Source organism: Roseateles sp. P5_E1 (assembly GCF_054049335.1).
The window spans coordinates 1-56,256 of the sequence record NZ_JBFUMN010000031.1 but is presented as its reverse complement, the minus strand read 5'-3'; the positions used below and the strand labels follow the sequence as shown (position 1 = coordinate 56,256).

Sequence of the window (56,256 nt, the reverse complement as noted above, 5' to 3'; positions counted from 1 at the left end):
TGTGGCCGCAGCTGCAAGTGCTGGCCGAGGCAGAGGACGGCGAACGCGGCCTGGCCCTGGTGCTGGAACTGCGGCCCGACATCGTCTTCGTCGACATCCGCCTGCCCGGGCTGGACGGCCTGCAGCTGGCGCGGCGCATCAAGGGCCTGTGCCACATCGTCTTCGTCACCGCCTACGACGCGCACGCGGTGACCGCCTTCGACCAGGGCGCGGTGGACTACCTGCTCAAGCCGCTGGCCACCGAGCGCCTGCGCGAGACGGTGCAGCGCCTGCAGCAGCGTCTGCAGTTGCCTCCGGCCGAACTCGCGCGCTGGTTGCAGCAGTGGGCGCCACCCTCCTTGCCATCCAGCGCCCCTCCCGCGCCCAGCGCACCGCTGCGCTGGCTGCAGGCTTCACAGGGCGAACGCTTGCACCTTGTGATGGTGGCGGATGTGAGCCATTTCCGCAGCGACAACAAGTACACCTGCGCCTTCACCGCGGAAGGCGAATACCTGCTGCGCCTGTCCTTGCGCGAACTGCTGCAGCAACTCGACCCGGAGCAGTTCTGGCAGATTCACCGCGCCGTCGTCATCAACGTGGCCCACGTCGCTCGCGTGGATCGCAGCCTGGGCAGCATGGAAGTGCTGCTCAAGGACGGCAAGACAAGGTTGCCGGTGAGCCAAAGCTTCCAACCCCGGTTCAAGCCGATGTAGCGCGCAGTGTCGGCACACGCCGGCGGCCTCATTTGCTGGACGGAAACGCAAACGCCGCGTTTTCGCGCACGCCCGACGACGGCCAGCGCTGCGTGATCTGCTTGCGGCGCGTGTAAAAGCGCACCGCGTCCGGGCCGTAAGCGTTCAGGTCGCCAAAGAGCGAGCGCTTCCAGCCGCCGAACGAGTGGTAAGCCACCGGCACCGGGAGCGGCACGTTCACACCCACCATGCCGACCTGGATGTGGTCAGTGAAGTGCCGCGCCGTCTCGCCGTCGCGCGTGAAGATGCAGGTGCCGTTGCCGTACTCGTGCGCGTCGATCATCGCCATCGCCGCCTGCAGGCTGTCGACGCGGACGATGCCGAGCACGGGGCCGAAGATCTCTTCCTCGTAGATGCGCATGCCGGGCGTGACGCGGTCGAACAGGCAGGGGCCGAGGAAGTAGCCGGCCTCGTGCCCGGCCACCGTCAGGCCGCGGCCGTCGACGACCAGCTCGGCGCCCTCTTGCACGCCCTGGTCCACATAGCCGCGCACCTTCTCCAGGTGCGCCTTCGTGACCAGCGGCCCCATGTCGCAGCCGGCCTCGCGGCCCGAGCCGATCTTCATGCGGGCCATCTCGGCGATAAGCTTCTCGCGCACGGCGTCGGCCGTCGCATCGCCGACCGCCACGACCAGCGGGATGGCCATGCAGCGCTCGCCGCAGGAGCCGAAAGCCGCGCCCATCAGCGCCGTCACGGCGTTGTCGATGTCGGCGTCGGGCATGACGACGGCGTGGTTCTTCGCGCCGCCCAGGGCCTGCACTCGCTTGCCGTGTTTGGTGCCGGTCGAGTAGATGTACTCGGCAATCGGCGTCGAGCCGACAAAGCTGATGGCCTGCACGCGTGGGTCGGTCAGCAGCGTGTCCACGGCCTCCTTGTCGCCGTTGACGACGTTCAGCACGCCCGGCGGCAGGCCGGCGTCCTGGGCCAGCTGGGCGATGAACAGCGTGCTGCTCGGGTCGCGCTCGGACGGCTTCAGGATGAAGGTGTTGCCGCAGGCCACGGCCATGGGCCACATCCACAGCGGCACCATGGCCGGGAAGTTGAACGGCGTGATGCCGGCGCACACACCCAGCGACTGGAACTCCGACCAGGCGTCGATGCCCGGGCCAACGTTGCGACTGTGCTCGCCCTTCAGTAGCTCGGGCGCATAGGTCGCGTACTCGACGTTCTCGATGCCGCGCTGCAGCTCGCCCAGGCTGTCGGCCAGCACCTTGCCGTGCTCGTCGGTGATGAGGCGGCAGATGGTGTCGGCATGCGCTTCGAGCAGTTCCTTGAAGCGGGTCAGCACGCGGGCGCGCTTGAGCGGCGGCGTGTTGCGCCAGGCGGGGAAGGCGGCTTGCGCGGCGGCAATTGCGGACTCGACGGTGGCGCGGTCGGCCAGGCGGACCCGCCCGCCGACCTTGCCGGTGGCTGGGTTGAAGACGTCGGCCGAGCGGCTGCCGCCGTCGACCTGCTGGCCGTTGATGAGATGGGTGATCACGGGATGCTTGGAAGTGAAAGTTCAGGGAGTCGCGTCGAAGCAGTCGCCTAAAGCGGAGACCAGCGAGTCGATCTCCGCGGGCGTGCTGATGAAGGGCGGCGCCATCTGGATGGTGTCGCCGCCGTAGCGCACGTAGAAGCCCTTGGCGTACATGGCCATCGCGATGTCGAAGGGGCGCTTGGCGGGCTCGCCGGGCAGCGGCGTGACGGTGATGCCGGCGGCCAGACCGAAGTTGCGGATGTCGGCCACATGCTTGGTGCCCTTCAGGCCGTGCACGGCCGTCTCGAACATCGGCGCCAGCTCCTTCACGCGCTGCAGCGCATGCTCGCGCTCCAGCAGGTCCAGCGAGGCGAGGCCGGCCGCGCAGGCGACCGGGTGGGCCGAGTAGGTGTAGCCGTGCGGGAACTCCAGCATGTAGTCGGGCCCGCCCTGGGCCATGAAGGTGTCGTGGATCTCCTGCTTGGCGACGACGACGCCCAGCGGCTGCACGCCGTTGGTGATCTGCTTGGCGGCGGTCAGGATGTCGGGCGTCACGCCGAAGGCCTCGGCGCCCGTCCACGCGCCGGCGCGGCCGAAGCCGGTGATGACCTCGTCGAAGATCAGCAGGATGTTGTGCGCCGTGCAGATCTCGCGCAGCCGCTGCAAGTAGCCGACCGGCGGGATGACGACGCCGGCCGAACCCGAGAACGGCTCGACGATGACGGCGGCGATGTTGCTCGCGTCATGCAGCGCGATCAGTTGCAGCAGGTCGTCGGCCAGCGCCGCGCCCATCGCACCGTCCTGCGGCGGCATGCCCTTGAAGAAGCTGCCGTTGGCCGGCTGCGTGTGCGGCAGGTGGTCGGCCTCGATGCCTTGGCCGAAGGTCTTGCGGTTGCCCACCATGCCGCCGACCGAGATGCCGCCGAAGTTGACGCCGTGGTAGCCCTTGGCGCGGCCGATCAGCCGCGTCTTGCCGGCCTGGCCCTTGGCGCGCCAGTAGGCCCGCGCCATCTTCAGCGCCGTGTCGGCCGACTCCGAACCCGAGCCGGTGAAGAACACGCGGTTCAGCCCCGCAGGCATCTTCTCGACGATCTTGTTGGCCAGCTCGAAGGACAGCGGGTGGCCGAACTGGAAAGCGGGCGAATAGTCCAGCTCGCGCGCTTGGCGGCTGACGGCGTCGACGATCTCCGTTCGCCCGTGGCCCAGGCCTGTGCACCACAGGCCCGACAGGCCGTCGAAGATCTGCCGCCCGTCGTCGGTGCGGTAGTAAGCGCCGGCGGCGCCGGTCAGCAGGCGGGGGTTGGCCTTGAACTGCCGGTTGCCGGTGAAGGGCATCCAGTGGGCGTCCATCCAGTTGGCAGGTCGGTCGGCGGTCTGAGTCATGGCATCTCGTGCAAGTGGTTTGCGCCGCATCGTGCCCGGGCCAATGCTTGTAGACAATGACAACATCGCCATGTCTACTTGCCGCCAGATGAAACCAAACGACGCACGTCTTCCCGGCCAGATTGCAGACGTCGACCTGCGCCTGCTGCGCGTCTTCAAGGCCGTCGTCGAATGCGGCGGCATGGCGGCGGCGGAGCTGGAGCTCAACGTCGGCATGCCGACCATCAGCCGGCAGATCAAGGACCTGGAGGAGCGCCTCGGCCTGGTGCTGTGCCGCCGCGGCCGCGCCGGGTTTGCGCTGACGGCCGAGGGCGCCGAGCTCTACGCGGCGGCGCTGCAACTGCTGTCCGCCACCACCGACTTCCGCGCCCGATTGGAAGAGATCCACCACCAGATCGGCGGCGAGCTGCACCTGGCGCTGTTCGAGAAGACCGTCAGCAACCCCGCCTGCCACATCGACCGCGCGCTGGCGCAGTTCAACGAGACGGCGCCGGGCGTGAAGCTGCACATCCATGTCGGCACCATCACGGACATCGAGCAGGGCGTACTGTCGGGTCAGTTCCAGGTCGGCGTCATCCCGGAGCATCGAAGGTCGGAGAGCCTGGCCTACCGGCCGCTGTTCGGCGAGCAGATGCACCTCTACGCCGGCAGCAGCCACCCCTGGTTCAAGGCCGACCACCGCTGGAGCTGGGCGGACCTGAGAGGCCAGCAACTGGCGGGCCTGGGCTACCACTCGCCCAACCTGGTGCTGACGCACCGACAAAAGCTGGAGCGTGCGGCCACGGCGTCCGACCAGGAAGGCGTCGCCACGTTGATCCTGACCGGCTGCTTTGTTGGCTTCCTGCCCGACCATTACGCCCAGCCCTTTGTCGACGCCGGCCGCCTGCGCGCCGTGTCCGTCGATGAGCTGAGTTATGACTGCAGCTTCGCCTGCATCTACCGCCACGACCCCGCACCCACCCGGGCTGCGGCAACCCTCGTGCAGGCGCTCGAAGCGGCTCACGCCTGAGGAAGCGGCGACTACCATCCCGCTCCTGCCTTCACCGCCATCTTCAGCGGCCTCGCGCCCTCCATCTCGCATGAGCCACACGCCCGATTCCTCGCGATACGACCGCCAACCCTATCGCCGCAGCGGGCGCAGCGGTTTGCTGCTGCCGACCTTGTCGCTCGGCCTGTGGCACAACTTCGGCGACGTCGACCGTTACGACAACGCCCGCACGATGCTGCTGGGCGCCTTCGACCGCGGCATCACCCACTTCGACCTCGCCAACAACTACGGCCCGCCGCCGGGCTCGGCCGAGCTGACCATGGGCCGCGTGCTGCGCGAGGACCTGCAGGCCCACCGGGACGAGCTGATCATCTCGACCAAGGCCGGCTATCGCATGAACCCGGGCCCCTACGGTGAATGGGGCTCGCGCAAGTACATGCTCGCCAGCCTGGATGCGAGCCTGAAGCGGCTCGGCCTGCCCTATGTCGACATCTTCTATTCGCACCGCCCCGATCCCGACACCCCGCTGGAAGAAACGATGGGCGCGCTGGACCAGGCCGTGCGCAGCGGCCGGGCGCTGTACGTTGGCCTGTCCAACTACTCGGCCGCGCAGACCCGCGAAGCCAGCGCCATCCTGCGGCGGCTGGGCACGCCCTGCGTCATCCACCAGCCGCGCTACAGCATGCTGGACCGCCACGTCGAGGGTGGCCTGCTGGAGGTGCTGGCCGAAGAAGGCATCGGCTGCATCGCCTTCTCGCCACTGGCCCAGGGCCTGCTGACGGAGAAATACCTCTCGTCCATCCCTGCCGACTCACGCGCCGCGCTGGGCGGCTTCCTGAAGCCCACCGACATCACGCCGGGACGGCTGGCGGCGTTGCGCGCGCTCAAGGCACTGGCGGATGCGCGTGGGCAGACGCTGGCGCAATTGGCCCTGACCTGGGTGCTGAGGCAGCCCGGCATGACGTCCATCCTGGTTGGCGCCAGCCGGCTGGGCCAGATCGATGACGCTCTGGGCATCGTCTCGGCAGCGCCACTGACCGATGCGGAGCTGGCGGCGGTCGACTCCGCGCTGGCGCTCGAGAAGGCCGCCGGCTGAGGCCGCTCAGCCGCCGGGGGCCGCCAGGTTCTCGCGCAGCTTGGCCAGCAGCGCCAGCAAATGCCGGCACTCCGCCTCGTCCAGCCCGCTGACGGCCTGCGCTGACACGCGCTGAGCCTGCTTGCGCACCTGCTGCTGCAAGGCCTTGCCCGCCGCACTGACCTGCAGGTGCACGCTGCGCCTGTCGGCCGCATCGGCGCTGGCTTCCAGCAGGCCACGCTCGCGCAAGCCCGCAATCAACCGCGCTACCTGGCCCTTGTCGCGCCCGGAGTGCTGCACCAGCTCGCTCTGCGTCGCGCCGGGGCGCGAGGCGAAGAAGCCCAGCGTCTTTGCTTCCATGTGGCTCAGGTCATGCGCGGCTTCTTTCAGTGCCTGGAACTGCAGCGAGCGGAACCGGTGCATGACCGAGTGAACGCTCTCCACGACCTCTTCGGCGAGGTTGCCCTTATTGTTGACAATATCAACTTGTTTACGCATGATGGATGACATTATCAACCAATGTTCCAGCCCACCATGTCCGACCCCACCACGGCGCCCGTGCGCCGCATCCAACGCGTCCGCCATGAACTGCTGATGCGCGACCTCGAAGTCACCCGCGTCGAGCGGCTCAGCCCGCATTTCGTCTCGGTGACCCTGCATGGCGAGTCGCTGGCGAGCTTCCGGTCCGACTCCTTTGACGACCACGTGAAGCTCTTCTTCGGTGAAACGGATCGCCGCGACTACACGCCGCGATCGTTCGACCGCGAGCGCCGCGAGCTGACGATCGAGTTCGCGCTGCACGGCGCCGGCGCCGCCTCGGACTGGGCCGGCCAGGCCGCGGTTGGCCAACACCTCAGGGTCGGCGGCCCCCGAGGCTCGATGGTCATCCCGACCGACTACGACTGGCACCTGCTGATCGGTGACGACTCCGCCCTGCCAGCGGTGCATCGCCGCCTGGAAGAACTGCCGCCCGAGGCGCGCGTCATCACGGTGTTGCAGGTCGGCGACGCCGCGGACCGCCGGCTGTTTACCGGCCGTGCGCAGACGGAAGTGAACTGGGTCGAAACGCCCGAAGCGCTGCAATCCGCCGTCGCCGCACTGAAGCTTCCCGATGGCGAAGGCTTCGCCTGGGCCGCGGGTGAAGCGTCCGCGATGGCCTCGGTGCGGGCCCTGCTCGTGGCCAAGGGCTTGCCCAAGGAAGCGCTGAAGGTGGCGGCCTACTGGAAGGCCGGCGCCGCAGCCTTTCACGAGACGCTGGAGGCCTGAGCCGAGTTCAGGCCTTGTGGCCGCGCGGCGAATCAGCCAGCGGTAGCCGCACCCGGGCGTCCAGGCCCGACACGCGCGCAGCTTCCATCCGATTGACCAGTTCGATCTGGCCGCCCAGGGAATGAACCAGGGCCAGGCAGATCGCCAGCCCCAGGCCTGATCCCTTGCCGGCATCGCCGACGGCAAAGGGCAGGAAGAGCCGCTCCTGTTGCTGCTGCGTCAGCCCCGGCCCGCCATCGGCAATCAACAGCTGCGCCATGCCCATGTCGAGCGACAGCGCGATGGCCAGCCGCCCGCCCACCGGCGTGTGCTGGATGGCGTTGTGCAGCAGGTTGCGCGTCAGCTCGCGCAGCGCCCACTCGTGGCTCTCGACGGCCGCGGGCTCGGTGTGGATGTCGAAGTCCAGGCCCTGCTTGGCGATCAGCGGTGCCAGGTCCAGGGCCACAGCGCGCGTGATCTCCGCCCAGTCCTGCGTCGGCATGGCCTCGCCCGGCTGGCGCATCTGTTCGGCGCGCGCCAGGGCCAGCATCTGGTTGGCGAGCTGGGTGGCGCGGTTCACCGTGGTGTCGATTTCGGCGAGGGCCTGCAACGGCTCCACATCACCCTGGCGGGCGGACTGCACCTGCACCTTCAGCACGGCCAGCGGCGTGCGCAGCTGGTGTGAGGCGTCGCGCACAAAGCGCTTCTGGTGCTCCAGCAACCGCGCCTGGCGGGCCAGCGCCTCGTTGGTGGCGACGATCAGCGGTGCCAGCTCAACGGGCAGGCCAGGCGCCTGCAGCGGGCTGAGGTCGTCGGCGTCACGCGTACGCAGCGCGGCGCTGAGCTCGCGCACCGGCCGGGTGGCGCGCTGCACCACGGTCCAGACGACGATGGCGATGACGGCCAGCAGCGCCGCCTGGCGCCACAGCGTGTGCAGCAAGACCTGGCGCGCGAGGCCCCGGCGCAGGTGCAGCGTCTCGGCAACCTGGATGGTCGCCAGGCCCATGCCGGTCTGGCCAGACACCGGCTGCAGTAGCACGGCCATGCGTACCGGCTCGCCACGGAAGCGCGCGCCGTAGAAGTCCACCAGCGCCTGGTAGGCGCCCTGGTCGGGCAGCTTGCCCGTCCAGTCGGGCAGGTCCTCGTCGCCCGAGACCAGCTCGCCTTTGAAGCCTCGCACCTTGAAGTAGAGCCGGCTGCGGCCATCGGTCTCGAAGGCTTCCAGTGCCGAATACGGCACGGGCGCCAGCAGCCGCGCCTGCTCGCCGCTGCCCGCCACGCCGAGCAGTTCGCCGATGGCCTTGGCCGACGCCAGCAGCGTGCGGTCGTAGGCGGTGTCGACGGCGCGCAGCGTTTCGCGGTAAAGACTGAACGTGTTGATGGCCACCAGCAGGCCGACGGGCAGCAGGATGCCCCACAGCAGGCGGGCGCGCATGGACAGGGCGGCGAGGCGCTTCATCGGACGCGGCTCAGTCGTCCGACTGCAGCAGGTAGCCCAGGCCGCGCAACGTCACGAGCCTGGCGCTTCCTGGTGGCAGTCGCTTGCGCAGCCGGTAGGCCACGACCTCGATCGCATCGGGCAGCGCATCCGCCGCGTCCGCAAACACCAGTTCGAAGAGCTTGTCCTTGGCCACCGCCTGGCCCGGTCCCACGAGCAGCGCGCGCAGCAGCGCGGCCTCGCGCGGCGCCAGGTCCAGCGGCTGGCCCTGGTGATAGACGGCGCCACTCTGGGCATCGGCGCGCAGGCCGCAGAAGCTCGGTGCGTCGGCGGGCCGGGCCTCGCTGGCCTGGCCCTGGCGGCGCACCAGCGCGCGGATGCGGGCCTCCAGCTCGTCGAGGTCGAAGGGCTTGGGCAGGTAGTCGTCGGCGCCAGTGTTGAGGCCGAGGATCTTGTCGCCCAGCGTGCCGCGGGCCGTGATGATGATGACCGGCGTCGTCAGCCCCTCGGCGCGCGCCTGGGACAGCACGTCCAGCCCGTCCTGGCCCGGCAGGGACAGGTCGAGCAGCACGACGTCCGGCACGCTGGCGCGCCAGCGGCTCAACGCCCGCGCGCCGTCGTCGCAGATGACGACCTTGAAGCCGCGCCGCTCGAAAGAGCGCTGCAGCGTCGTCTGCATCGCGGCGTTGTCCTCGATCACCAGCAGCTTCATGGGCCGGCAGGCTAGCACCGCGGCGCTGTGAAACAGGGGCTGAGGTTTACCCCGAGGCCATGGACAGCGGATTGACAGCCTCGTCGTCAACCATGCGGGCTGTAAAAGAAAACCGGCCGCTTCCTCATCCGCAGGGGCTCGGCCATCATGCCGGGGCGGAATACGCCCCGAGACGACAAGGAGACAAGCAATGCGTCGCGATACCTTCCTGAAGTCCCTGGCGGCCCTGGCCGCAGCCGGCGCCTGGCCATTGCAGGCCAACGCCGCCGGCGTGCCCATGAAGCTCATGATCCCCGCCAACCCCGGCGGCGGCTGGGACACCACCGGCCGGGCACTGGGCAAGGCACTGCAGGACGCGGGCCTCGCGTCCTCCGTGCAGTTCGAGAACAAGGGCGGCGCCGCCGGCGCCCTGGGCCTGGCCCAGTTCGTCAACGCCAGCAAGGGCGACCCGCATGCCCTCATCGTCATGGGCGCCGTCATGCTGGGCGGCATCATCACCGGCAAGCCGCCGGTGACGCTGGCCCAGGCCACGCCGATTGCGCGGCTGCTCAGCGAATACAACGTCTACGTCGTCCATGCCGCATCGCCGCTGAAGACGATGAAGGATGTCGTCGAGCAGCTCAAGAAGGACGCCGGCAGCGTCAAGTGGGGCGGCGGCTCGCGCGGCTCGACCGAGCATGTCGCCGCGGCCATGATCGCGCGCGACGTCGGCGTGGACGCGGCCAAGATCAACTACGTGCCCTTCCGCGGCGGCGGCGAGGCGGTGGCGGCCATCCTGGGCGGCAACGTCACGGTGGGCGGCAGCGGCTTCAGCGAATTCCAGCCCTATCTCGAGAGCGGCAAGATGCGCGCGCTGGCCGTCACGGCGCCGACCCGCATCAAGGGCCTGAATGCCCCGACGCTCAAGGAGCTGGGCATCGACGTCGAGATCGGCAACTGGCGCGGCGTCTACGCGCCGCCCGGCATCACGCCCGAGCAGCGCAAGGCGCTGACGGACATGGTCGTCGCGGCCACCAAGAGCAAGAGCTGGGCGGAATCCATCGACAAGAACGGCTGGACGCCGGCACTGCTGTCCGGCCCCGAGTTTGAGGCTTTCGTCGACCGCGAGTTCGCGACGTTGCGGGCGATCATGGTCAAGTCGGGGATGATTTAGCCCCTCGCCCAGTCTTGCGCCGGCTGAACGCCGGCAAGCCTGGTCGGTCTTGCAGACCGCGCTGCGGCAATGCCGCAGCTCTTCGGCAGGCACGACAAGCCCACAGGGCTTATCGTGTCCGGCCTCAGCCCCCGAGGGGACGGCGATGCTTGCGGCATCGAGCCGCAAGCACATCGCCATCGCGGGCCGGCTTGGGAGCGGCCCGGCGCTCGGCCCGAAATTCACGCGGCGCTGCCGCGAATTCACAAGGATCGCTGATGAGCAGCAATTCCTCTTCCAACGGCCAGACATTCGTCGGCGTCGGCACCCTGCTGATCGGCGCGGTGATGGCCTACGGCGCGACCTTCATCTCGTCGGAGGCCGGTTATGCCGGTGTCGGGCCGAACGCCCTGCCCTGGCTGGTGTCGGTGGTGCTGATGATCTGCGGCGCCTGGCTTGTCTGGGAGGCGCGCACAGGGGGCTACCGCGAGATGGAGGCGCCGTCGGGTGCCGAGCGTGGCGATTGGAAGGCCGTCGCCTGGGTCATCGCTGGCGTCATCCTCAACGCGAGCCTCATCACGACGCTGGGCTTCATCCTGTCCTGCGCGCTGTGCTTTGCATTCGCCGTGCGCGGCCTGCGAATTTCGGAGGGCAAGACGGGCGGCGCAATCAAGCGTGGCCTGCTGGACCTTGCGACCGGCATCTGCATCGCGGCGCCGGTGTTCTGGCTCTTCACCAAGCTGCTGGCGATCAACCTGCCCGGCCTGACGGCCAGCGGCTGGCTGTGAGGAAAACACCATGATGGATCTCTGGAACCAACTGCTCGGCGGCTTCGCCACCGCCGGCACGCCCATCAACCTGATGTGGGCCTTCCTCGGCTGCGTCATCGGCACGGCCATCGGCGTGCTGCCGGGCCTGGGCCCCGCGGTGACGGTGGCCATGCTGCTGCCCATCACTACCCAGGTGGAACCGACGGCGTCGCTGATCTTCTTCGCCGGCATCTACTACGGCGCGATGTACGGCGGCTCGACGACCTCCATCCTGCTCAACACCCCCGGCGAGACCGGCACCATGGTGACGGCGCTGGAAGGCTTCAAGATGGCCAAGAGCGGCCGCGCCGGCGCCGCCCTGGCCACCGCGGCCATCGGCTCCTTCGTAGCCGGCACCATCGCCACCGTGCTGGTCACGCTGTTCGCGCCCCTCGTCGCAGACTTCGCCGTCACCCTCGGCCCGCCGGAATACTTCCTGCTGATGCTGCTCGCCTTCACGACGGTCAGCGCGGTGCTGGGCAAGAGCACGCTGCGCGGCATGACATCGCTCTTCATCGGTCTTGCCCTGGGCCTGATCGGCCTGGACCAGATCACTGGCCAGGTGCGCTACACCGGCGGCGTGCCGGAGTTCATGGACGGTATCGAAACCGTGCTCGTCGCGGTCGGCCTGTTCGCGGTGGGCGAGACGCTGTACCTGGCCCTCTACGAAGGCCGCAGCACTACCGATCTCAACAAGATGGGCAGCGTGCACATGACGCGCCAGGAATGGCGGCGCTCCTGGCCGGCCTGGCTGCGCGGCACCCTCATCGGCTTCCCGTTTGGCACCATCCCCGCAGGCGGCTCAGAGATCCCGACCTTCCTGAGCTATGCCACCGAGCGCAAGCTCAGCAAGCACAAGGAAGAGTTCGGCACCACCGGCGCCATCGAGGGCGTGGCGGGCCCCGAGGCCGCCAACAACGCCGCCGTCACCGCGACCCTGGTGCCGCTGCTCACACTGGGCATCCCGACCTCGGTCACTGCGGCCATCCTGCTGAGCGCGTTGCAGAACTACGGCATCCAGGCCGGCCCGCAACTGTTCACCACGTCCTCGGCCCTGGTGTGGGCGCTGATCGCGTCGCTCTACATCGGCAACGTGATGCTGCTGGTGCTGAACCTGCCGCTCGTGGGCCTGTGGGTGAAGCTGCTGAAGATCCCGCGGCCGCAGCTGTATGCGGGCATCCTGATCTTTGCCACCGTCGGCGTCTACGGCATGCGCCAGAGCGCCTTCGATCTCTTCCTGATGCTGGGCCTGGGGCTGATGGGCGTCGTCATGCGGCGCTTCGATTTCCCGACCGCGCCAATCGTCGTCGGCATGATCCTCGGCCCCCTGGCCGAGGCCCAGGGGCGCAATGCACTGTCCATCGGCAGCGGGAACTGGAGCGTCTTCATCGAGCGGCCGCTGTCCGTGGGCCTGCTGGTGGTGCTGGCCGCCGTGCTGCTGCTGCCGCGTGCATGGCGCTGGGTGGCCGCGCGGCGCTGACGCCGGCGCGATTGGCGGGCCCGTCCCGTGCTGCGAGGACCCGGATCAGAACGGGTCTTTGAACTGCATCGTCACGAAGAACGCGCCCCGCGCCTCGCCGGCCTGGCGGCGCAGGTTGGCCATGTAGCCCAGGCTGAAATCCACGCTGTCCACCAGCGTCACGCGCAGGCCCGTGCCCATGGCAAGGCGGGTACGCGGGCCGCTCAGGCGCGGGCCGAGATTCACCGCATCCAGCATCAGCAGCGGGCTGATAGCGATGGCATTGATCTCGTCCATCAGCGTGTCGACGATATGGCGCACCGGCTCGATCTCGCGGCGCGCGTCCCGCTCGGCCACTTTGGGGTCGGCCGCCGCGAACCACCGCGCCAGCTGCTCGACGTCGGCGCGCAGCGCGGCGCCTTGCTGCGTGACGCGCGGGTCGCGCGGGCCGGCGTTGAAGCCCTCCACGCAAAGCGCCACCACCTGCCCCAGGGTGTTGGCGGTGTCTTCACCGGGCAGCAGTTCGGTGAACAGGCCAAGCTGCGTCAGGCTGGACTCCTGCAACACCTGGGTGATCTCGTCCTGGGCTTGAGCGAGCTGCCCCTTGCAGGCGGCGAACGCATCGCTGTCGGCGCTGCCCGCAGGGGGCTGCACGGCGGCCACGGCGCCATCCAGCGCGGCCAGGGTCTGCTGCACCTTGGGCAGTTGCGCAATGGCCTGCAGATAGGTCGGCATGGTGGTGCGGTTGTCCGCCGCGAGGCCGCCGACGGCGGAGTCCAGCTGGCCGTTCAGCGCGGCGCGGACCTGGGCGTCGCGGTAAGCCTCGGCCGGTACCAGGGGCTGGTTGAACACCGGCAGCGCCGCCGTCAGGCTTAAGCCCGAGAAGCGCCGATAGCCCGGGCTGGCGGCGCTGCCGGCCAGTGCATTGGTGCCCAGGCTGCGCAGCAGCGGCGCCGCGCGGATCTGCCATTCCTCGCCGCCGATGAAGGGCTGCTCGCGCCCGCCGGCGAAGAAGCGCGCGCCGTGGGGCACCAGGCCTGCCTCGCGCAGATGGCCCAGCGTCAGACGCGTCTCCAGCGACAGGCTGCGATGGTCGGCCACCAGCCAGCGGCCCTCATGGGCGATGTCGACGATCTGCTTGACCCAGTCCAAGCCCGCGCCGCCGCTGCCGGCGCCGAACTCGACCGCATAGCTCGCGGCCAGGCTCTGCCGCGCCAGCCGTGCCGTGGTGCCCGCCATCAGCTTGAGCGACTGGTAGCGCTGGTCCGCCACCAGGCCTGCGGCGGGGTCGTCCTGGCCGCGGCTGCGATGCTGGCCGGCGTCCAGCGCCGCTCCCAGGCGCATCGCCAGCGCCCAGCTGCCCAGCGGATGCGTCTGAGCGAAGGCCTGGGCCTCGAGGTTGTTCTGCCCCAGCCGCGACACGGACTTGGCGGGCACCGACTGGTCGGCATAGCCCAGCCGCCAGGCCGTGTGGGCCCAGATGCCGTCGCTGTGCTCCCGGCCTCCCTCCAGCGCGAGCGCCACGTCGCGCAGCCGATCGCTGGCATACGCATCGAGGGCGAGCGAGCGCCAGTAGGCGTCGGCACCCGCACCACTGCGGTTGTACAAGGCCGCCACCCCGGCGCCAGCGCCCTCGCCGGCCCGATACCCCAGGCGGGGCTGCAGGCGCATGCCTGGCCGCAAGGCCTCCTGCCCGGACTGGCGCTCCGGCGCTGCCGTCTCGCGCTGGCGCGACTCCCAGGTGAGCCCCACCGACAGGGAGGCCTTGATGGCGTAGACGAAGAACACCAGGTCCAGGCCCTGCGGCGTGCAGCTGACCATCACCGGCAGCACGCGGCCGCCGACACGGGCCTCGACATCCAGGTTGGCGAAGGGCAGCGCCGCGATCTGGTTCCACACGGTCGTGACCTGGCTGGCGCTGTAGGGCGTGCCGCGCAGCGGCTCGGCCAGGGCCTTCGCCTGGTTCAGGTCCGCGCGGATCCAGGGCAGGAAGGCCAGCGGCGTCTGCACGTCCACGGCATGGATGGGCATGCCGCCAAAGGCGCCGTTGGCCGGACAGGCATTGCCGACGACGACCGCAGCCTGCCCGGCTTGCGGGCCGGCGCTGGCGACGGCGGGCGCCAGCAGGGCGGGCAGGGACAGCGCCCAGCACGCGCCCAGTGGCGGGCGTCTCACCGCTTGATCAGCGTGCGCTGGATGGTGGCATTGGCCGCTGGGCCGCCGGGCTGCTGGCTCGCGAGCGCCGCGTTGGACGCCGGGCCGGCCAGGAAGGCGGCCTGCGTGGCGGTCAGGCCGTTGGTGGCTGTGGCGGCGGCCTTGCTGTGCAATTCCTTGTCGACGACCACGTCCAGGCTCACGCGCGCTTCGCCGTAGGCCACGGCCTTGTCATCGCGGCGGAACAGCTTGAAGTGGATGGTCCAGGTCGGCAGGCCGTTGTCGTCGCTGACCTTCTCCAGCCCGAACACGATGCGGCGCAGATCGTCCTTGGTATTCACGACGAGGTCGACCTTGATGTTGGTGATGATGTGTTCTCGGGTGGTCATGGCTGGCTCCTGATCTTGATTGACCGGCATGAGTAGGCCGCCGGCCCGCGCCGGGGTCATCCGTAGAAGTGGGGAAGGTCGGCGGCTGGCGGCTGCCGCAGGCCAGATTCGGCCTCCTCCAGCGGCGCCAGCAGCAGCTTCAGTTCCATCTCGCCGAACTTGCTCAGGCTGCTGCCGTCGTCGCTGCCGAGCAGGCCGTCGGCCAAGGCCTTCTTGCGCGCCTGCAGCTCCAGCATGCGCTCCTCGATGCTGCCCTGGGCCACCAACTGGTAGACGAACACCGGCTGATCCTGGCCGATGCGGTGGGCGCGCGCGCTGGCCTGGGCCTGCACGGCTGGGTTCCACCAGGGGTCGACGTGGATGACGGTGTCCGCGGCCGTGAGGTTCAGGCCCACGCCGCCGGCCTTGAGACTGGCCAGCAGGATGGGCTCCTCGCGCGCCTGGAAGCGGCGCACGACCTCGCCACGCGCGGATGCGGCGGTCTGGCCGGTCAGGCGCAGATGGGGCAGGCCCAGACGGTCCAGCTCAGCGGCAATCAGGTCCAGCATCTCGGTGAACTGCGAGAACACCAGCAGGCGCCGGCCCTGGGCAACGAAATCGGGCAGATGCTCGCGCAGCCATTCGAGCTTGGCGCGCTCTACAAAGGGCGGCATCTCCACGCCCTTGAGCAGCAGCGGGTCGCAGCAGACCTGGCGCAGCTTCAGCATCGCGTCCAGCACGCTGATCAGGCTGGTGGCATTGAAGCCGTCGCGGGCCAGGATGCGCCTGACCATGTGGTCGGCCGCCACGCGCACGCTCTCGTAAAGCTGCTTTTGCTGGCCAACCAGCGTGACGCGCTTGACCAGCTCGGTCAGCGGCGGCAGCTCGGTGGCGACCTCCGTCTTCATGCGGCGCAGGATGAAGGGCCGCACACGCGCCGCGAGAAGGCGGGCGCGCGGGCCGTCGCGGTTGACCTCGATGGGCTTGCGCCAATGGCGCGCGAAGCTGCGCGAGTCGCCGAGGAAGCCGGGCATCAGCAGGTCGAACAGCGACCACAGCTCGCCGAGGTGGTTCTCCAGCGGCGTGCCGGTGAGGGCCAGGCGGTGGCGGGTGTCAAGCCGGCGCAGCGCGCGGGCGGCACGGGCCTGGGCGTTCTTGACGGCCTGGGCCTCATCGAGGATGAGCAGATGCCAGGGCTGGGCGGACAGCTTGCGCAGGTCGCGCCAGACGAGGTTGTAGGTGCTGAGCACGACGTCGGTATCGGCGAGTTGCGCCGCCTCGCGGTCGGCGCCATGCCAGGTCATCAGCCTGAGCCCCGGCGCGATGCGCGCCGCCTCCTGCTGCCAATTGAAGAGCAGCGAGGTCGGCACGATGACGAGGGCCGGGCGGTCCAGCCGACCAGCCTGCTTCTCGGTCCAGATGTGGGCCAGGGCCTGCGCCGTCTTGCCCAGGCCCATGTCGTCGGCCAGGATGCCGGCGAGGCCCTGCTCGCGAAGGTATTGCAGCCAGGCCAGGCCATGCAATTGATAGGGCCGCAGCTGCAGGCCGAGACCTTCGGGCTGCGCCATCGAAGTCGGCGCGCCGGCCGCCAGCAGGCGCTGGCCCAGCGCCTTCAGGCCCGCGTCGCCATGGATCTGCCAGCGGCCGCGCGATTCCTCCTCGATGCAGCGGATGCGGTCGGCGTCCCAGGCATTGAGCTTGAGCGGCTTGCCCTTCTCCAGCTCCACCGGCTTGAGCAGGTCCAGCAGCGCCAGCATGATGGCCTTGAGCGGCGCGGCAACGGCGTGATAGCGCCGGCCACCAGGTGCGCGCAGTGACACGATGGCGTCGTCCTCGATGGCGACGATGGCCACCGCATCGAGCCAGCGCTTGTCCTTGCGCAGCAGGTTGGCGATCAGCGGGGCCAGGTCGATGCGCTGGCCATCCACCTCCATGCCCAGGCTGACCAGCCAAGCGCCGGTGCGGCGCTCCAGACCCAGGCCTTCGACGCGGCGGCTGGGCGGTGGCGCTTCGGTGTCTTCAGCCAGCCCGAGCTGCCAGCCACTGACGGCTTGGCTATGGTGGGCAAAGCCCGGCTCGGTCGTGACCTGCCAGCCCAGGGCCTGCAACTCGGGCACCTTCTCGGCGTGGAAGTCGCCGAAGAACTCTTCCTGGACCAGGGTCCAGAGCGAAGCGTCCAAAGGCAGCGGCGCGCCGCGCCATTGCAGCAGGGCCGGGTCCAGCGCAATCAGGCCACGCGTCAGCAGCGCCAGCTCGGCTTGCACGTCGGCCGCAGCCAGCATCGCCACCGTCACTTGCTCGCCCCGCGGGCCGAGGGCGCCGCGCGGGCGCAGGCCGAGCAAGCCGTCGCCGCGCGTCAGCGTGCGCAGCGTCAGGTGAGGTGGAGGTGCGGCAGGCATGGCGACAGTCTCGCAGCCCGCGAGACTGTCGCGACCGAACTCAGGACTTCAGCACGCCCTTGATGTGGGCGGCGATGGCGTCGTCCTGGCAGTTCGTGAAGAACAGTTCCTGGAACTTCTCGCCCGACACGGCGGCCTTCAACAGGTCCTGGTCGACGGCTTTCAGCGTGGTCAGCATGTCCTTGCAGGACGCGGCCTTCAGGTCCTTCAGGATGCCGCGGTTCTTGGCCATGATGGCGGCGCGCTCCTTGGGGTAGCCGGCGCCGCGCTCGTTCTCGAACAGCTTGCGGTAGCAGTCCTGCAGGTTCAGCTCAGCGGCCCAGCCGAAGCCCTTGGCGTAGGGCATGGACATGCAGTTGCCGTCGTTGATCTGGCCGAACAGGAAGGCGTCGGTCGGGTCGATGACCAGGCCGCAGAAGACGCCGGGCATGGAATTGCAGGCCAGCATGGAACCCATGCCGGTGCCGCAGCCGGTGACGACGAAGTCGGCGGCCTTGGAGTTCAGCAGGATGCCGGCGAGCAGGCCGTTCATCACGTAGGTGAGCGAGGCCTTGTCCTCGGGCGCGTACATGCCGTAGTGGTGGACGCTGTGGCCCAGCGGCTCGGCGACGGTCTTGAGGGCGTTGTGGACGATCTCGGACTTGGCGGCCTGGCTGTTCTCGATGATGAGGGCGATCTTCATGGCGGGTGGCTTTCGGTAGCGGAATGGGGGCTGGGGCGGCACAGGCCACCCCGGTTGCATGGGCCGCGGCTGCTCGAGCCAGAGGGGCTCGAGCGCGGGCCGTCATGCCAGGCGTCCGCCTCGAAAGGCCGGGACTGCATGGTCCCGATGGAGCAACCTGGCCAACCGCGCACCTCGAAGCGAGGTGCTGACGCTGGCGCCATTGTGCCACTTGCGCCAAATATTGGAACGCCGTTTCAGAAAAGCACTCAAGCCCGCGATCGATGCGATGCGAGCCTCGCAGCATCAGCGGCGGTGGGGATCGTTGGGCCGGCGGTCGGCACCGTTGGGCACGCCATCACGGTCCGCGTCGCCGCGGGCCCAGCCACCGCGCCGCAGCTCCCAGTGGCCGTTGCGCTCCTCCCAGGCGGGCTGGTTGTACATATAGCCGCGGCGCTCCTTCACCCAGACGCCCTGCTGCCAGACGTGGCGGCGGCCGTTCCAGTTCCAATAGCCGGGCACCCAGACATAGCCGCGGCGCGCGCCCGGCATCACTTCATGACGCGGAGGCGGCGGTGCGGTCCGGATGGACACACTGACCTGTGCCGCGGCTGCGGTCGGGAGTGCAGCTGCACCAAAGGCACAGCTGGCGACCAGACACGAAGCGAGGAGGGTTCTGTTGAGCATGACGATCTCCAAGTGACAGGAGGTCATTCAACGACTGGCCCCGACGCGCGGTGGTCGGACAAGCGCCCGTCGCGCCGCAAAGTTGTGCAAAGCGTCCAACTGATCGAAGGCGGGTGAGGCCTGCCGCAGCGCCTCAGTCGCCTTCACCACCCAGCGGCTTCAACTGCCGGCCCGCCGGCAGAGCGCGCAGGTATTTGAAGGTGCCCGTCGCATGGGCGCAGAGCTTGTCACCCGCACCGAATACCGAGCCCTCGCAGAAAGCCATGGTCGTCGAGCGATGCAGCAGCTTGCCCACCGCGCGCAGTTCGCCCTCGCCGGGGCGCATGAAGCTGGTCTTCATCTCCACCGTGACGACGCCCGGACCGAGGTCCGACAGGTGCCGGTTCACGCTGCGGGCGGCATGCGCCATCGCCACGTCCAGCAGCGTCATCACCACGCCGCCATGGGCCACGCGCCAGGAGTTCAGGTGCTGTTCGCTGATCGTCAGCCGCAGCTCGGCCTCGCCGTCGCCGACCGAGTGCAGCGTGAAGCCGAGTTGCTGGACGAAGGGGATGTGGACCGGGAATTCCATGGCAGCCTAGAAACGGTAGTTGGGCGCGGCCGAAGGGGCTGCGCTGGGGTGCGCTGGCAAGGCGCGACGACGCTGCGGGCTCGCGCCCGCGAGGAGAAGCAACGCGGCCAGCGTGCGCCAGCGCAGGCCAGGCGGGCGTGCAGCGTTGCCACCCACATGGTGAACGTGGCCGTGGGTCCAATCTTGTGATGAAGCAAGAACTTGCATGCGCTGGGTAGCGGTCGACTGCCGTTTCTAGGCTTATCCCCCATGGATGGCGCTGACGCCGCCGTCCACCGCCAGGATCTGGCCGGTGATGTGCTTGCCGGCGCGCGACGCAAACAGCAGGGCCGCGCCCTTCAAGTCGTCGTCATCGCCGATGCGGTTCAGCGGCGCGTGGGAAGCGAGTTGCTCTTCACCGATGGTCGCCATCAGGCCCTTGGTCATCTTGCTCGGGAAGAAGCCCGGCGCCAGCGCGTTGACGGTGATGCCGTATTGGCCCCACTCGCCGGCCAGCGCGCGCGTGAAGTTCACGGCCGCGCCCTTGCTGGTGTTGTAGGCAATGGTCTTCATGACGGCCGAGTTGCCGCCCAGGCCCGCGATGGAGGCCACGTTGATGATGCGGCCCGACTTGCGCGGGATCATGCTGGCCTTGGCCACCGCTTGCGCAAAGACGAAGAGGCTGCGGATGTTGAGGTTCATGACCTTGTCCCAGGCCTCGATCGGATGCTCCTCGGCCGGCGCGCCCCAGCTGGCACCGGCGTTGTTGACGAGGATGTCGATTTGGCCGTAGCGCTCCATCGTCTCGGCAACGACGCGCTGCGCGTCTTCGGCCACCGACGCATCGGCCGCAACCCAGCGCGCATCGATGCCGCGGGCCTGCAGGTGGGCGGCGGACTCTTCAAGGTCTGACGCCTTGCGCGAGGTCAGCATGATCTTGGCGCCGGCTTCACCCAGCGCCTCGGCGATCTGCAGGCCCAGGCCGCGCGAGCCGCCGGTGACGAGGGCCACCTGGCCGCTGAGGTCGAACAGGTCTTGGACTTTGGTGCTCATGGTGTCTCCAGCTTCTCAAAAATATTCAGGCTTCATTTCGCGGCACAGCGGCTCGCGGCGCGCAACCACGTCCAGCCAGGCGCCGATCTTGGGCAGTTCGTAGGCGTAGAAGTAGCGGGCAGCGGCGCGCTTGCCGTGCGCGAAGTCACTGTCGCCATGCACGCTCAGCAGGACGTCCAGCCACAACCAGGCCAGCACCGTATGGCCGAAGGCCTGCATGTAGGGTGTGGCATTGGCCAGCGCCTCCTCGGGCTCGCCGGTGCTCCAGGCCTTCTTGGTCGCGCCGCCCACTTGTGCCAACGCTGCGGCCAGCTGGTTGGCCTGCGGCGCCCAGTCGGTCTGCATCGCGCGCTCGATGGTCTGCTGCACTCGCGCGGCCAAAGCAGCGAGAGACGCCCCGCCCTGCTGCACCACCTTGCGACCCAGCAGGTCCAGCGCCTGGATGCCATGCGTCCCCTCGTGGATCATGTTCAGGCGCTGATCGCGCCAGTACTGCTCGACGGGGAAATCACGCGTGTAGCCATAGCCGCCCAGCACCTGGATGGCCAGCGAGTTGGACTCCAGGCACCACTCGCTCGGCCAGCTCTTGGCGATGGGGATGAGCACGTCCAGCAGCGCCTGCGCCTCGGCCTTCGCGTCACCGGTGTTCAGCTCGTCGACGAGACGGGCACAGTACAGCTCCAGCGCCAGGCCACCCTCGACATAGCTCTTCTGCGCCAGCAGCATGCGGCGCACATCGGCGTGTTCGATGATGGGCCGCTGCGGGCTGGCCGCGTCCTTGCCGGCCGTGGTCATGGCGCGGCCTTGCGGGCGCTGCTTGGCGTATTCCAGGCTGGCCTCATAGCCCGCATAGCCCAGCATGACGGCGCCCAGGCCGACGCCGATGCGCATCTCGTTCATCATGAAGAACATGCAGCGCAGGCCCTCGCCGGGCTTGCCGACGAGATAGCCCACGGCACCCGCTTTGCCTTCCGGCTGGAAGCGGCCTTCGCCGAAGTTCAGCAGGCAGTTGGTCGTGCCGCGGTGGCCGAGCTTGTGGTTCAACCCGGCCAGCGCGATGTCATTGCGCTCGCCGGTCAGCTGGCCGTTCTCGCCGACCATTTGCTTGGGCACGATGAAGAGCGAGATGCCCTTGGTGCCCGGAATGAGCTTGCCGTCCGGCCCCGGGATCTTGGCCAGCACCAGGTGGACGATGTTCTCGCGCAGCTCATGCTCGCCACCCGAGATCCACATCTTGTTGCCGCGCAGGCGGTAGCGCGGGCCGAGGGCGTCGTTCTCGTCCTCCAGCTCGGCGCGCGTGACCACATCGGACAGCGACGAGCCCGCCTGCGGCTCCGACAGGCACATGGTGCCGAACCACTGACCAGCCAGCAGCGTCTTGGCGAACACCTCGCGCTGGCGCTCGCTGCCGTGTTCCATCAGCAGGTTGGCATTGCAGGTCGTCAACACGCCGTAGGAGCCAGCGTGGACGTTGGCCATGCTGACGAAGGCATTGGCGGCCGTCTCGACGAGGCAGGGCAGCTGCATGCCGCCCAGCTCGTAGTCATGCGCCGCAGCCATCATGCCGGAGTCGACCAGGGCATTGACCGCCTCCAATGTCGCCGCGGGCAGGTGCACGCGCTCGCCACCTTCATCCACAACCACGCGCGGCTCCTCCGTGTCCATCAGCCTGTAGCTCGGCGCGAACTTCTCGCGGGCGATGCGCTCGCAGGTGTCGAGCACGGCGCTGAAGGTCTCGCGCGAATGGTCGGCAAAGCGCTCGCGCGCGGTGAGGTCGCCAGCACGCAGCCAGTCGAACAGAAGGAACTCCAGGGTGTCGCGCATGGCTGCTATCCCGTTGTGGTGACGGCCGTGGGCTCAATGCCCAGGTCGGCCATGATCAGTCGCCCGCAACGCGGACGATGGTGCCCTGCGCCAGCGCACAGAGCTTCTCGGCGCCGCCCTTGACGGCAAAGATCTCGCAGCGACAGACCGCCTGGCTCTTGCTGACCGCGTCGGCGCTGGCGCGGGCGATCAGGCGTTCGCCAACGGCCGGACGCACATAGTTCACCTTGAACTCGCTCGTCACGACCTCGACCTGCATGGCCGTGCCGCCGGCATAGGTCAGCGCGTTGTCGGCCAGATAGCTGACGACGCCACCATGCGCAAAACCATGCTGCTGCAGATGCTCGGGCTTGAGCACCAACTGCAGCTCGACCTTGCCCGGGGACAGCGCCGCCAGTTCCGTGCCGAGCAGGCGGCTGAAGGCCTGCTTGGCCAGGATCTCGCGGCCCATCTGCAGGAAGACCTCTGGCGAGACGGCCATGGTCTTCAGAGCACTTCGAAGATGCCCGCCGCGCCCATGCCGCCGCCAATGCACATCGTCACGCAGACGCGCTTGGCACCACGGCGCTTTCCCTCGATGAGGGCGTGGCCCGTCAGGCGCTGGCCCGACACGCCATAAGGGTGGCCGACAGCGATTGCGCCGCCGTTGACGTTCAGGCGGTCCATCGGAATGCCCAGCGTGTCGGCGCAGTACAGCACCTGCACGGCGAAGGCTTCGTTCAGTTCCCACAGGTCGATGTCGGCAACCGTCAGGCCGAGCTTCTTCAGCACCTTGGGGACGGCGAAGACGGGGCCGATGCCCATCTCGTCGGGCTCGCAACCGGCCACGGCAAAGCCGAGGAAACGGCCGATGGGCTTGAGGTTGTGCGTGGACGCGTATTGCTCGCTGACCAGCGCGCAGGCGCCGGCACCGTCGCTGAACTGGCTGGCGTTGCCGGCCGAGATCAGACCGCCGGGCATGGCGGAGCGCAGGTCCTTGATGGCGTCATAAGTGGTGCCTTCGCGCAGGCCCTCATCGGCGCTGATGGTGACTTCCTTGCTCATCAGGCCCATGACCTTGTCGGCCACGCCCATGGTGGTCGTCACCGAGATCAGTTCGTCGGCGAACTTGCCGGCGGCCTGGGCGGCGCAAGCCTTCTGCTGGCTGCCGGCGCCGTACTGGTCCATGCGCTCACGCGAGATGTTGTAGCGCTTGGCCACGTTCTCGGCGGTCTGCAGCATGTTCCAGTAGATCTCAGGCTTGAGCTTCATCAGCGCCGGGTCGACCAGCATGTGCTTGTTGGCCTCTTGCTGCACGCAGGAAATGCTCTCGACGCCGCCGGCGATGTAGACATCGCCCTCGCCGGCAATGATGCGCTGCGCGGCCATCGCAATGGTCTGCAGGCCGCTGGAACAGAAGCGGTTGATGGTGACGCCGCTCACCGTGATCGGCAGGCCGGCCTTCAGCGCGATCTGGCGCGCGATGTTGGAGCCGGTGGCGCCTTCGGGCGTGGCGCAACCCATCAGCACGTCTTCGATGGCACCGCCATCGATGCCGGCGCGCTCGACGGCTGCCTTGACGGCGTGGCCACCCAGCGTCGCGCCATGGGTCATGTTGAACGCGCCCTTCCAGCTCTTGGCGAGCGGCGTGCGGGCAGTGGAGACGATCAGTGCGTTGCTCATGTCTTGTTCCTTGTCAGTCGCGCGCTGCGATCAAGTGAAGCTCTTGCCTTCCGCCACGAGGCGGGCCAGCAGCGGGGCGGGCGTCCAGAACGCACCGTCATCCATCGGGTTCTTGGCAAAGCGCTTCATTGCCTGCACGACGTTGAAGAGGCCGAGGGTGTCGGCGTAGCACATCGGGCCACCGCGGAAGATCGGAAAGCCGTAGCCGGTCAGGTAGACCATGTCCACGTCCGACGCGCGCTGGGCAATGCCCTCTTCCAGCAGATGCGCGGCCTCGTTGACCAGGGCGAACACCAGGCGGTGCACGATCTCCTCGTCGCTGATGTCGCGCTTCTTGGCGCCGATGGCTTCGCGGTGCTTGGCGAGCATCTCGTCGACGACCGGTGACGGGATCGCGTCGCGCTTGCCAGGCAGGTAGTCGTACCAGCCAGCACCGGTCTTCTGGCCGAAGCGGCCCAGCTCGCACAGGCGGTCGGCGCTCGCCGAGTACTTCATGTTGGCGCGCTCTACAGCGCGGCGCTTGCGGATCGCCCAGCCGATGTCATTGCCCGCCAGGTCACCCATGCGGAACGGGCCCATCGCGAAGCCGAACTTCTCGACCGCCTTGTCGACCTGCTGCGGCGTGCAGCCTTCATCGAGCAGGAAGCCGGCCTGGCGGCTGTACTGCTCGATCATGCGGTTGCCGATGAAGCCGTCGCAGACGCCCGACACGACAGCCGTCTTCTTGATCTTCTTGCCAATGGCCATGACCGTCGCCAGTACATCCTTGGCGGTTTCCTTGCCGCGCACGACCTCCAGCAGCTTCATCACGTTGGCTGGGCTGAAGAAGTGCATGCCCACCACGTCCTGCGGGCGCTTGGTGAAGGAGGCGATCTTGTCGACGTCCAGCGTCGAGGTGTTGGACGCGAGAATGGCGCCGGGCTTGGCGACTTCGTCCAGCTGCTTGAAGACGGCCTCCTTGACGCCGATCTCCTCGAACACCGCCTCGATGATGAGGTCGGCGTCACCCAGGTCGGCGTAGCTCAGCGTCGTGCTCAAGAGCGCCATGCGCTGGGCGTATTTGTCTTCCTTGAGCTTGCCCTTCTTGACCTGGGATTCGTAGTTCTTCTTGATCGTCGCGACGCCGCGGTCCAGCGCTTCCTGCTTGGTCTCCAGGATGGTGACCGGGATGCCCGCATTCAGGAAGTTCATCGAGATGCCGCCACCCATGGTGCCGGCGCCGATGACGCCCACCTTGGCGATGGTGCGCAGCGGCGTGTCTTCGGGCACGTCGGAGATCTTGCTGGCCACGCGCTCGGCGAAGAACAGGTGGCGCAGCGCCTTGGACTCGGGCGTCAGCATCAATGCCATGAAACCCTCGCGCTCGGCGCGCATGCCGTCGTCGAACTTCATGTTGACGGCACTGGCCACGGTCTCCAGGCAGCGCAATGGTGCCGGGAAGTTCTTGCTCATGCCGCCCACCATGTTGCGGGCGAACTGGAAGTAGGCCTCGGCGTTGGGGTGGCGGGCCTTCAGGTCTCGCACCTTGGGCAGCGGGCGCTTCTCGGAGACTTCTTCAGCGAACTTGACGGCCGCGTCGACCACGTCGGCGTCGACGATCTTGTCGAACAGCTTCTGGCCCGGGACCATGGCCAGCATCTGCGCCTCGACCGGCTCGCCGCTGACGATCATGTTCAGCGCGGGCTCCACGCCCAGCGCGCGCGGCAGGCGCTGCGTGCCGCCGGCGCCAGGCAGCAGGCCCAGCTTCACTTCGGGCAGCGCGACCTTGGTGCCGGTCTGCGCGACGCGGTAGTGGCAGCCCAGGGACAACTCCAGGCCACCGCCCATGCAGACGCTGTGGATGGCCGCGACGACCGGCTTGCTGCAGTTCTCGACGACAGCGATCAGGCTCAGCAGGTTCGGCTCGGCCAAGGCCTTGGGGCTGCCGAACTCCTTGATGTCGGCACCGCCCGAGAAGGCCTTGCCGGCGCCGGTGATGACCAGGCTGGTGATGGCCGGATCGGCTTCGGCGCGCTCCACACCGGCCGCAACGGCGGCGCGGGTGGCAAAACCCAGGCCGTTGACCGGCGGGTTGTCGAGCGTGATCACGGCGACGCTGCCGCGAACTTCGTAATGGGCTGTCATGGGCACGACCTCAGTTGACGGGCCCACCGCGCCTTGCGCAGCCGACCCAGAATAGAACGACCGTTCGATTCTAGGCAGCGCCCGCCGCGCAGTCTTGTCCCGGCAGTGACAAGGCCGTGAAGGGCTCAGTACTGGGACTTGGGCAGGACCACGGTGTCCTTGAACGCCTTGGCCGCCTCCGGCTCCGCTGGCGGCTGCAGCTTGGCCTCGGCATAGCGGCGCATGGCCTCGGCGGCATCCAGGGGGGCAACAGGTGCAGGAGCCTGGCGCGGCGCGGGCCGCACTGCCAGGCGCAGCTCATGGCAATCGCGCTGCAGCTGCTCCACCTGCTTGCGTGCCTGGGTGAGCTGCTGGGCGCCAAGTTGGCGGGACTGCTCCACGTGCATCACCCGCTCATGCTCGCGCTTGATTCGTTTGGCGGCCCAGGCGTAGACGGCACCTCCCGCCACCAAACCGCCCACAGCAAAGCTGCCCACCAGCTGCAACAGTTGACCGTTGTCCATTTTTTCTCTCCCCTGACACCGTTGTCCGTTGGCACTGTATCGGTCTGACGGCGCAACGCCCGTCTTGCCAGGGTTTGTCACGAGTCGCCACCGCTCCGTCTCGCCCTTGGACGCCCAGCGCCCCCCGGCTAGAGTGCGGGCCATGCTGATTCCGGTCGTCTACCCACCCCGCGATCCCGCGCCGCCGCCGCAGTTTTCCCCGCCGCCGCCGCCAAAGTCGGAGGAGCCCGCGCCTCCTCCACCGCCCGAGCCGCCTTCCACGGCATCCACGACCGAGGGCGATGTGCCCTGGATGCTCTATCTGCTGCGCGTGCTGGGCCTGTGCGCCTTTCCCGTCGTCATCGTCATCGCCGGCGTCGCCGTGCTGCTCGGCCTGGAACAGGCCCGCGAAACGCTGCTGTCGCTGGAAGTGGGCAGCGCACAGACCGCCCTCCTCGTCTTCGCCTTCGGCTTGTGGCTGCTGCTGGCCTGGTATGTGAGCCGCCTGCTGCTGGACCGCCGCTTCAAGCCCGACACGCTGGGCGAGTGCATGAACCCGCGCTTTGGCGACGGCCTGCGTCGCTGGCTGCCGCGCGGGCTCATCCTCGGCGGCGGCCTGCCCATCGCGATCTTCTTCCTGGTGCAGACGCGCGAGCGCCTCATCGGCGTCGCGCTGCTGGCCGTCACGGCGGGACTGGCCCTTTTTGTCTGGAAGCGGCGCGCCTGGCTGCTCAAGCTCGGCACGGGCTCGTGGCTGGCGCGTTGCCTCGCCCTGGATGGCCGGCGCGAGGCCATCGCGCTGCTGGAGCGTGAGGACCGCATGAGCACGCCGTCGCGCGTGCTCGTCGCGCTGGTGCTGCTGCTGCAATGGGGCGTGTTCGCCGCCCTCGTGGCCTGGCCCGAGGCCACGGCGCGCGCCATCGGCTCACCGGCCCTGGTGCTGCTGGCCATGGGCAGCTGGATCGTCTTTGGCGGCATCCTGCTGACCTATGCACCCAAGGCGTTGATACGCATGCCGCTGACGCCGTTGCCGCTGCTGCTCTTCGTGGCATTTGCCCCGCTGAACGACAACCACCGTGTGGCCGACCCTGAGCGCAGCGCTCGCAATGCCATCGCCGCCCGCCAACCGGCCGACGCCTGGGTGCAAACCTGGCTGCGCACCGTGGGCGCGGACGGCAAGCGGCCGCTCGTGATCGTCGCCGTGGCCGGCGGCGCCTCGCGCGCGGCGTATTGGGGCAGCGCATCGCTGGCGCGCCTGCAGGATCTCGGTGAACAACAGGGCGTCAACTTCGCCGACTCGGTCTTCGCCATCAGCGGCACGTCGGGCGGGGCCCTGGGCGCGGCCAGCTTCGTCGCCGCCGTGGACGCGCGCCGCCAGGCGGTCGATGCTGCCAACTGCACGCCCTGGAAGCTGGTGCGCGACTTCACTGGCCGCGACCATCTCGCCACGCCGGTCGGCGACATGCTCTACCCCGACCTGGTGCAGCGCTTCCTGCCCCTGGCCGTCGCCGGCGCGGACCGATCTCTCGGCCTGGAGAATGTCTGGACGCATGACTGGCCCAGGAGCCTGGCCCAGCAATGTCCGCTGCGCCCGACCGCCCATCCCAACCCCTGGGGCGAGGCGATGACGGCCTTGCACGGCCGCGCCACCGACGCCGAATGGCTGCCGCTGCTGGCCATGAACGCCACAGCCCTGTCGCGCGGCCAGCGGGTCTACCAGTCCGACTTCCTGCTGGCCGGTGGCGACGGCATCGACCTGCTCGACCCCTCGCTCGGCCTGGAGGTCGAGCGCATGACGCTGGCTCAGGCCGTGCACAACAGCGCCCGCTTCCCCTACATCAGCCCTGCCGCAGCCGTCCTCTTCAAGGAGGCGCACAGGGATGAGGAGAACGGCGATGTCGGCCGCGTCTGGGACCGTCTGGGCGATGGCGGCTACGTGGAAGCCAGCGCGACACTGCTGCTCTCCGACTTGCTGCGCGACCTCGAAGCCAGCGGGCGGCTCAAGGCCTGCAAGCCCGAGGACAACTGTGCCGCCCAAGGCGTCCTGGACCGCTCGCGGCTGCGCCTGCTGCTGCTGGTCAACAGCGCCTCGCAGGTCGACGACTGGCTGTGCCGCGACGCACCCACGGCTGCCGATGCGCAGCCGCTGGACGGGCGCCGCTACCGCGCCACGCACATGGGCCTGAACGAGGTGGTCGCGCCGGCGCAGGGCATCCTGAACAGCAACGACGCCCGCGCGCGGGACTCGGCAGTCGAGCTCATCAAGCGCATCGGCGGCTGCGGCCAGGTGGCGGAGCTGCGCATGCCTGCACTGCCGGGCCAACGCCAGCCGTCGATGAACTGGATGCTGAACTCGGCCTCGCGCGAGCTGATCGACGCGGCACTGCTGGAGAAGCTCAATGCCACCGACCCGGCCGTCGGCGCGGCGCAGGCCCAGCTGGTGGCCCATCTGCGCCAGGCCAAGGGCTGGATGCTGCAGATGAAATAGGGCCGTCACAATGCGGCCCCCATGCCCAGCTTTCTCCTGCACCTCTGCACCGCGCCGCAGCGCAGCGCACTCTGGCGCGCCCTGCTCGCCGTCCTGCTCATCGTCATCACCTGCCTGGCCCTGAGCCCGGCACCGCCCAAGACCATCACCACCGGCTGGGACAAGTCCAACCATGCCCTCGCCTTTGCCGCGCTGGCCTTCAGCGGTGTCTGGGCCATGTGGCCCGTCTCGCAGCGGCCGCGGCAATGGGTCTGGCTGGTGATCGCGCTGATCGGCTACGGCATTGGCATCGAGATCGCGCAGAGCTTTCTGCCACCGCGCGAGGCCGACTGGCACGACGTGGTGGCCGACAGCGTCGGCATCGCCCTGGGTCTGCTGGCGGCCTGGCCCATCACAGCCAGCGCAGCACGCCGACCGTGACGGCGGGCACGAACAGCAGCAGCAGCAACCTCAGCACGTCGCTGGCCAGGAAGGGCATGACGCCCTTGTAGGTCTCGTTCATCGGCACGTCGCGCGCCATGCCGTTGACGACATAGACGTTCAGCCCCACCGGCGGCGCCAGCATGCCGATGCCCACCGTCATCAGCACCAGGATGCCGAACCAGATCGCCTTGGGCTCGGGCGCAAGGCCGAACAGGTCCAGGCCCATGATGGTCGGGAAGATGACGGGAATGGTCAGCAGCAGCATGGACAGCTCGTCCATCACGCAGCCCAGCACCACGTAGAAGGCCAGCACGCCGGCGACGATGGCCAGCGGCGGCACGGGCAGCCCGCCCACCCACTGCGCCAGGTGCGCGGGCATCTGCGTCAGCGCCAGGGCCGAATTCATCATGTCGGCGCCGAGGAAGATCATGAAGACCATGGCCGTCGTCTCGGCAGTGCCCAGCAGCGCGCGCTTGAGTCCATCGCCGCGCAGCTCGCCCGACAGCAGGCCGCTGGTCAGCGTCGCCAGCGCGCCGATGGAGGCACCCTCGGTCGGGCTGAACAGGCCACCGTAGATGCCGCCAAAGACGACGACAAAGATGGCCAGCAGCGGCCATACGCCCAGCAGAGCGTGCCAGCGCTCGCTCCAGCTGTGGCGCGGTCCCGGCACGGCCAGATGGGGCCGCAGCCGGCAGGTGATGGCGATGACCGCGAGATAGCCGGCGGTTGCGATCAGGCCGGGGATGAAGGCGGCGGCGAACAGCTTGGCGATGTTCTGCTCGGTCAGGATGGCGTAGACGATCAACGGCACCGACGGCGGGATCAGAATGCCCAGCGTGCCACCCGTCGCCAGCACGGCAGTGGACAGGCGCCCGTGATAGCCCGCGGCCTTCATCTCGCCGTAGGCCACCTGGGTGATGGTGGCGCAGGTGGCCACCGACGAGCCGCAGACCGAGCCGAAAGCGGCCGACGCCAGGATGGCCGCAAAGGCCAGGCCGCCGCGCCAGTGGCCGACCCATGCAGACGCGGCGCGAAAGAGTGCCTTGGAAAGCCCGCCCTGGGTGGCGAACTGCCCCATCAGCAGAAAGAGCGGGATGACGGACAACTCGTAGACCGTCAGCCGCGCGACGGCGGAGCCCTTGATGAGGTTCAGTAGCGCGGCGTCATTGCTCATCCAGGCGTAGCCCAGGGCCCCGGGGATGAACATGGCGGCCGCGATGGGCACGCGCAAGGCCATCAGCGCGAGCATCAGGGCGAAGATGGCGAGGCCGGCTGTCATCTGTTCCCGAGCTTGGCTTGGCGCACAGGCCCATGCCCGGAGTTCGCCCGGGCGGGCGACCTACTTTCTTGTGCGAACAAGAAAGTAGGCAAAGAAATCGCCCCTGCGAAACCGCCCACCCGCAAAGCGGGTGGGTGCCCTGCGATGCTCGAAGACCGAGGCCCGCGCAAAACTCCCGCCGCTACGCTCTGGTCAAACAGTTGCGCGGAGCCAGTTGTTGAAGCGCGCCAAGGCGCGCGCCTCGGTCTCCTGTGCTTCTCGGCGGTTTCAAAGGGGGAATCCCAAACAGCCGAACAACCAACCGCCAAACGCATCAGACGGCTGGTGCGGGCTGTTCCTTCACTCCCCCTTTGAGTCCCGCCGAGGAGCGCACGGCCTTGAGGCCGCGTGCGCCAGCACGCTTCAAGCTCTGACTCCGCGCAACTGTTTGACCACAGCGGCCCTTGGGCCGCGACGGGAGTTTTGCGCGGGGCCTCAAGGACGGCGCACCGCAGGGAACCCCTCGCTGTGCGAGGGGCGGGCGGTTCGGGGGCGACTCTTTGCCTACTTTCTGGTCGCTCAGAAAGTAGGTCGCCCGCCGGGGCGAACTCCCGGCTGGGCCTTGCCATCAAGCCTCACCTCGCTCAAGAGTCTGAACAACCGCAATCACCGCCGTCAACGCCAACCCCGGCGCCAGGATGGCATAGGCCCACCACATCGGCAGACCGAGGATCATGGTCTGCTCACCGGCCTCGTCGACAGCCGCCGCGCCCATGCCGGTGCGCCAGGCCAGCAACCCCAGCATGACGGCCAGCAGCAGCGCGCCGAAGCGGTCCAGCGCGCCATTGACGCGCTCGGATGCAGCCTGGGTAAAGAAGTCCACGATGATGTTGCCGCGCCGCAGCTGGCACCAGGGCAGGCACAGCGCAATCGCCAGTGCGATGCCGATCTGGCTCAGTTCCACATCACCACGCACGGGGCTGGCGAACAGGTTGCGGCCGATGACGCTCCACAGCGTCATGCCGGCGACGAGCAGCGCGCAGACGCCGCCCAGCAGCGCAAATACTGCCGCCAGCTTCTCAAGCCATTTCACTTCTTGTACTTGGCCAGCAGCGCCTGCGCTTCGCTCAGCATCTGCTTGCCGGGCAGGCCACGCTTGTCCATGTCGGCGGCCCAATCGTCGTAGAGCGGATGGCTGGCCTTGATCCAGTTGTCCACCTCGGCAGCCGGCACCGTGTAGAAGACATTGCCGCGGTCCACCGCCGGCTTGCGGCCAGGCGCCTGGCTGGCATCCCAGGTGCGGCCGGCGGCCTGCGACAGGGCGGCGCCGGAGTTCCTGTCGATGACGGCCTTCAGGTCGGCCGGCAGGCTGTCGTATTTGGCCGGGTTCATCGCCAGGATGAAGACCGCGCTGTACAGCGCCGGCCGGCTCGGGTCGGTCTCGGTGTGGTACTTGACCATCTCGTGCAGCTTGACCGAGGGGATGACCTCCCAGGGCAGCGCAAAGCCGTCGATGGTGCCCTTGCTGACCGCATCGGCCACGGCCGGCAGCGGCATGCCGACCGGTGAGGCACCCAGGCTGCTGAGCAGCTTGTTGGTCTGGCGCGTCGGTGCGCGCAACTTCAGGCCCTTGAAGTCGGCCAGCGTCTTGATCTGGCGCTCGCGGGTGTGCAGATAGCCCTCGTCGTGCGTCGCGAACATCAGCGGCTTGACCGCGGCAAACTCCTTGACGGCGTACTTGCCATAGAAGTCCCAGGCTGCGCGCGACGCCGCCTCGGCGGAGTTCGTCATGAAGGGCAGCTCGAACACCTCCATGATGGGAAAGCGCCCGGCCGTGTAGCCCGGTAGCGTGAAGGCGATGTCGACGACACCGTCCTTGACCTGGTCGATCAACTGGGCCGGCGTGCCGCCGAGCTGCATGGCCGGGTAGACCTGGCATTTCAGGCGGTTGCCGGAGTCTGCCGCGATCTTGTCGCACCAGGGCGCCAGGATCTGTGTCGGCGGCATGGCGCCGGGCGGCCAGAAGTGATGCACCTTGAGTGTGATCGGCTCGTTGGCCTGCACCGCGGTCGCGGCCAGCAGGGCGGCGATGAAGGCGATAGCTTTCATGCCCGGTCTCCTTGTTGTATGGCGGCGATCCTAGGGGAATTGGCTCTGCTGACATCCCCGCACCCACCCTAGGGGGGGGTGTCCTACAGCCAAAGACCCTGCACTGACATACCGTTGGCAGCAGTTTGCGATACGGTGCCACCCATGTTGACCGAGCTGCTCCGCGCCACCCGAGCCCATTCGCTCGCCCTTGCCGCGCCCCTGTCGGACGAGGACGCCCAGCTGCAGTCCATGGCCGACGCCAGCCCTACCAAATGGCATCTGGCCCACACGACCTGGTTCTTCGAGACCCTGGTGCTGTTGCCACATCTGCCGGACTACTGCGTCTTCGACGAGCGCTGGCCGCGCCTCTTCAATTCCTATTACGAGAGCCTGGGCCCGCGTCATGCGCGCCCGCAACGCGGCCTGCTGAGCCGGCCCAGCCTGGACGAGGTCAAGGCCTACCGCCGCCATGTGGATGCCGCCCTGGCCGACCTGCTGCCACATGCTGGCGACGATGCCCGCCGGCTGATCGAACTGGGCTGCCACCACGAGCAGCAGCACCAGGAGCTGCTGCTGACCGACATCCTGCACGCCTTTTCCTGCAACCCACTGCTGCCGGCCTACGACGTGTCAACACCGCTCAAGGCCGTCGCCCCTGATCAGGCCTGGCTGAAGCACGCTGGCGGCATCGTCGACATCGGCCATGGCGGCAGCGGCTTTGCCTTCGACAACGAAGGCCCGCGCCACCAGGCCCTGCTCGCGCCTTTCGAGATCAGCAACCGCCTCGTCACCTGCGGTGAGTACGAAGACTTCATCGACGCGGGCGGCTACCGCGAGCCGCTGCTGTGGCTGTCCGATGGCTGGGCCACCGTGCAGGCCCAGGGCTGGCAGCGACCGGCCTACTGGCTGGAAGACGGCAGTGTGTTCGGCCTGCATGGCGTGCAACCGCTGGATGCCGACGCGCCTGTCATGCAGCTCAGCTTCTACGAGGCTTGCGCTTTTGCTGAATGGGCTGGCGCGCGGCTGCCGACCGAGTTCGAGTGGGAGGCGGCATGCGGATTGCCGGGCTTCGCGCTGGCCGCCGATCAGGCCTGGCAGTGGACTCGCTCCAGCTACGCGCCCTACCCCGGTTTCAAACCCGCGGCGGGCGCGGTTGGTGAATACAACGGCAAGTTCATGGTGGGGCAGCAGGTATTGAGAGGCGGCAGCCTCGCGACCCCGCTGGGCCACGCACGACCGAGTTACCGCAATTTTTTCCCGCCGGCCGCACGCTGGCAGTTCAGTGGAGTGAGGCTCGCAAGATGAAACCAGGAATCGAATGGCGCCAGCCCCGCGCCTCGGCCGACAACGAGCAGTTCGCGGCCGACCTGCACGCGGCGCTGAGCCGCGCGCCCAAGGCGATCTCGCCCAAGTACTTCTACGACGAGACCGGCTCCAAGTTGTTCGAGCAGATCTGCGAGCTGCCCGAGTACTACCCGACGCGCACCGAACTGTCACTGCTGCAGACGCATGCGGACGACATGGTCGCGCAGATGGGCGGCCAGGTGCAGCTCGTCGAATACGGTGCCGGCGCTCTGCGCAAGGTGCGCCTGCTGCTGGACGCCATCCCGCGCGACAGCGTGCAGTTCGTGCCGGTGGACATCTCGGGCCCGCACCTGCTGGCGGCCTGTGACGGCCTCGCGGGCGACTACCCGGGCCTGGCCATCCAGCCGCTGGTGGCTGACTTCACGCGCCCGCACACGCTGCCGCCCTGCCCCGAGGGCAGCCGCCGTGTCGGCTTCTTCCCTGGCTCCAGCATTGGCAATTTCACGCCGAGCGAGGCGGACGCCTTCCTGCGTCTGGCCGCGGGCGAACTGGCCGGCGGTGGCCTGCTGATCGGCATCGATCTCGTGAAGGACCACGGCACGTTGCATGCGGCCTACAACGATGCGGCCGGCGTCACTGCAGCCTTCAACATGAACCTGCTGCACCGCGCCCGCCAGGAGCTGGGCGCCGAGTTCCCACCGGACGGCTTCGAGCACCTGGCCTTCTACAACCCAGCGTATCGACGCATCGAGATGCACCTGCGGGCAACGCGGCCGCTGGAGCTGCAGCTGGGCGGCGAGGTCTACAGCTTCCACGAGGGCGAGACGCTGCACACGGAGCATTCGCACAAGTACACGGTTTCGGGCTTCCAGGCGCTGGCCGAACGCGCGGGCTTCAAGCCGGGCAAGGTGTGGACGGATGAGAACGGGTGGTTTGCGGTGCTGTGGCTGGAGGCGGAGAGCAGCAAATAGGCCAGCGCTATGCGCGCCTCCCACCAAAACCCGGGCGCTTGCTGTCGTGCTTGACGACGATGATCCTGACCTCCTCGTCCGCGATCACGCGATAGACAACGGTGTATGGAAAGACGCTCATGGCGAAACCGCGTCGGCCATTTGAGCGTGGCGAGCCGATGTCGGGATGCTCAAGGAGCAGGGCAGCAAGCCGTTTGAACTCTGCAACAAAACGGGCTGCCACGATGGGCGAGCCCTCACGCTCGTAGAAGGCGGCGGCTTCGTGGACGTCTTGCTCTGCGGCCGGATGCAGTGTGACCTTCATCCGGGAAAGCGGGCTTCCAGTCTGGCGACGGCCACATCGACGGGCACGGCGTTGGCGGTGCCGACTTCAAGCTCTTGCTCGCGTTCGTCGGCCAGCTTGTCCCAAGCAGCCTCAACGCCAGCGTCCACGTCCAGGCTGGCGATCAATCGATCCAGCAACTTCGCGCGATCGGCTGGCGATAGTCGCAGTACTTCTGCTTGAAGGGTTTCGAGAGCGGTCGTCATGAGCATCCCCTGGGGCCTGAAGCTTGGGCAGTTCGGGTAGCTTGCCACAACTCCGTTCGGGCACTGCGAACCCGAACGATGCATGATGCGGTCGGCGATGCGGTCGGCGATGCGGTTCACTGCGTTCACCCCTACTGGAGCCCGGCGATATAGCGTTCTGCCGCGTCAGAACACGGAATCGATTGGCAGCGATCTCAGATCGCCAACCTCTCCCGCACCCCATCCGCCGGCATGTCCTTGCCCCGCCCACGCATGACGATCTCGCCGCGCTGCATCAGCAAATACTGGTCGGCCAGCTCTTCGGCGAAGTCGTAGAACTGCTCGACGAGCACGACCGACAGGCCCTTGTCGTGGGCCAAGTGCTTGATGACGCGGCCGATGTCCTGGATGACGTTGGGCTGGATGCCTTCGGTCGGTTCGTCCAGCAGCAACACCTTGGGGCCGGGCGCGAGCGCGCGGGCGATGGCGAGCTGCTGTTGCTGGCCGCCGGACAGGTCGCCGCCGCGGCGTGAGCGCATCTTGTCGAGCACGGGGAACAGCTCGAACAGCTCCTTGGGCAGTGGCGTGCCGGCGGGCTGGCTGGAGAGGCCCATCTGCAGGTTCTCCATGACCGTCAATCGCCCGAAGATCTCGCGGCCCTGCGGCACGTAGCCGAGGCCTGCGCGCACGCGCTGGTGGGTCTTCAGCTTATTGATTGCCTCGCCGTCCAGCGTGATGCTGCCGGACGTGACAGGCACGACCCCCATCAGGCTCTTCAGCAGCGTCGTCTTGCCGACACCGTTGCGACCCAGCACGACCGTGATTTCACCGGGCTTCAGGTCGAAGCTCAGGCCGCGCAGGATGTGAGAGCCGCCGTAGTGCTTGTGCAGGTCCTGCACTTTCAAGATGTCATCTGCCAAGGTACACCTCGATCACCTTCTCGTCGGACTGCACGGCGGCCATGGTGCCTTCGGCCAAGGTCTTGCCTTCATGTAAAACCGTGACCGTGCGATGCGCGCCGGCCAGCGTGCCGACGAAGTTCATGTCGTGCTCGACGACGACGAGGGAATGCTTGCCCTCCAGGCTCAGGAACAGCTCGGCGGTGCGCTCGGTCTCCTCGTCGGTCATGCCGGCGACGGGCTCGTCGAGTAGCAGCAGCTTGGGGTCTTGCGCCAGCAGCATGCCGATCTCCAGCCACTGCTTCTGACCGTGGCTCAGCAGGCCGGCGACGCGCTCGCGCTCCTCGGTCAGGTGCACAGTCTTCAGCAACTCGCCAAGCCGATCCTTTTGCTCGCCATTCAACTTGGCCCGCATGGCGAAGCGCGCGCGGCGATCACCGGCGAGAGCCAGCTCCAGGTTCTCGGCCACGGTCAGCGCCTCGAACACCGTCGGCTTCTGGAACTTGCGGCCGATGCCGGCGCGGGCAATCTGCTGCTCGCTCATCAGGCGCAGGTTGAGGTTGCTGCCGAAGAAGATGCGTCCGCTGTCGGGCCGCGTCTTGCCCGTGAGGCAGTCCATCGTCGTCGTCTTGCCAGCACCGTTCGGACCGATGACACAGCGCAGTTCGCCCACGCCGACCGTGAACGACAAGCCGCCCAACGCCTGGAATCCGTCGAAGGCGACCTTGAGGTCTTCGACGTAGAGCGCAACACCTTGGTTGAAAACAGGCTCGCCAGACGTGGCGAAGCGGGTAATGGCACGGGAGCGAGCCTCAGCGCCCGCCTCAAGAAGTTCTGGTGTCATTTCTTGAACCTCTTCGCCAGCCCCATCAAGCCTTGCGGCAGGAACAGCGTCACCGCGATGAAGAGCCCGCCCAGGATGTAGAGCCAGCCTTCCGGCCACCAGGCCGTGAAAACCGACTTGGTGCCGTTGACGAAGAAGGCGCCGAGCACCGGCCCGATCAGCGTGCCGCGGCCACCGACGGCCGCCCAGATGGCCATCTCGATGCTGGCCGCCGGGCTCATCTCGCCCGGGTTGATGATGCCGACCTGGGGCACGTAGAGAATGCCGGCCAGCGCGCACATGACCGCCGAGATCACATACGCGCTGAGCTTGAAGGCGACCGGGTCATAGCCCAGGAATCGCACGCGACCTTCGGCGTCGCGGATGGCCTGCAGGATGCGGCCCCAGCGGCTTTGCGTCAGTGCTCGGGCGATGAGGTAGCAGACGATCAGCGCGACGCCGCTGGCCACGCACAAGCTCACCTTCATGCCCGGCGTGTTCAGCGGCATGCCGGCGATGCGCTTGAAATCGGTGAAGCCATTGTTGCCGCCAAAGCCCGTCTCATTGCGGAAGAACAGCAGCATGGCCGCCACCGTCAGCGCCTGCGTGATGATGGAGAAGTACACACCCTGGATGCGCGAGCGGAAGGCGAAGTAGCCGAACACCGCCGCCAACAGGCCGGGCACCGCGAGCGCCAGGAAGATCTGGCCGACCAGAGAATCGCTGAGCGCCCAGTGCCAGGGCAGTTCCTTCCAGTTCAGGAAGACCATGAAGTCCGGCAGGTCCGACTGGTACTGGCCTTCGCGGCCGATCTGGCGCATCAGATACATGCCCATGCCATAGCCGCCAAGGGCAAAGAAAAGCCCATGGCCCAGCGACAGGATGCCGCCGAAACCCCAGATGAGGTCCAAGGCCAGGGCACAAATGGCAAAGCAAAGAAACTTGCCGAGCAGGCCCACGTAGAACTCGCTCAAGTGCAGCGCGTGACCGGGCGGGAAAGCGAGGTGCAACAAGGGCACGAACAGCAGCACGAGGGCCACCGCGATGAGCAACGTCTTCTTCATTCGACCGACCTGCCCTTCAATGCGAACAGGCCTTGCGGCTTTTTCTGGATGACGAGCACCAGCAACATGAGCAGCGCGATCTTGGCGAGCACAGCGCCCTGCCAGCCTTCCAGCAGCTTGGACAGCACCCCAAGACCCAGGCCCGCGTAGACGGTGCCGGCAAGCTGGCCGACGCCGCCCAGCACGACGACCATGAAGGCGTCGACGATGTAGCTCTGGCCGAGGTCAGGGCCGACATTGCCGATCTGGCTCAGTGCGCAGCCGGCCAGGCCCGCGATGCCCGAGCCGAGCGCGAAGGCCATCGTGTCGACCTTGGCGGTGTTGACGCCCACGCAGGCCGCCATGCGGCGGTTCTGCGTGACGCCACGCACCATCAGGCCCAAACGCGTCTTGGCCAGCAGCAAAGCCATGCCGACCAGCACCAGCGCTGCAAATCCAAGAATGGCCAGGCGGTTGTAGGGCAGCGTCAGGTTGGGCAGCAGCGCCCAGCCGCCGGACAGCCAGGTGGGGTTCTCGACTGCCACGTTCTGCGCGCCGAACAGCGTGCGCACGGCCTGCATCAGCACGAGTGAAATGCCCCAGGTCGCCAGCAGCGTCTCCAGCGGCCGGCCGTAGAGCCAGCGGATGACCGTGCGTTCCATCGCCGCACCGACGAGAGCCGCGACGATGAAGCTGGCGGGCAGCGCCAGCCACAGGTAGTAATCGAAGGCCGCAGGCAGCCAGGCGCGAAAGCCCTGCTGCACGCAATAGGTGGCGTAGGCGCCCACCATCAGCAGCTCGCCGTGCGCCATGTTGATGACGCCCATCAGGCCGTAGGTGATGGCCAGGCCTAACGCGACGAGCAAGAGCACAGAGCCGAGGCTCAGGCCCGAGAACAGCAGCTGCGCGCGCTCGCCCCAGGCCAGGCGGTCGCCGATGGCGTCGATGGCGCTCTTCATCGCGGCCTTGGTGGCGGCATCGGTCTCGCTGCCGATGCGATCCAGCAGCAGGGCCCGCGTCGTCGGGTCGGCGCTGCCGGCCAGCTCGACGGCAGCGGCGCGGCGCTGTGCAGCGTCGGTGGACGACAGCTTGGCGCCGGCCACCAGCGCACTCAACTGGCCGCGCAGGTCCGCATCGGTCTCGGCCGCCAGCGCACGCTCGTACAGCGGCAGCTTGGCCGCGCTGGCGTCCTCACGCAGCGTCGCCAGCGCCTTGGCGCGCGTGTCGCGATCCTTGGACAGCAGGGCCAGCCCGGCCAGGGCCGAGTCGATCTCGCGGCGCAGGCGGTTGTTCAGCATGGGTTCGTCGCCCTCTGGCGGCGCGGCGCCCTCGGCGGCCACGACCGCCTTGCCCTCGCGCAGCCGCACGCGGCCGTCGAGCAGGGCATGCAGATAGTCCGCCAGGGCCGGGTCAGCCTGGGCCACGGCCTCGTTCAGGGCGGCGACACGTTCGTCACCCTCACCCGCAGCGATGCGGGTGAGCAGCTCGGGTGGCAACGCAGCCCAGGCTTGAAGGCCACACAGCGCCAGCAGCCAACCGAAAAGAAGTCGCTTGATCATGAAGGCCCAGCCGAGTCAAAACCAGCGCGGTGCGACAGCACGCGCGCCTCTCCAGTGGGCGCCGCCCAACCCGGCCTGGCCGGTCGGACGGCGCGCCGCAGCTTTGCTGCGGCTTACTTCGTGGGCTCGTCCTTCTTGCCCTTGTTCTCGGGGATGTACGGGCTCCACGGCTGGGCCTTGACCGGGCCGGGCGTCTTCCACACCACGTTGAACTGGCCGTCACCCTTCACTTCGCCGATGAAGACCGACTTGTGCAGGTGGTGGTTCTTCTCGTCCATCTTGGACGTGATGCCCGACGGTGCCGTGAAGGTCTGGCCGGCCATCGCCGCGATGACCTTGTCGGTGTCGGTGCTGCCGGCCTTCTTGACGGCCTGCGCCCACATGTTGATGCCGATGTAGGTGGCTTCCATCGGGTCGTTGGTCAGCGGCTTGTCCTTGTGGCCGGCAATGCCCTTGGCCTTGGCGTAGTCGCTCCACTTCTTGATGAAGGCGTCGTTGGCCGGTGCCTTGATGGACATGAAGTAGTTCCACGCGGCCAGGTGGCCTTGCAGCGGCTTGGTGTCCACGCCGCGCAGCTCTTCCTCACCGACCGAGAAGGCCACCACCGGCACATCGGTCGCCTTCAGGCCCTGGTTGCCCAGTTCCTTGTAGAAGGGCACGTTGGAGTCGCCGTTGATCGTGGAGATGACCGCCGTCTTCTTGCCTTCGGCGGCGAACTTCTTGATCTTGGCAATGATGCTTTGGTAGTCCGCGTGGCCGAAGGGGGTGTAGTCCTCCATGATGTCGGCTTCGGGGATGCCCTTGCTCTTCAGGAAGGCGCGCAGGATCTTGTTCGTCGTGCGCGGGTAGACGTAATCGGTGCCCAGCAGCACGAAGCGCTTGGCGCCACCGCCGTCCTTGCTCATCAGGTATTCGACGGCGGGGATGGCCTGCTGGTTGGGCGCGGCACCCGTGTAGAACACGTTCTTGCTCAGCTCTTCACCCTCGTACTGCACCGGGTAGAACAACAGCGCGTTGGTCTGCTCGAAGACCGGCAGCACCGACTTGCGGCTCACCGAGGTCCAGCAGCCGAACACGACGGCGACCTTGTCCTGCGAGATGAGCTGCTTGGCCTTCTCGGCGAACAGCGGCCAGTTGGAAGCCGGGTCAACCACCACCGGCTCCAGCTTCTTGCCGAGCAAGCCGCCCTTGGCGTTGATCTCGTCGATGGCCATCAGCACGGTGTCCTTCAACACGGTCTCGGAAATGGCCATGGTGCCGGACAGCGAGTGCAGCACGCCGACCTTGATGGTGTCGGCAGCAAAGGCGGCGTGGGGGAGCAGGGTGGCAGCGGTGGCCAGTGCAAGAGCGGAACGGCGAAGCATCGGTATTCCTCCAGGTTGGATGTGAGGGTCGGGTAGCCGGAGGGCATGAGCGCAAGCCCCGTGCCAGCTTCGTGCACTTCGTCACACCCGGCGATCGCCCACCGGGTCGCACGTTCACGGCCCATGACAGCCCTGTCGCGGTGCAATTTGCACCGTTGGTGTACTGCAGCATTGGGCTATTGCACGAAAACAGGGCTGGTCATGCCCCGATTTGTGGCTTGCGGGTAGACCCTAGCCAGCCAAGCCGCGCAAGACCTGGGACCGGCTTCGGCTGACCATCAACGCCCGGCCGTCCTTCAGTTCGGCGCTGAGCTGGCCATTGGCCAGGCGCCGGAAGCGCGCCACCGCATCCAGGTTGACGATGCAGCCGCGGTGGATGCGCACCCAGCGCTCGGCGTCCAGCCTCTCCTCCAGTCGCGCCAGCGCCAGGTGCAGCAAGTGCTCGGCACCGCCGGCGTGCACGGCGACGTAGTCGCCCACTGCCTCGAAGTGGCTGACCTCGGCCACGGCCACCGGCACGATGGCCGCGCCGCTGCGCACGAACAGGCGTGTCAGCGGGCCGCGCCCGAGCAGCTCGGCCAGTCGCTCCAACGCCGGTGGGCAGGGCTCGCCCAGGGCGGCGCGCACACGCTCCAGCGTGGCATTGAGCCGCTCAGCGCCGAAGGGCTTGAGCAGATAGTCCAGCGCGCCCAGCTCGAAGGCCGTGATGGCGTGTTCAGCGTGGGCCGTCGTGAAGATGACCAGTGGCGGCGTGCCGGACGCCGCCAGGCGGCGCAGCACCTCGGTGCCCAGCAGACCCGGCATCTGGATGTCCAGGAAGACCAGCTCGGGCTTCAGGCGCTGGATTTCGGCCAGCGCCGCCGGGCCGTCGGCCGCTTCGCCCACGCAATGCAGCCAGGGCAGGCCGCGTAGCAGATGGCGCAGGCCGGCACGGGCGACGGGCTCGTCGTCGGCGATCAGGGCGGTGACAGCGGCCGTCATGCCTCGTCCTTCACCGGCAGGCGCAGTTCGGCGCGCAGGCCCCGGCCAGGCGCCGTCTGCACCGTCAGAGAAGCGCTGGCGCCGTAGAGCCAACCCAGCCGCTCGCGCAGCCGGCGCAGGCCGGTGCCGCCGGTCTCCAGCGCGGCGGGCTCAACGCCCATGCCGTCATCAGCCGTGGCGATCAACAGGGTCTCGCCTTCGACGCGTGCAGTGACCCGCACCGTCGTCGCCTCGACCCGCGGCGCGGCACCGTGGCGCACCGCGTTTTCCACCAGCGTCTGCAGCGCGAAGCTCGGCAGCAGCTCGTTCAGCGCCGCGTCCTCGAACTCGGTGACGACACGCAGGCGCTCGCCGAAGCGGATGGCCTCGATGTCCAGGTACAGCTGCACCATCGCCCACTCCTCGCGCAGCGTGACGAACTCGCGCGGGTTGTCGAAGCTCGCGCGCAGCAAGGCCGCGAGTTGCTCGGCCGCGCGCGTGGCGCGTTCGGGGTCGAGTGGGATCAGCTGCACCACGGTGTGCAGCGCGTTGAACAGGAAGTGCGGATGCAGCTGGGCGCGCAGCGCAGCCAGCTGGCTGCGCGCCTGCAGCGCTTCCAGCTGCGCGTTGCGGGCCGCGGCGCGCTGGGCATAGGCGACGCCGGCGATCATCACGTAGAACCACACGCCGGTGACGAGGTAGGCCGCGATGCCCGGCCCGACCACCAAGACGACGCGGCCCACCACGAGGCTCTCGACGATGCTGTTGGACGCGACCCAGGCCACGGCGTACAGCGCCGCACCGAGCGCATGCTTGGCGACGAAGCTCAGCTTCAGCGGATGTGGCCACGGCAGGCGAGCGGTGAAGCGGTGCACAGCGAGGCCCAGCACCGCCGCCGTCGCCATCAGCCGCAGCGAGTAATGCAAGGCCTCGTGAATGCCGGCCCCATGCACGGTCATCATCAGCACCGCGAACAGCGCTGCTACCGGCAGCCAGCCGATCAGCCATTGCACCCAGATCCAGGCTCTGCCCATTCCTGCTCCGCGCCTATCTAACTGCTTTGCGCGATGTGCGCTTGGCGACGATGGTCAGCGTCCCCTCCTCCCAGTTCGCGCCATTGTCCAGCGAGCGGTCCTGGCGCATCTTGAAGCGGTCAGCGGTGATCTCAAGGAAGCGCGTGCGTGTCAGCACCGGCTTGCCCTCGGCGTTCTGGCCGCTGCCCTCGATCAGCATTTCACCGCCCTGCCACTGGCCGTTGCTGCTGCCGAAACGCGCACGGTAGACATCCAGGCCGCTGATGAGCCAGCGCTTGGTCTTGGTGTCGAAGATGCGCTGGCTGTAGTTCAGCGACGTCGGGTTGCCCGAGGCATCGAAGATGCGCAGCTCGTCATCCAGGCCGTAGCCGTCGAAGGCTTTCCAGGCCTTCCAGCTGCCCACCAACTTGGGCGCCCCGTGGATCATCGCGGCCAGGCCACCGACCTTGGGTGCCACCTCCAGCTCCCATTGGCCGACGAGGAAGTCGAACTGCGCAGCTTCGGCGGGCGCTGTGGCGGCTGGGGGCGCCGCGCCGCCATGCTGGGCGTGGGCCATGCCGGCGAAGGCCAGAGCGAGGGACAGGACAAGGGCTTTCATGACATCTCCAGGTAAGGGATGCCGCAGCATCGCGACGCGCGGGACGCCTGGCGAGGGCCGAATCGCCGAGTGGCACAACGGTGCCGTCCAACGGTGCGCCGCACGGCCGGCGGCTTCCTACATTGGTCGCCATGGACCCAACTGCACTCATCCGCCTGCGCGGCGTCGGCAAGAGCTACCCGCAAGCGGGCGGCGATTTCCAGGCCCTCGCCGCCCTCGACCTCGATATCCACGCCGGCGAGTTCGTCGCCGTGGTCGGCCCCTCGGGCAGTGGCAAGTCGACGCTGCTCAACCTGCTCGCCGGCATCGACCGCGCGGGCAGTGGCGAGCTGAGCGTGGCCGGCCAGAACCTGCGCGCTTTGCCCGAGCGCGCCTTGTCCCGCTGGCGGGGCAAGGCAGTCGGCGTCGTGTTCCAGTTCTTCCAGCTGCTGCCAACGCTGACGGCGCTGGAGAACGTCATGCTGCCGATGGACTTCTGCGACCAATGGCCGGCTGCTGAACGACCCGCGCGGGCCCGGGCCTTGCTCGAGCGCCTGGGTGTGGCCGACCAGGCGGACAAGTTCCCGTCTGCCCTTTCAGGCGGCCAGCAGCAGCGCGTGGCCCTGGCCCGGGCGCTGGCCAACGCGCCGGCGCTGATCCTGGCCGACGAGCCGACTGGGAACCTCGACTCCGTCAACGCCGAAGCCCTGCTGGCGCTGCTGGCCGAGCTGGCCCGGGAACAAGGCGTCACCATCGTCATGGTCACGCACGAAGCCGCCGCTCTGGGCCAGGTGCAGCGCAGCCTGCGCCTGCGCGACGGCCGCCTCGTCGAGGACCGTCGACATGACTAAGGTTCTCAAAACCTGGCGCGACCTCTGGCAGCACCGCGCGCGCAGCCTGCTCGTTGTGCTCGCGGTCGCGCTGGGGCTGACCGCCGCCGGCACCATCCTGAATGCGTGGACCCTTGTCGAACGCGCCACCGACCACGGCTACAGCGCCAGCCTGCCCGTCTCGGCCACGCTTGTGCTGGACCGGGCCGATGCGCAGGCGCTGGCCCTTGCCAAGGCACTGCCCCAGGTCGCCGCCGCACGCTTGCGGCGCAGCGCGATGGCCGCCGTGCAGGCCAATGGCCGCTCGCGCAATGCCGTCGTCATCGCGCTCGACGACTTCCAGCGCGCCGACATCGGGCGGCTGCAGCTCGACACGCCACCCATCGACGGCGGGCTGTGGATCGAGCGCTCCTCGCTGGACTTCTCCGGCGCCAGCGTCGGCGAGCCGGTGGCCTTGCGCGTGGCCGGTACCGAGACACTGCCGGTCGACATCAGGGGCTTGGTGCGCGACGTCAGCCAGGCGCCCGGCTGGATGGAAAACCTCGTCTACCTGTACGGCACCGGAGCGACGCTGACGCGACTGGGTGCGCCAGCGGGTTTCAACGAATTGCAGTTCCGCATGCGGGACGAGCACGCGACGCGCGCCGACGTGCGCGCTGTCGTCGACACCTTGAAGGCCGCGCTGATCGCCGGTGGCTACGCGGTCAAGAGCGTCGACGTGCCCGAACCCGGCCAGCACATCCACGCCGCGCAGATGGACTCGCTGCTGATGACCCAGGGCGCCTTCGGCCTGCTGGCGCTGCTGGCCTGCGGCTTCCTGGTCGTCAACCTCGTGGCCGCGATGCTGGCCGGGCAGACGCGCGAGATCGCCGTCATGAAGGTGCTGGGCGGCTCGCCTGGCCAGATCGGCGCGATGGTGCTGGCCCAGGCCGGCGCTCTTGGCCTGCTGGCCTCGGCGATCGCACTGCCCGTGGCGCTGTGGCTGGGGCGGCTCTACGGCGGTCTCAAGGCCGAGCTGCTGAACTTTCCGCTCGACGGCATCGCGACGCCGGCCTGGGGCGTGTTGCTGCAACTCGCCGTCGGCCTGGCGCTGCCCCTGGCGGCAGCCGCGCTGCCGGTACGCGGCGCGCTGCGACGATCCGTGGGCGAGGCGCTGCGCGACATCGGCATCACGCGCGAAGGCCAGGCGCTCGGCCTCAGGCGCGGCGCGCTGGCCGCCCGCCTCGTGCCGCTGCTGGGCGGCTGGGCACGGCCGCTGCTGCTGTCGGTGGGCAATGCCTTTCGCCGCCGCCAGCGCATGCTGCTGACCGTGCTGGCCCTGGCCAGCGGTGGCGCGGTGTATCTGGGTGCCGCCAATTTGCGCAGCGCCGTGCGCGGGTCGGTGGACGATCTCTTCGATGCCCAGCGCTACCAACTGCAGGTGCGCGTCGCCACGCCCTCACCCGCCGTCAGGCTGGAGGCGCTGGCCCTGGACGTGCCCGGCATCACGGCGGCCGAGGCCTGGCGTGGCTTGCGTACCAACACCAGCACCGACCTCGGCGCCGAGCCGCTGACGCTGCTTGGCGTGCCGCCCAGCGGCCGTCTGCTGGCGCCGCGTCTGCTCGAGGGTCGCTGGCTGTCGGGTGACGGCGAACTTGTGGTCAGCCGTCTGCTGCAGAGGCAGCAGCCCGCGCTGACCGTCGGCAGTCACCAACGCATCGCCGGCCGCGACTGGACCGTCGTCGGCCTCGTCGATGCCGGCCCGCAAGCCCTGGCCTACACCTCGCGCGCCACGCTGGACGCGCTGGCCGGCAACGACCTCGCGACAAGCCTCGTGCTGAGGCTGGATCGGCCCGACTCGCCCGTCGCCCTGCTCGACGCCGTGCAGCAATTGCGCGCGTCCTTCACCGAGGCCGGCATCGGCGTCGCCGCCAGCCAGTCCCAGGCTGACAACCGCCGCGTCGTGGAGGACCATCTGCTGATGGTTGTGGACTTCCTTGGCGCCATGGGCCTGGTGATGATCGCCGTCGGCGCGATGGGCCTGGCCTCGACCATGGGCCTGGCCGTGCTGGAGCGCCGGCGCGAGATCGGTGTGCTTCGGGCCATCGGTGCACGCGATGGCGCCATCCTGGCAATGGTGCAGGTCGAGGGCCTGACCCTGGTCGTGCTGGCCTGGCTGACGTCGCTGCCCCTGGCCCTGCCCATCAGCGCCCTGCTCGAGGTGGCCTTCGGCCGCATCATGTTCAGCGTGCCATGGCGCTTGCTGCCGAGCCCGGCCACGGCGTTCGGCTGGCTCGGATTGATGGCGCTGATCTCGCTGATTGCCTGCGCGCTGCCCGCACGCCGCGCGTTGCGCATTCCCGCTGCGCAGGCGCTTGCCTACGCCTGAGTCACGGTAAGCCCCAATCGCCATTTGAAGCACTTCTCAAGACAATCGCGGCCTCCCGGCAGGTGGCGATCTCCTTGAGTCACACAACATTACAGAAGTCGTACGAAACGCAAGGTTGGCGCTGCCGGGCGGCCCGCAAGATGCGGCGCATGCTGGCGTTGGCGGTGTTGCCCTGGAGTTGCGCGGCCATGGCGGCTGGGCCGACTGTGGCCACGCCTGCAGCCGAGGGCGCGGGTGAGCTGAATGTGCTGCATTGGTGGACGTCTGCCAGCGAACGCGCCGCGGCCAACCACGTCGCCGCACGCATGGCCGAGAACGGCCTGAAGTGGGTGGACGGTGCCGTGGCCGGCGGCGGCGGCGGTCCGGCCATCAAGGTGCTGAACGAACGCATCCTGCGCCGCATGGCGCCCAAGGTGGCGCAGCTCAACGGCGCGTCCATGAACGAATGGGCCGACATGGGCCTGCTGCTCGAACTCGACGGTGTCGCCGCGAAGCGCAACTGGTCCAAGGTCATGTTCCCGCAGGTCATGGCCCAGGTGACGGTGCGCGGGCACATCGTCGCGGCACCGTTGGGCATCCAGCGCATCAACAACCTCTACCTGAACAAGGCGTTGCTGAAGCGCCATGGCATCGAGCCGCCCAATGACTGGGACGGCCTGGAGCGCGCCGCCGTCAAGCTGCGCGCCGTCGGCGTCACGCCGGTCGCCTTCAGCGATGAGCCCTGGCAGGTGGCCACCATCTTCGAGGCCATGCTGCTCAGCGAGGCCGGCCCGGCGCTGTACCGCCGCATGCTGGAGCAACGCGACCTCAGCGCTTTCGACGACCCCGCGTTGGAGCGCGCCCTCAAGCGCCTGCGCAACTGGCGCAACCTCGCGCTGCCGGCCAGTGGTGTGGCGCCCGGCGAGCGACCCTGGACCGACGTCGTTGCCGACTTCGCCAATGAGCGCGCGGCCATGATGATCATGGGCGACTGGGCTCGCGGCGAGTTGGGCGCCATGGGGCTGGAAGGTGAGCGCGACTTCAGCTGCAAGGCCGTGCCCGGCACCGCCCAGGCCCATCTCTACAGCATCGACACCCTGGCCATGCTGGCCGGCAATGGCGGCAGCCAGGCCGACCAGGAAAAGATGGCCGAGCTGCTCGGCAGCGCCACACTGCAACTGGGCTACAACCGCATCAAGGGCTCCATCCCCGTGCGCCGCGACGTGCCGGTGGACGAACTGGACCCCTGCGCGCAAGCCTCCTTCCATCTCTTCGCCAACCCCAACACGCCGCGCGTGCCCAGCCTCGTGCACCGCATGGCCTTTGGCGAGGTCGGCAAGAACGCCATCATCGAAACCGTCCATCGCTTTGCGCTGGACCCGAGCCAGACGCCCGCTGCCGCACAGCGCAAGCTGCAGGGCCTGCTGCGCGCACTCGCTCCCAAGAAAGCTGTCCCATGACCCCGCGCAAGATCCTGATCGTCGACGACGATCAAAAAATCCGCAGCCTGTTGAAGACCTATCTCGAGAAAAACCAGTACGAGGTGCTGCTGGCCCACGATGGCGCCAGCTTCATGGCCGAGTTCGAACGCCACCGCGACGAAATCAGCCTGTGCATCCTGGACGTGATGCTGCCCGACACCGAGGGCTTCACGCTGTGCCAGTCGGTGCGCCGCCGCTCCGAGGTGCCCGTCATCATGCTGACCGCCAGCGCCGACGAGACCGACCGCATCGTCGGCCTGGAGCTGGGCGCCGACGACTACCTCGGCAAGCCCTTCAACCCGCGCGAGCTGCTGGCGCGCATCAAGGCCATCACGCGCCGCACCGGCCAGGAGAAGGCCAAGGAGCCGCGCTACTACGCCTTCAACGGCTTCACGCTGGACCTGCTGGAGCGCAGCCTCATCGACCCTGACGGCACCGCTACCGCGCTGTCGGGCATGGACTTCCAGCTGCTCAAGCTCCTCGTCGAGCACCCCGGCGAAGTGCTGGACCGCAGCCGCCTGGCCGAGGTCACGCGCGGCCGCGACCTGGGGCCGCTGGACCGGTCGCTGGACGTGCAGGTCAGCCGCCTGCGCCAGCGCCTGCAGGATGATGGCAAGCAACCGGCGCTGATCAAGACGGTGCGCGGCTCGGGCTACGTTTTCTCAACGACGGTGACACCGCGGCATGCCCTCGGAGGCTGAGGACGCCGGCCCACCCGTACCAGCGCGAAGCTGGTGGCATCGCGCCAGCAGCTTTCTCTTCGACAGCCTGCAGGGGCGCTTCGTGCTCGCCATGCTGGGCGGCCTGGCTCTTGTGCAGTTGGTCGTCAACCTGCTCTGGTACAGCCAGATCGAGCAGCGGGTGCGGCGCCAGACCGAGCTGGCCGCGCATCACGTCGCCAGCGGTGCAATAGGTGCCGTACGTGCGCTGCGTGAGCTGCCGGCGGCCTATCGCCCCCTGCTCATCGAACAGTTGCGCACGATGGGCGGCACACGCTTCCTCGTCTTCTTCAACGGCGCCGCGGTCAGTGTTGAGCCCCTTCCCAGCCAGCCGATGGCGCACATGTTGGAGCAACAGGTCACACAGGAACTGACCGCCCAGTTGCCCAAGGGCACGCCGCTGCGCGTGGCGCTGGCCTCGCCCATCGGCCTGGCCGTGTCGCCCAGCGGCGCGCTGCTGAGCGACTTGCCGGAGAGCTGGGTCGAGCCCTCGTTGATTGCCGCCGAGCGGCCCGCGCCCTTTCTCGTCATCCAGGCCGAGACCGAGCCGGGCGTGTGGCTCTACCTCAGCAGCACCCTGCCCGATCCCTACTTCCTGGAGCAGCTGGAGTTCTTCACCTGGCAGCGCCTGACGCCGCAACTGCTGGCCCTGGGCCTGGCCGTGCTGCTGACGTTGATCGCCGTACGCGCCATCACGCGGCCGCTGGCGGGCCTGAGCCAGGCGGCGGCGCGCGTGGGCCGGCGCGTGGCGCCCAAGCCATTGCGTGTCAGCGGCACGCAGGAGGTGCGCCAGGCCATCGAGGCCTTCAACGACATGCAGGAGCGCATCCGCCGCTACATCGGCGACCGCGAGCGGCTGTTCGCGTCCATCTCGCACGACCTGCGCACACCGATCACGCGGCTGCGCCTGCGCAGCGAGCTGCTGGACGACACCGCCGTGCAGGACGAGTTCCATGAGGACCTCGACGAGCTGGACATGATGGTGAAAACGGCGCTGCAGATCGTCAAGGACACCGACATCCACGAGAACCGCGCGCCGCTGCGCATCGACCTCGTGCTGCAGAAGATGGTGCGCGACGCGCGCATGGGCGGGCACAAGATCGAGCTGCAGAACGAGGCGCTGACGGTATTCGGCAAGCCGCTGGCGCTCAAGCGAGCCATCGGCAATTTGCTGGACAACGCGATGTTCTACGGCGAAAGCCAGCAGCAACCGGTGGAGGTCAGCGTGTGCAGCGACGAGGACGGCCTCGTGCTCGTGACCGTGCGCGACCATGGCCCCGGTGTGCCGGAGAGCGCGCTGGCGCGGCTGGGCCAGCCCTACACGCGGCTGGAGCATGGCGCTGCGATGCGCAAGGAGGGCTTGGGATTGGGCCTGTCCATCGTGCGCGAGATCGTGGCGGACCATGGCGGCACGGTCGGGTTTCGTAATCACCCGGCCGGCGGATTTGAAGTCCGGGTTGCCCTACCCGCAGGCTAAGCAATGGCGCCTCCCAAACACATCGCCATCGTCGGCGGCGGCACGGCCGGCTGGATGACGGCCAACCTGCTGCGGCACCGCTGGGCGCGGCTCGGCGTTGACGTCACGCTGATCGAGTCGGCCGACATTGGCACCATCGGCGTCGGCGAGGGTTCGACGCCCTTTTTGCGCCACTTCTTCCGCACGCTGGGCATTGAAGAACGCGACTGGATGCCGGCCTGTGACGCGACCTTCAAGAGCAGCATCCGCTTCCCCGGCTGGAGCACCGTTGCGGGCTACGAGAGCTACGTTCATCCTTTCTTCAGTGAAGCGGACCGTGAGCTGGGCAATCTCTTCTTCACCAACGCCTGTCTGCGTCGGCGTGGCCAGGCGGCCGATGCCAACCCGCGGGACTTCTTTCTCGCCGCAGAGTTGGCCCGGCAGCGAAGAGCGCCGCTCGGCACGGATTACGCCTATCACTTCGACGCTGGCAAGCTCGGCGCCTTCCTGCGCACGCACGCGGTGGGCCTCGGTGTGCGCCACATCGTCGACACGGTGGCGCGCGTGGAACTGCGCGAGAACGGCGACATCGCGGCTGTGCACATGAAGAGCGGCGCGCGCGTCGATGCGGACCTCTTTGTTGATTGCAGCGGCTTCAAAGGCCTGCTGATCACCGAGACGCTCGGCGAGCCTTTCCTCCCCTATCGCGACAACCTCTTCAACGACCGCGCCATCGCCATCCCGACGCCGCTGGTCGATGGCGAGGACATCCCCTGCGAAACCGTCTCGACCGCCCTGCGCCACGGCTGGGCCTGGCAGATCCCGCTGACGACGCGCTATGGCAATGGCTATGTCTACAGCTCTGACTTCGTCAGCGATGACGAGGCCGAGCGCGAGTTGCGCGAGGTCCTCGGCGCCGCGGCCGAAGGCGCCACCGCGCGACGCCTGCGCATGCGCGTTGGCTGCGTGAAGCAGCACTGGCGCCAGAACTGCGTCGCCATAGGCCTGGCCCAGGGCTTCATCGAACCGCTGGAAGCGACGGCGCTGATGCTGATCCAGCTCAGCGTGGAGCAGTTCATCGCAGCCATGGAAGGTGGCGAATTCGAGCGCCGACAACAGGACGCGTTCAATCGCCGCGTCAGCGAGATGTTCGAGGGCGTGCGCGACTACGTCGTCGCCCACTACCAGCTCAACACGCGTCGCGACACCGACTACTGGCGTGCCAACCGCGCCAACAAGAACATCTCCGACCGGCTCGCCAGCCTGCTCGACGTCTGGGACCGCGGCGGCGACTTCGAGGCCGAGCTGGAGCGCCACGGCGCGAAGCTGATGTATCTGCGCCCGTCCTGGTACTGCCTGTTCGCCGGCATGGGCCGCTTCCCGGCTGAGCTGCGCGCGGCGCCTCAGGCCGTCACGGCCGCGGTCGCAAGACAAAGCCTGGCCAACATGGCTCGGGCGTTCCGCTCACACCATCGCTGCTTGATGGGCGAATGAGCCATCTGCACCAACTTGCCGTGTCAGTCGCGTCGAGGTCACCTCCACTCGCCAACTCCGGTGTTGACCGACGTTCGCTCCAGGCTGGTTGCAGTCTTTCGCCGCGACGCCCAGGTTGGCCGCTCAGCTCCCGAGCTTCCTTTCAAGCGACCGACCGGGACGCTCTGAAGCGGGTGGTCACGGCACCCTGAGCCGCCGCCTCATAAAGAACTTTCCGGAGTTCGTCTCGCTGAACATGAGAATTTACGAGGTGGACTTCGCTCGAGCATTTCGGTGCACCCTTCCCAAGGACGTCGGTACGCTCTGCGGCCAGAACGTTGCGTTTGTCGTCAGCTCAGACCTTCGTCCACGTGCAGCACGCCGGCTCGGGCTCGCCGTCCAGACTCGTCAAGACGATTGCTGCCGCGCCCGCAAGCACCGGAGGTCGATGGTCGGACTGACTGTGGCGATACCTGGTTCCAGCTAGACGCGATGCTAGAGTGCGCCGCCCCGTCTCTCCCGCCCGCCGGACAGTGTCCGCTTCGATACCCAGGCCTTCCAAGCCACCGAAGAGCCATCGTCACAAGTTGCCCACGCTCGCTGACGTCGCGCGAGAAGCAGGGGTTTCTGAAGCGGCGGCGTCCTCCGCGCTCAGCGGTGCGAAGGGTTCGACGCGCGTGTCGGTCGAGACACGTGAGCGGGTCCTTGCGGTGGCGGCGCGCTTGAGCTACCGGCCGAACGCGACCGCGCGTGCGCTGACGTTTCAACGCACCAATGCCATTGGCTTCGTCGCCAACATCGCCAATGAGGAACCCAACCTCTACCTCCTGGAAGTGTTCAACGGCGTCGTGCGCGGTGCGACGGAGGTCCACCAGACCACATCCATCTTTCCGCTCAGTGGCTGGGAAGAAGCACCGAAACGCATCCCGGCCTTGTGCGACGGACGCGTCGACGGACTCGTCGTGCTGGCACCCTACCTGGAAGATGACAGCACGACCTGGCTCCCACCGCATACGCCCATGGTCACGATCCATGCCGGCAGGCTGTTGCGGGCGCAGGTGAACGTCGAGGCGGACGATGAAACGGGCGGCTATGCCATCGCGCGCCACATGCTCGGGCTTGGATATCGCCGCATCCTCTGCGTGGGGGGACCGGTGCGCGCCAAGGGCGCGGACCGCCGTGTCGAGGGCTTCCTGCGCGCCCATGACGAAGCCGGGGTCGAAGTTGCTTCCGACCATGTGATCCGCACGTGGTTCACCGGCGAAGGGGGCAGGCAGGCCATGCAGGAATGGCTGCAACGCCACCGCGGCCAGCCGTTGCCCGAGGCCGTCTGCTGTGGCAGCGACGACATCGCCTTCGGCTGCATCGAGGCATTGGAGGGCGTCGGGCTGAGCGTTCCTCGGGACATCTCGATTGCAGGCTTCGATGACACCTTGCTGGCCCGCTCACTGCACATGACGACGGTGCGCCAGCCCCTGCTTGAGATGGGGCGCCGCGCGGTCGAGGTCCTGATGCAGTTGATCGAAGCGCAGCGCCGAGGGGAAGCCTACGCCGGCCCAAGCGACATCGTTCTGCCCATCGAAATCGTTCACGGCCGAAGCTTGCCAGGTCCTCGAAGCACGCAGCTGATCATCCCTTGACACGGGGAAGCCGCTAGGTTTTTCCCTAGTTAGTTCGGCCACCGAACGAACTAAGATTGCTTGCGCGGCACGACCGCAACTATTTTGGTCAATTGATTAACCGCCCCATCAAATTGATTAACCGGTGAATTAACGCGCGTGGTTGGAGGAGTCATATGCCGCGGGGCGAATCCATTCATTTCTCCCGCGGACCTCGCTGCTGACGATGACCCTGCTTTGCCCGTGGGGTCGATCGATGAGTCCGCAAACCACCATGTGCACAGCCGCCACAACCGAATTGAAGGTTCTCACTTAGCCATGCGCCTCGCCAGACTGCTTCAACACACCGCTCTTTGCTGCGCAGCCATCACGTGTGCCGCCGCTCCGGCCGCCGGACTGGCACCAGGCGCCAACCCCGTGCTGCGCGACCGCTTCACCGCCGACCCCGCACCGCTGGTGGTGGGCGACACGGCCTACCTCTACGTGGGTCGCGACGAGGCCAAGGGCAACGACTTCTTCCTGATGAAGGAGTGGCTGGCCTACTCGTCCAAGGACCTGCGCCAGTGGACCGCCCACGGCACCGTCATGAAGCCCACCGATTTCAAGTGGGCGGTGAGCGATGCCTGGGCCGCGCAGGTGGTGCAGCGCAATGGCCGCTTCTACTTTTACGCCACCGTGCAGCACAACGACACGCAGCCGGGCAAGGCCATCGGCGTGGCGGTGGCCGACAACCCGCTGGGCCCGTTCAAGGATGCACGCGGCTCGGCGTTGATCACGGATGCGTCCACGCCCAGCCCCTACGGCTGGAGTGACATCGACCCCACCGTCTTCATCGACGACGACGGCACCGCCTGGCTGGCCTGGGGCAACCCGGTGCTCTACCTGGCCAAGCTCAAGGCCAACATGACCGAGCTGGACGGCCCCATCGAGAAGATCTCGGTGCCCAACTACACCGAGGGGCCGTGGCTGTCCAAGCGCAAGGGCACGTACTACCTGACCTACGCATCCATGGCGCAGCAGGGTCTCTTTGAGCATCTGTCTTATGCCACCGCGCCGAGCCCACGCGGCCCTTGGACCTACCAGGGCCTGCTGACCGGCGCCGTGCCCAACAGCTTCACCATCCATGCCGGCGTCATCGACGACTTCAAGGGCCAGTCCTATCTCGTTTATCACAATGCCGGGCTGACGCTGAACGGCGAGACCGGCGCCACCTCCCGCCGCTCGGTCGCGATGGAGTACCTCTACTACGACGCCGACGGCCGCATGTGGCCGATCACGCAGACGGAAGCCGGCATCAGCAAGCCGCCCCAGCCGCCCAAGGGCAAGGTGCCGGCGCTGGCGGACCCGGGCCGCTCCGACCCGCGCGTGGCCGTCCAGCAGTTCGCCCAGGGCTATCCCGAAACCTGGCCTGGCAGCCCGGCGCTGGCCTCCGTCACCCGGCCTTTCGAGCAGACACCCGAGCCCATCGGCTTCAACCGCGACGGCGGCGCCAGCCGCCTGGTGCAGACCTTCGTGCCGCGCGCCGACATCCCACTAGGCCGGCTCAGCCTGTACGCCGGTGACGGCCACGGCACGGACGCCACGCGCAGCTTGCGCCTGTCGTTGCGCGACGTGGAGGCCGGCACCGAACTGCTCGGTGCGGGCGAGGGCCTGGCCATTGCCTACCGGCCGCAAGGGGCCGGGCTGCTGAGCTTCGACTTCAGCGCCCATCCGCCTGTCGTGCTGAAGTCCGGTCGTCGCTACGCGCTGACGCTGCAGGGCCAGAAGGACGCGGTGACGATCAACCTCCGCGCCAGCCGCAGCGATGTCTATGCCGACGGCGAGGCGACCCTTGATGACCGGCCGCTGAAGGACAAGGAAAGCGGCCGCCCTGCGGACTTCGCGTTCGCGCTGTATGCGCGGTAGGCGCGCTGAAACGGCCTCAGGCCGGGCGGCAAGTCGCCTTGACCGACGCGACTCCAAATGACTGATCCGGACAAAACATGGACAAACACGCTGACGACCTGAGCCGCCCTTGCGCCGCCTCTCCCACCCGCCTCATGAACCGCCCGGTTCTTTGGCTCGTGATGGCCCTCGTGCTCTGCGTCGCGTCTCAGGCCGTTCCGGCGGCACAGGCAGCTCCTGCTCACAACCCGCTGATCTGGGCCGACGTTCCGGACATCGCCATCATCCGAGTAGGCAAGACCTACTACATGAGCAGCACGACGATGCACATGAGCCCGGGCCTGCCGATCATGAAGTCGACGGACTTGGTCAACTGGCGCATGGCTTCCTACGCCTATGAAACGCTGGCAGACAACGAAGCCCTCCGCCTCGACAACGGCAAGGACGCCTACGCGGCCGGCTCGTGGGCCCCCAGCCTGCGTTACCACGACGGCGTGTTCTATGCCTCGACGTTCTCCTACACCAGCGGACGCACCCACATCTACACCACGCGCGATCCAGAGCGCGGCCCGTGGAAGGAGATGAGCTTCGAGCCCGTGCTGCATGACCACAGCTTGTTCTTCGACGATGACAGTCGCGTCTACATGGTTTACGGAGGCGGGCGCATCACGCTCGTCGAGCTGAAATCCGATCTCTCCGGCATCAAGCCCGGCGGCGTGAACAAGGTTCTCATCGAGAACGTCAACACCG

General features: G+C 68.0%; 50 protein-coding genes (1 of these 50 only partly in view). 20 read left to right on the top strand and 30 right to left on the bottom strand.

What is annotated here, in order from left to right:
* Window positions 1–692 carry the 3' portion of a LytR/AlgR family response regulator transcription factor gene (locus ACXJKJ_RS20485; protein WP_457391924.1) on the top strand. It extends 76 nt beyond the left edge of the window, so only the last 692 of its 768 coding nucleotides appear in the window; its start codon lies beyond the left edge, outside the window; the stop codon is at window positions 690–692.
* Window positions 693–720: 28 nt separating this feature from the next.
* Here the strand turns inward: ACXJKJ_RS20485 and ACXJKJ_RS20480 are convergent, their stop codons facing one another.
* Entirely contained in the window at window positions 721–2,211 is a 1,491-nt protein-coding gene (locus ACXJKJ_RS20480) for a CoA-acylating methylmalonate-semialdehyde dehydrogenase (RefSeq protein ID WP_457391923.1), read from the bottom strand.
* Between the two features lie 21 nt (window positions 2,212–2,232).
* A complete protein-coding gene (locus tag ACXJKJ_RS20475; protein ID WP_457391922.1) occupies window positions 2,233–3,573 on the bottom strand; it encodes an aminotransferase class III-fold pyridoxal phosphate-dependent enzyme in 1,341 nt (446 codons plus the stop codon).
* Window positions 3,574–3,661: 88 nt separating this feature from the next.
* On the opposite strand from ACXJKJ_RS20475, the gene ACXJKJ_RS20470 reads away from it, so the two are divergent.
* Both ACXJKJ_RS20470 and ACXJKJ_RS20465 read left to right on the top strand, forming a co-directional pair.
* Window positions 3,662–4,582 (top strand): LysR family transcriptional regulator, encoded by a 921-nt coding sequence (locus tag ACXJKJ_RS20470; protein WP_157282080.1) that lies wholly within the window; start codon window positions 3,662–3,664, stop codon window positions 4,580–4,582.
* 70 nt (window positions 4,583–4,652) lie between these two features.
* Window positions 4,653–5,657, top strand: coding sequence for an aldo/keto reductase (locus ACXJKJ_RS20465; protein WP_056203707.1), 1,005 nt, complete (start codon window positions 4,653–4,655; stop codon window positions 5,655–5,657).
* Between the two features lie 6 nt (window positions 5,658–5,663).
* On the opposite strand, the gene ACXJKJ_RS20460 is transcribed toward ACXJKJ_RS20465, so the two are convergent.
* A complete protein-coding gene (locus ACXJKJ_RS20460) occupies window positions 5,664–6,134 on the bottom strand; it encodes a MarR family winged helix-turn-helix transcriptional regulator (RefSeq protein ID WP_056204460.1) in 471 nt (156 codons plus the stop codon).
* 36 nt (window positions 6,135–6,170) lie between these two features.
* Between ACXJKJ_RS20460 and ACXJKJ_RS20455 the strand changes: the two genes are divergently transcribed.
* Window positions 6,171–6,902 (top strand): siderophore-interacting protein, encoded by a 732-nt coding sequence (locus tag ACXJKJ_RS20455; RefSeq protein WP_457391920.1) that lies wholly within the window; start codon window positions 6,171–6,173, stop codon window positions 6,900–6,902.
* Between the two features lie 7 nt (window positions 6,903–6,909).
* Here the strand turns inward: ACXJKJ_RS20455 and ACXJKJ_RS20450 are convergent, their stop codons facing one another.
* Window positions 6,910–8,340, bottom strand: a complete 1,431-nt coding sequence (locus ACXJKJ_RS20450) for a sensor histidine kinase (protein ID WP_457391918.1) — start codon at window positions 8,338–8,340, stop codon at window positions 6,910–6,912.
* A gap of 10 nt (window positions 8,341–8,350) precedes the next feature.
* Entirely contained in the window at window positions 8,351–9,031 is a 681-nt protein-coding gene (locus tag ACXJKJ_RS20445) for a response regulator transcription factor (RefSeq protein ID WP_457391917.1), read from the bottom strand.
* A gap of 190 nt (window positions 9,032–9,221) precedes the next feature.
* Between ACXJKJ_RS20445 and ACXJKJ_RS20440 the strand changes: the two genes are divergently transcribed.
* From ACXJKJ_RS20440 to ACXJKJ_RS20430, 3 genes are all read left to right on the top strand, one after another.
* Entirely contained in the window at window positions 9,222–10,184 is a 963-nt protein-coding gene (locus ACXJKJ_RS20440; RefSeq protein ID WP_056203712.1) for a Bug family tripartite tricarboxylate transporter substrate binding protein, read from the top strand.
* A gap of 257 nt (window positions 10,185–10,441) precedes the next feature.
* A complete protein-coding gene (locus tag ACXJKJ_RS20435) occupies window positions 10,442–10,951 on the top strand; it encodes a tripartite tricarboxylate transporter TctB family protein (RefSeq protein WP_457320321.1) in 510 nt (169 codons plus the stop codon).
* A gap of 10 nt (window positions 10,952–10,961) precedes the next feature.
* Window positions 10,962–12,452, top strand: coding sequence for a tripartite tricarboxylate transporter permease (locus ACXJKJ_RS20430; RefSeq protein WP_457391914.1), 1,491 nt, complete (start codon window positions 10,962–10,964; stop codon window positions 12,450–12,452).
* A gap of 45 nt (window positions 12,453–12,497) precedes the next feature.
* On the opposite strand, the gene ACXJKJ_RS20425 is transcribed toward ACXJKJ_RS20430, so the two are convergent.
* From ACXJKJ_RS20425 to ACXJKJ_RS20370, 12 genes are all read right to left on the bottom strand, one after another.
* Window positions 12,498–14,606, bottom strand: coding sequence for a hypothetical protein (locus ACXJKJ_RS20425; protein ID WP_056203718.1), 2,109 nt, complete (start codon window positions 14,604–14,606; stop codon window positions 12,498–12,500).
* A complete protein-coding gene (locus tag ACXJKJ_RS20420) occupies window positions 14,603–14,974 on the bottom strand; it encodes a hypothetical protein (protein ID WP_056203721.1) in 372 nt (123 codons plus the stop codon). Before ACXJKJ_RS20420 ends, ACXJKJ_RS20425 begins: the two co-directional genes overlap by 4 nt.
* A gap of 56 nt (window positions 14,975–15,030) precedes the next feature.
* Window positions 15,031–17,352: a DEAD/DEAH box helicase gene (locus ACXJKJ_RS20415; RefSeq protein WP_056203724.1), complete on the bottom strand. Its 2,322-nt coding sequence runs from the start codon at window positions 17,350–17,352 to the stop codon at window positions 15,031–15,033.
* A gap of 40 nt (window positions 17,353–17,392) precedes the next feature.
* A complete protein-coding gene (locus ACXJKJ_RS20410; RefSeq protein WP_056203727.1) occupies window positions 17,393–18,034 on the bottom strand; it encodes an RpiB/LacA/LacB family sugar-phosphate isomerase in 642 nt (213 codons plus the stop codon).
* A gap of 285 nt (window positions 18,035–18,319) precedes the next feature.
* Window positions 18,320–18,565: a YXWGXW repeat-containing protein gene (locus tag ACXJKJ_RS20405; RefSeq protein ID WP_457391912.1), complete on the bottom strand. Its 246-nt coding sequence runs from the start codon at window positions 18,563–18,565 to the stop codon at window positions 18,320–18,322.
* A 268-nt stretch (window positions 18,566–18,833) separates the two neighbouring features.
* Complete coding sequence (locus ACXJKJ_RS20400) at window positions 18,834–19,271, bottom strand: PaaI family thioesterase (RefSeq protein ID WP_457391910.1); 438 nt, start codon at window positions 19,269–19,271, stop codon at window positions 18,834–18,836.
* 240 nt (window positions 19,272–19,511) lie between these two features.
* On the bottom strand, window positions 19,512–20,303 hold the full coding sequence (locus ACXJKJ_RS20395) for an SDR family oxidoreductase (protein WP_457391908.1): 792 nt from the start codon (window positions 20,301–20,303) through the stop codon (window positions 19,512–19,514).
* A 15-nt stretch (window positions 20,304–20,318) separates the two neighbouring features.
* Entirely contained in the window at window positions 20,319–22,127 is a 1,809-nt protein-coding gene (locus tag ACXJKJ_RS20390; protein WP_457391906.1) for an acyl-CoA dehydrogenase, read from the bottom strand.
* A 55-nt stretch (window positions 22,128–22,182) separates the two neighbouring features.
* The gene (locus tag ACXJKJ_RS20385; protein ID WP_457391905.1) at window positions 22,183–22,608 is read right to left on the bottom strand and encodes a PaaI family thioesterase; all 426 of its coding nucleotides are present in this window, start codon (window positions 22,606–22,608) and stop codon (window positions 22,183–22,185) included.
* 5 nt (window positions 22,609–22,613) lie between these two features.
* On the bottom strand, window positions 22,614–23,789 hold the full coding sequence (locus tag ACXJKJ_RS20380; RefSeq protein ID WP_457320339.1) for an acetyl-CoA C-acyltransferase: 1,176 nt from the start codon (window positions 23,787–23,789) through the stop codon (window positions 22,614–22,616).
* 30 nt (window positions 23,790–23,819) lie between these two features.
* Window positions 23,820–25,913, bottom strand: a complete 2,094-nt coding sequence (locus ACXJKJ_RS20375) for a 3-hydroxyacyl-CoA dehydrogenase NAD-binding domain-containing protein (RefSeq protein ID WP_457391904.1) — start codon at window positions 25,911–25,913, stop codon at window positions 23,820–23,822.
* A 125-nt stretch (window positions 25,914–26,038) separates the two neighbouring features.
* Window positions 26,039–26,416, bottom strand: a complete 378-nt coding sequence (locus ACXJKJ_RS20370) for a hypothetical protein (protein ID WP_157282083.1) — start codon at window positions 26,414–26,416, stop codon at window positions 26,039–26,041.
* Window positions 26,417–26,558: 142 nt separating this feature from the next.
* Here ACXJKJ_RS20370 and ACXJKJ_RS20365 point away from each other — a divergent pair, with 142 nt between their 5' ends.
* Together ACXJKJ_RS20365 and ACXJKJ_RS20360 are read left to right on the top strand one after the other, a co-directional pair.
* Window positions 26,559–28,883, top strand: a complete 2,325-nt coding sequence (locus tag ACXJKJ_RS20365) for a hypothetical protein (RefSeq protein ID WP_457391903.1) — start codon at window positions 26,559–26,561, stop codon at window positions 28,881–28,883.
* Window positions 28,884–28,904: 21 nt separating this feature from the next.
* Window positions 28,905–29,303, top strand: coding sequence for a VanZ family protein (locus ACXJKJ_RS20360; protein ID WP_457391902.1), 399 nt, complete (start codon window positions 28,905–28,907; stop codon window positions 29,301–29,303).
* On the opposite strand, the gene ACXJKJ_RS20355 is transcribed toward ACXJKJ_RS20360, so the two are convergent.
* The 3 genes from ACXJKJ_RS20355 to ACXJKJ_RS20345 all read right to left on the bottom strand — a co-directional run bounded on the left by ACXJKJ_RS20355 (window position 29,275) and on the right by ACXJKJ_RS20345 (window position 32,673).
* Window positions 29,275–30,585 (bottom strand): TRAP transporter large permease, encoded by a 1,311-nt coding sequence (locus tag ACXJKJ_RS20355; RefSeq protein WP_457391901.1) that lies wholly within the window; start codon window positions 30,583–30,585, stop codon window positions 29,275–29,277. The genes ACXJKJ_RS20360 and ACXJKJ_RS20355 overlap by 29 nt on opposite strands.
* Before the next feature lie 607 nt (window positions 30,586–31,192).
* Window positions 31,193–31,657, bottom strand: coding sequence for a TRAP transporter small permease (locus ACXJKJ_RS20350; RefSeq protein ID WP_457391899.1), 465 nt, complete (start codon window positions 31,655–31,657; stop codon window positions 31,193–31,195).
* Window positions 31,654–32,673, bottom strand: a complete 1,020-nt coding sequence (locus tag ACXJKJ_RS20345) for a TRAP transporter substrate-binding protein (RefSeq protein ID WP_457323569.1) — start codon at window positions 32,671–32,673, stop codon at window positions 31,654–31,656. The genes ACXJKJ_RS20350 and ACXJKJ_RS20345 overlap by 4 nt, the downstream gene beginning before the upstream one ends.
* Window positions 32,674–32,817: 144 nt before the next feature.
* On the opposite strand from ACXJKJ_RS20345, the gene egtB reads away from it, so the two are divergent.
* Window positions 32,818–33,960, top strand: coding sequence for an ergothioneine biosynthesis protein EgtB (gene egtB, locus ACXJKJ_RS20340; RefSeq protein WP_457323570.1), 1,143 nt, complete (start codon window positions 32,818–32,820; stop codon window positions 33,958–33,960).
* The gene (gene egtD / locus ACXJKJ_RS20335; protein WP_457391898.1) at window positions 33,957–34,931 is read left to right on the top strand and encodes an L-histidine N(alpha)-methyltransferase; all 975 of its coding nucleotides are present in this window, start codon (window positions 33,957–33,959) and stop codon (window positions 34,929–34,931) included. Before egtB ends, egtD begins: the two co-directional genes overlap by 4 nt.
* 7 nt (window positions 34,932–34,938) lie before the next feature.
* Here egtD and ACXJKJ_RS20330 read toward each other — a convergent pair whose 3' ends face one another.
* The 10 genes from ACXJKJ_RS20330 to ACXJKJ_RS20285 form a co-directional block, all read right to left on the bottom strand.
* The gene (locus ACXJKJ_RS20330; RefSeq protein WP_457391896.1) at window positions 34,939–35,235 is read right to left on the bottom strand and encodes a type II toxin-antitoxin system RelE/ParE family toxin; all 297 of its coding nucleotides are present in this window, start codon (window positions 35,233–35,235) and stop codon (window positions 34,939–34,941) included.
* Window positions 35,232–35,579 carry an addiction module protein gene (locus tag ACXJKJ_RS20325; protein WP_457391894.1) on the bottom strand — a complete coding sequence of 116 codons (348 nt, stop codon included), beginning with the start codon at window positions 35,577–35,579 and terminating at the stop codon, window positions 35,232–35,234. Before ACXJKJ_RS20325 ends, ACXJKJ_RS20330 begins: the two co-directional genes overlap by 4 nt.
* A 74-nt stretch (window positions 35,580–35,653) precedes the next feature.
* The gene (urtE, locus tag ACXJKJ_RS20320) at window positions 35,654–36,346 is read right to left on the bottom strand and encodes an urea ABC transporter ATP-binding subunit UrtE (RefSeq protein ID WP_457353888.1); all 693 of its coding nucleotides are present in this window, start codon (window positions 36,344–36,346) and stop codon (window positions 35,654–35,656) included.
* A 1-nt stretch (window position 36,347) separates the two neighbouring features.
* Entirely contained in the window at window positions 36,348–37,181 is an 834-nt protein-coding gene (urtD, locus tag ACXJKJ_RS20315; protein ID WP_457391893.1) for an urea ABC transporter ATP-binding protein UrtD, read from the bottom strand.
* Entirely contained in the window at window positions 37,178–38,224 is a 1,047-nt protein-coding gene (urtC, locus tag ACXJKJ_RS20310) for an urea ABC transporter permease subunit UrtC (protein ID WP_457391891.1), read from the bottom strand. Before urtC ends, urtD begins: the two co-directional genes overlap by 4 nt.
* Window positions 38,221–39,762 carry an urea ABC transporter permease subunit UrtB gene (urtB, locus tag ACXJKJ_RS20305; protein ID WP_457391890.1) on the bottom strand — a complete coding sequence of 514 codons (1,542 nt, stop codon included), beginning with the start codon at window positions 39,760–39,762 and terminating at the stop codon, window positions 38,221–38,223. Before urtB ends, urtC begins: the two co-directional genes overlap by 4 nt.
* A 113-nt stretch (window positions 39,763–39,875) precedes the next feature.
* Complete coding sequence (urtA, locus tag ACXJKJ_RS20300) at window positions 39,876–41,126, bottom strand: urea ABC transporter substrate-binding protein (RefSeq protein WP_056203781.1); 1,251 nt, start codon at window positions 41,124–41,126, stop codon at window positions 39,876–39,878.
* 231 nt (window positions 41,127–41,357) lie between these two features.
* Entirely contained in the window at window positions 41,358–42,107 is a 750-nt protein-coding gene (locus tag ACXJKJ_RS20295) for a LytR/AlgR family response regulator transcription factor (protein ID WP_457353646.1), read from the bottom strand.
* Window positions 42,104–43,120 (bottom strand): sensor histidine kinase, encoded by a 1,017-nt coding sequence (locus ACXJKJ_RS20290; protein ID WP_457391888.1) that lies wholly within the window; start codon window positions 43,118–43,120, stop codon window positions 42,104–42,106. The genes ACXJKJ_RS20295 and ACXJKJ_RS20290 overlap by 4 nt, the downstream gene beginning before the upstream one ends.
* Window positions 43,121–43,133: 13 nt before the next feature.
* On the bottom strand, window positions 43,134–43,718 hold the full coding sequence (locus tag ACXJKJ_RS20285) for a hypothetical protein (RefSeq protein WP_457391886.1): 585 nt from the start codon (window positions 43,716–43,718) through the stop codon (window positions 43,134–43,136).
* 131 nt (window positions 43,719–43,849) lie between these two features.
* On the opposite strand from ACXJKJ_RS20285, the gene ACXJKJ_RS20280 reads away from it, so the two are divergent.
* The 9 genes from ACXJKJ_RS20280 to ACXJKJ_RS20240 all read left to right on the top strand — a co-directional run.
* Window positions 43,850–44,548, top strand: a complete 699-nt coding sequence (locus ACXJKJ_RS20280; protein WP_457391885.1) for an ABC transporter ATP-binding protein — start codon at window positions 43,850–43,852, stop codon at window positions 44,546–44,548.
* Window positions 44,541–46,895 (top strand): ABC transporter permease, encoded by a 2,355-nt coding sequence (locus ACXJKJ_RS20275; RefSeq protein ID WP_457391883.1) that lies wholly within the window; start codon window positions 44,541–44,543, stop codon window positions 46,893–46,895. Before ACXJKJ_RS20280 ends, ACXJKJ_RS20275 begins: the two co-directional genes overlap by 8 nt.
* Window positions 46,896–47,044: 149 nt before the next feature.
* Window positions 47,045–48,334 (top strand): ABC transporter substrate-binding protein, encoded by a 1,290-nt coding sequence (locus tag ACXJKJ_RS20270; protein WP_457391881.1) that lies wholly within the window; start codon window positions 47,045–47,047, stop codon window positions 48,332–48,334.
* A complete protein-coding gene (locus ACXJKJ_RS20265) occupies window positions 48,331–49,056 on the top strand; it encodes a response regulator (protein ID WP_056203803.1) in 726 nt (241 codons plus the stop codon). Before ACXJKJ_RS20270 ends, ACXJKJ_RS20265 begins: the two co-directional genes overlap by 4 nt.
* Window positions 49,040–50,551, top strand: a complete 1,512-nt coding sequence (locus tag ACXJKJ_RS20260) for an ATP-binding protein (RefSeq protein ID WP_457353658.1) — start codon at window positions 49,040–49,042, stop codon at window positions 50,549–50,551. Before ACXJKJ_RS20265 ends, ACXJKJ_RS20260 begins: the two co-directional genes overlap by 17 nt.
* A gap of 3 nt (window positions 50,552–50,554) precedes the next feature.
* Window positions 50,555–52,024: a tryptophan halogenase family protein gene (locus ACXJKJ_RS20255; protein ID WP_457391879.1), complete on the top strand. Its 1,470-nt coding sequence runs from the start codon at window positions 50,555–50,557 to the stop codon at window positions 52,022–52,024.
* A gap of 566 nt (window positions 52,025–52,590) precedes the next feature.
* Window positions 52,591–53,643 (top strand): LacI family DNA-binding transcriptional regulator, encoded by a 1,053-nt coding sequence (locus ACXJKJ_RS20250; RefSeq protein WP_457391878.1) that lies wholly within the window; start codon window positions 52,591–52,593, stop codon window positions 53,641–53,643.
* Between the two features lie 396 nt (window positions 53,644–54,039).
* On the top strand, window positions 54,040–55,527 hold the full coding sequence (locus ACXJKJ_RS20245; protein WP_457391876.1) for a glycoside hydrolase family 43 protein: 1,488 nt from the start codon (window positions 54,040–54,042) through the stop codon (window positions 55,525–55,527).
* Window positions 55,528–55,661: 134 nt separating this feature from the next.
* A partial coding sequence (locus tag ACXJKJ_RS20240; RefSeq protein ID WP_457391874.1) for a family 43 glycosylhydrolase occupies window positions 55,662–56,256 on the top strand: 595 nt, incomplete at its 3' end.

Bases quoted from the DNA above. Each gene is read 5' to 3' on its own strand.
- ACXJKJ_RS20460 (WP_056204460.1), bottom strand. From the start codon at position 6,134: ATGCGTAAACAAGTTGATATTGTCAACAATAAGGGCAACCTCGCCGAA.
- ACXJKJ_RS20370 (WP_157282083.1), bottom strand. From the start codon at position 26,416: ATGGACAACGGTCAACTGTTGCAGCTGGTGGGCAGCTTTGCTGTGGGC.
- urtC (WP_457391891.1), bottom strand. From the start codon at position 38,224: ATGAAGAAGACGTTGCTCATCGCGGTGGCCCTCGTGCTGCTGTTCGTG.
- ACXJKJ_RS20270 (WP_457391881.1), top strand. From the start codon at position 47,045: ATGCTGGCGTTGGCGGTGTTGCCCTGGAGTTGCGCGGCCATGGCGGCT.
- ACXJKJ_RS20290 (WP_457391888.1), bottom strand. From the start codon at position 43,120: ATGGGCAGAGCCTGGATCTGGGTGCAATGGCTGATCGGCTGGCTGCCG.
- ACXJKJ_RS20385 (WP_457391905.1), bottom strand. From the start codon at position 22,608: ATGGCCGTCTCGCCAGAGGTCTTCCTGCAGATGGGCCGCGAGATCCTG.
- ACXJKJ_RS20365 (WP_457391903.1), top strand. From the start codon at position 26,559: ATGCTGATTCCGGTCGTCTACCCACCCCGCGATCCCGCGCCGCCGCCG.
- ACXJKJ_RS20400 (WP_457391910.1), bottom strand. From the start codon at position 19,271: ATGGAATTCCCGGTCCACATCCCCTTCGTCCAGCAACTCGGCTTCACG.
- urtB (WP_457391890.1), bottom strand. From the start codon at position 39,762: ATGATCAAGCGACTTCTTTTCGGTTGGCTGCTGGCGCTGTGTGGCCTT.
- ACXJKJ_RS20445 (WP_457391917.1), bottom strand. From the start codon at position 9,031: ATGAAGCTGCTGGTGATCGAGGACAACGCCGCGATGCAGACGACGCTG.
- ACXJKJ_RS20260 (WP_457353658.1), top strand. From the start codon at position 49,040: ATGCCCTCGGAGGCTGAGGACGCCGGCCCACCCGTACCAGCGCGAAGC.
- ACXJKJ_RS20375 (WP_457391904.1), bottom strand. From the start codon at position 25,913: ATGACAGCCCATTACGAAGTTCGCGGCAGCGTCGCCGTGATCACGCTC.
- ACXJKJ_RS20415 (WP_056203724.1), bottom strand. From the start codon at position 17,352: ATGCCTGCCGCACCTCCACCTCACCTGACGCTGCGCACGCTGACGCGC.
- ACXJKJ_RS20265 (WP_056203803.1), top strand. From the start codon at position 48,331: ATGACCCCGCGCAAGATCCTGATCGTCGACGACGATCAAAAAATCCGC.
- ACXJKJ_RS20355 (WP_457391901.1), bottom strand. From the start codon at position 30,585: ATGACAGCCGGCCTCGCCATCTTCGCCCTGATGCTCGCGCTGATGGCC.
- ACXJKJ_RS20435 (WP_457320321.1), top strand. From the start codon at position 10,442: ATGAGCAGCAATTCCTCTTCCAACGGCCAGACATTCGTCGGCGTCGGC.
- ACXJKJ_RS20405 (WP_457391912.1), bottom strand. From the start codon at position 18,565: ATGCCGGGCGCGCGCCGCGGCTATGTCTGGGTGCCCGGCTATTGGAAC.
- ACXJKJ_RS20410 (WP_056203727.1), bottom strand. From the start codon at position 18,034: ATGAAGATCGCCCTCATCATCGAGAACAGCCAGGCCGCCAAGTCCGAG.
- ACXJKJ_RS20345 (WP_457323569.1), bottom strand. From the start codon at position 32,673: ATGAAAGCTATCGCCTTCATCGCCGCCCTGCTGGCCGCGACCGCGGTG.
- ACXJKJ_RS20330 (WP_457391896.1), bottom strand. From the start codon at position 35,235: ATGAAGGTCACACTGCATCCGGCCGCAGAGCAAGACGTCCACGAAGCC.
- ACXJKJ_RS20285 (WP_457391886.1), bottom strand. From the start codon at position 43,718: ATGAAAGCCCTTGTCCTGTCCCTCGCTCTGGCCTTCGCCGGCATGGCC.
- ACXJKJ_RS20255 (WP_457391879.1), top strand. From the start codon at position 50,555: ATGGCGCCTCCCAAACACATCGCCATCGTCGGCGGCGGCACGGCCGGC.
- ACXJKJ_RS20420 (WP_056203721.1), bottom strand. From the start codon at position 14,974: ATGACCACCCGAGAACACATCATCACCAACATCAAGGTCGACCTCGTC.
- ACXJKJ_RS20280 (WP_457391885.1), top strand. From the start codon at position 43,850: ATGGACCCAACTGCACTCATCCGCCTGCGCGGCGTCGGCAAGAGCTAC.
- ACXJKJ_RS20395 (WP_457391908.1), bottom strand. From the start codon at position 20,303: ATGAGCACCAAAGTCCAAGACCTGTTCGACCTCAGCGGCCAGGTGGCC.
- egtD (WP_457391898.1), top strand. From the start codon at position 33,957: ATGAAACCAGGAATCGAATGGCGCCAGCCCCGCGCCTCGGCCGACAAC.
- ACXJKJ_RS20295 (WP_457353646.1), bottom strand. From the start codon at position 42,107: ATGACGGCCGCTGTCACCGCCCTGATCGCCGACGACGAGCCCGTCGCC.
- urtD (WP_457391893.1), bottom strand. From the start codon at position 37,181: ATGACACCAGAACTTCTTGAGGCGGGCGCTGAGGCTCGCTCCCGTGCC.
- ACXJKJ_RS20475 (WP_457391922.1), bottom strand. From the start codon at position 3,573: ATGACTCAGACCGCCGACCGACCTGCCAACTGGATGGACGCCCACTGG.
- urtA (WP_056203781.1), bottom strand. From the start codon at position 41,126: ATGCTTCGCCGTTCCGCTCTTGCACTGGCCACCGCTGCCACCCTGCTC.
- ACXJKJ_RS20455 (WP_457391920.1), top strand. From the start codon at position 6,171: ATGTCCGACCCCACCACGGCGCCCGTGCGCCGCATCCAACGCGTCCGC.
- ACXJKJ_RS20470 (WP_157282080.1), top strand. From the start codon at position 3,662: ATGAAACCAAACGACGCACGTCTTCCCGGCCAGATTGCAGACGTCGAC.
- ACXJKJ_RS20465 (WP_056203707.1), top strand. From the start codon at position 4,653: ATGAGCCACACGCCCGATTCCTCGCGATACGACCGCCAACCCTATCGC.
- ACXJKJ_RS20450 (WP_457391918.1), bottom strand. From the start codon at position 8,340: ATGAAGCGCCTCGCCGCCCTGTCCATGCGCGCCCGCCTGCTGTGGGGC.
- ACXJKJ_RS20430 (WP_457391914.1), top strand. From the start codon at position 10,962: ATGATGGATCTCTGGAACCAACTGCTCGGCGGCTTCGCCACCGCCGGC.
- ACXJKJ_RS20275 (WP_457391883.1), top strand. From the start codon at position 44,541: ATGACTAAGGTTCTCAAAACCTGGCGCGACCTCTGGCAGCACCGCGCG.
- ACXJKJ_RS20360 (WP_457391902.1), top strand. From the start codon at position 28,905: ATGCCCAGCTTTCTCCTGCACCTCTGCACCGCGCCGCAGCGCAGCGCA.
- egtB (WP_457323570.1), top strand. From the start codon at position 32,818: ATGTTGACCGAGCTGCTCCGCGCCACCCGAGCCCATTCGCTCGCCCTT.
- ACXJKJ_RS20380 (WP_457320339.1), bottom strand. From the start codon at position 23,789: ATGAGCAACGCACTGATCGTCTCCACTGCCCGCACGCCGCTCGCCAAG.
- ACXJKJ_RS20390 (WP_457391906.1), bottom strand. From the start codon at position 22,127: ATGCGCGACACCCTGGAGTTCCTTCTGTTCGACTGGCTGCGTGCTGGC.
- ACXJKJ_RS20440 (WP_056203712.1), top strand. From the start codon at position 9,222: ATGCGTCGCGATACCTTCCTGAAGTCCCTGGCGGCCCTGGCCGCAGCC.